Raw genomic sequence first — 56,202 nt, forward strand, 5'->3', positions numbered from 1 at the left:
CCAGCTCGCCCACCAGGCCAGCTTGCTTCAGGACCAGCAGGTCGACTTCAGCCGCTTCCAGGCGCTCGATGTCACGCAGCGTGACTTCGGCGGTGAACGCCTTGGTCAGCGAGGTGAAGCCGCGCTTCGGCAGACGACGATACAGCGGCATTTGACCGCCTTCGAAGCCCACCTTGTGGAAGCCGCCCGAACGCGACTTCTGACCCTTGTGACCGCGACCGGCGGTCTTGCCCAGGCCGGAGCCGATACCGCGGCCGACGCGACGCTTGGCGTGCTTCGAACCGGCGGCCGGTTTCAGGTTGTTCAGTTGCATCTTGCTCTCCAAGTCCCGATCAGGCCAGAACCTTGACCAGGTACGAGACCTTGTTGATCATGCCGCGCACAGCGGGCGTGTCCTGCAGTTCCGACACCGAGTTGATGCGGCGCAGGCCCAGGCCACGAACGGTGGCGCGATGATCCTCGCGCGTGCCGATCAGGCTGCGCACGAGTTGCACTTTTACGGTTTTCTGCGACATTGCGTTCACCTTAACCCAGGATGTCTTCGACCGACTTGCCACGCTTGGCGGCGATTTCGCCCGGCGTGCTCATCTTCTGAAGGCCGTCCAGCGTGGCGCGAACCATGTTGTACGGGTTGGTGGAGCCGTGCGACTTGGTCACCACGTTGGTGACGCCCATCACTTCGAAGATCGCGCGCATCGGGCCGCCGGCGATCACGCCGGTACCTTCCTTGGCGGGCATCATCAGCACCTTGGCGGCGCCGTGCTTGCCAACGACTTCGTGTTGCAGCGTGCCGTTCTTCAGCGAGACCTTGACCATCTTGCGACGGGCTTCGTCCATTGCCTTCTGAACAGCAACCGGCACTTCCTTAGCCTTGCCCTTGCCCATGCCGATGCGGCCATCGCCGTCACCAACCACGGTCAGCGCAGCGAAACCGAGAATCCGGCCACCCTTCACCACCTTGGTGACACGGTTGACCGAGATCATCTTCTCGCGGAGGCCGTCGTCGCGTTCGTCCTGTTGGACTTTTGCTTGCATCTTTGCCATGACGTATCTCTCTCTATGCGCTTAGAACTTCAGGCCGGCTTCGCGGGCGGCGTCTGCCAGGGCCTTCACGCGGCCATGGAAACGGAAGCCGGCGCGATCGAACGCAACGGTTTCCACGCCGGCAGCCTTCGCCTTCTCGGCGATGCGCTTGCCAACCACGGTGGCGGCAGCGGCGGTAGCGCCCTTGCCATCCAGTTCCTTGCGCACTTCCACCTCTGCGGTCGACGCGGAAGCCAGCACCTTGGTGCCGCACTCCGAGAAAACCTGGGCGTAAATATGCGAATTCGTACGGAACACGGTCAGACGATTGACTTTCATCTCCGCGATCTTGGCGCGGGTCTGACGTGCACGGCGCAAACGAGCGTCTTTCTTGTTCATCATTGCACCCCTTACTTCTTCTTGGTTTCCTTCAGGATGACGCGCTCGTCGCTGTAACGCACACCCTTGCCCTTGTAGGGCTCAGGCGGGCGGTACGCGCGGACTTCCGCGGCAACCTGACCGACTTTCTGCTTGTCCGCACCCTTGATGATGATCTCGGTCTGCGTCGGCGTTGCAGCCGTCACGCCTTCCGGCATCTCATGGATCACGTCGTGCGAGAAACCAAGCTGGAGCTTCAGCGCAGCGCCTTGCAGCTGGGCACGGTAGCCCACGCCAACGAGGTTCAGCTTGCGCTCGAAACCGGTGGTCACGCCCTTGACCATGTTCGCCGCCAGGGCGCGCATGGTGCCTTGCAGGGCGTTTGCTTCACGCGACTCGTCAGCCGGCGAGAAGGTCAGCGTGTCGTTCTCGACATTGACCTTGACCAGGCTGTGAATCGGTTGCGACAGCGTACCGAGCGGGCCCTTCACGGAGAGCACGCCAGCCGCCACGTTCACTTCCGCGCCCTTGGGGAGCGCGATGGGAGCCTTACCTACACGGGACATGGTTCTCTCCTTAAGCGACGTAGCAGAGAACTTCGCCGCCCACGCCAGTGGCGCGAGCCTTGCGGTCGGTCATCAGACCCTGCGGGGTCGAGATGATCGCCACACCCAGGCCGTTCATCACTTGCGGGATGTCGCTGCGGCCCTTGTACACGCGCAGGCCGGGCTTCGAGACGCGCTCGATGCGCTCGATCACCGGACGGCCGGCGTAGTACTTCAGGCCGATGCTCAGTTGTGCCTTGCCGCCATCTTCCTGGACGGCGTAATCGTCGATGTAGCCTTCGTCCTTCAGGACCTTGGCGATTGCCACTTTCAGCTTCGACGACGGCATGACAACCGACGCCTTCTGCACGCCTTGGGCGTTGCGGATGCGCGTCAGCATATCGGCGATAGGATCGCTCATGCTCATACTGTTTCTCCTGTAGCCTGTGCGTAATTACCAGCTGGCTTTCGTCAGACCCGGGATTTCGCCCTTGAAGGCGATTTCGCGGATCTTGTTACGCGCCAGGCCAAACTTGCGGAAGGTACCGCGGGGACGACCGGTGATCGCGCAGCGGTTACGCTGGCGAGTCGGGTTCGCGTTGCGCGGGAGCTGTTGCAGCTCGAGACGCGCGCTGTAACGCTCTTCTTCCGACTTCTCTTGGTCGTCGATAATGGCCTTGAGGTTGGCGCGCTTGGCGGCGTACTTCGCCACCAGCTTGGCGCGCTTCTTCTCACGTTCAATCAGAGCCAGTTTAGCCACGGTTACCCCTTAATTGCGGAACGGGAACTTGAACGCACCGAGGAGTGCCTTGGCTTCCTCGTCGTTCTTTGCCGTCGTCGTGATGCTGATGTTCAGACCACGCAGTGCGTCGATCTTGTCGTACTCGATTTCGGGGAAAATGATCTGCTCTTTCACACCGATGTTGTAGTTGCCACGACCGTCGAACGAACGGCCCGACACACCACGGAAGTCACGCACGCGCGGCAGGGCCACGGTGACGAAACGATCGAGGAATTCGAACATGCGCTCGCCGCGCAGGGTCACCATCGCACCGATGGGGTAGCCCTGGCGGATCTTGAAGCCGGCGATGGCCTTCTTGGCCTTCGTCACGACCGGCTTCTGACCAGCGATCTTGGTCAGGTCGCCGACGGCGTTTTCAATGATCTTCTTGTCATTGATCGCTTCGCCAAGGCCCATGTTCAGGGTGATCTTGGTGATGCGCGGCACTTCCATGACCGACTTGTAGCCGAACTGTTCGATCAGCTTCGGCACAACCTGTTCTTTGTAAAACTCTTGCAGACGTGCTGCCATGCTCAACTCCTAAACGTGCCCAGAATCAAGCTGCCACGACGGCGCCGGTGGTCTTCAGCACGCGCACGCGCTTGCCGTCTTCCACCTTGATGCCGACGCGCGACGGCTTGCCATTGGCATCCACGAGCGCAACGTTGGAAATATGCAGCGGCATGACCTTGTCGACCACACCACCGGTAGTGCCCAGCATCGGGTTCGGGCGGGCATGCTTCTTGGCGATGTTCACGCCTTGCACCGCGACCTTGTCGCCAAGCACGGCTTGCACGGTACCGCGCTTGCCCTTGTCCTTGCCGGTCAGCACGATGACTTCGTCGCCTTTGCGAATCTTGTTCATGGCGGCTCCTTACAGCACTTCCGGAGCGAGCGACACGATCTTCATGAATCGCTCGGTACGGAGTTCACGAGTCACCGGCCCGAAGATACGGGTGCCGATCGGCTCGAGCTTGTTGTTCAGCAGGACGGCGGCGTTGCCGTCGAACTTGATCAGCGAACCGTCAGCGCGGCGCACGCCCTTGGCGGTACGCACGACGACGGCGTTGTAGATGTCGCCCTTCTTCACGCGACCGCGCGGCGCTGCGTCCTTGACGGTCACCTTGATGATGTCGCCAACGCTTGCGTAGCGGCGCTTGGAGCCACCCAGCACCTTGATGCACAGCACTTCGCGCGCACCAGTGTTATCGGCCACTTCGAGCCGGCTTTCTGTCTGAATCATGGTGTTTGTCTTCCCAACTTAATCCGCCAGGTGCGATAGCGCCCGTCGGTCAGTCTTGGTCCCGTCGGCTCCGGCCTTGCGCCAGCACCGTCTGGGTTGATCAACTTTGAAGTCGGTAGGAACCTGGCAATCCCGACAGATCGTCGAGGCCGCCTGGCCCTGGCTCGCTCAACAGGCCCGCCCGGGTGGTACAGCTAAGGCGAACGCAATAAAGCGGAAGTCCAGGATTATAGCTACATAATCCTGGACTTGCAAGTCAAGCTAAGAACGTGTTGTTCTTAGATGACGCGTGCAGCCTCTACCAGCCGGGAAACCACCCAGGACTTGGTCCGCGACAGCGGACGGCCTTCCTGGATTTCGACCTTGTCGCCTTCCTTGTACTGGTTGGCTTCGTCGTGTGCGTGGTACTTCTTGGAACGCAGCACGTACTTGCCGTACAGGGGATGCTTGACGCGGTTTTCCACCAAGACCGTAACGGTCTTGTCCATCTTGTCGCTCACGACACGGCCGACCAGGGTACGGCGAAGCGACTTTTCCGTTTGTGCAGCTTCAGTCATTTCGCGTTCGCCTTTTGAGTCAGCACGGTTTGCACGCGCGCGATGTCCTTGCGAACCTTCTTCAGCTGGCTGGTGTTCTGCAGCTGTTGGGTTGCCTTTTGCATGCGCAGGCTAAATTGGGCCTTCAGCAGCTCGGAGAGCTCCTGGTTCAGGCCTGCGGCGTCCTTGCCGCGAAGTTCGGATGCTTTCATTCCTGCTCTCCTTACGTCCCGACCTGGCGCACCACGAAATTGGTGGCGATCGGCAGCTTGGCGGCTGCGAGGCGGAACGCCTCACGCGCCAGCTCTTCGCTCACGCCATCCATTTCGTACAGCATCTTGCCCGGCTGGATTTCAGCCACATAGTATTCCGGGTTGCCCTTACCGTTACCCATACGGACTTCAGCGGGCTTCTTCGAAATCGGCTTGTCCGGGAAGATCCGGATCCAGATGCGGCCGCCACGCTTGATGTGACGGGTCATCGCACGACGTGCCGACTCGATCTGACGAGCCGTCAGACGGCCGCGGCCCATTGCCTTCAGGCCGAATTCGCCGAAAGACACGGCGTTGCCACGGGTAGCCTTACCCGTGTTGCGGCCTTTCTGCTCCTTGCGGTATTTTCTGCGCTTAGGTTGCAGCATCGTTATTCTCCACTCTTCCCATCTGCGCCAGGCGCAGCGCGACGACCGGCACCGGCACCGCCACGGCGGTTGCCACCCGGACGGCCTTCGCCTTCACGGCGGCGACCTTCCGGACGACCCGGACGACGACGACGATCGTCTTGCGGCTCTTCCACCACCGGCGCGTCATTGCGGCCGAGGTGATCCCCCTTGTAGACCCACACCTTGACACCGATGATGCCGTAGGTGGTTTCTGCTTCGGAGAAGCCGTAGTCGATGTCGGCGCGCAGGGTGTGCAGGGGCACACGGCCTTCGCGGTACCACTCGGTACGTGCGATTTCGATACCGTTCAGACGGCCTGCGCTCATGATCTTGATACCCTGGGCGCCCAGGCGCATCGCGTTCTGCATGGCGCGCTTCATGGCGCGGCGGAACATGATGCGGCGCTCGAGCTGCTGGGTGATCGAGTCGGCGATCAGCTGAGCATCGGTTTCCGGCTTGCGGATTTCCTCGATGTTCACGTGCACGGGCACGCCCATGCGACGCTGCAGTTCGGCCTTCAGCAGTTCGATGTCCTCACCCTTCTTGCCGATCACCACGCCCGGACGCGAGCTGTAAATGGTGATGCGGGCATTGCGGGCGGGGCGCTCGATAACGACGCGGCCAACCGATGCGTTCTTCAGCTTCTTCTTCAGGAAGTCGCGAACTTCGATGTCTTCCTTCAGCATGCCGGCGAACTTCGTGTTGCTGGCGTACCAGCGCGAAGCCCAGTTACGGCTGACAGCCAGACGGAAGCCAGTCGGATGAATCTTCTGTCCCATCGTGACTCCTTAGTTGCCGAGCGTCACAGTGATGTGACAGGTTTGTTTCTCGATGCGGTTGCCGCGGCCCTTCGCCCGTGCGGTGAAGCGCTTGAGCGAGGTCGCCTTGTCGACGTAGATCGATTTGACCTTCAGTTCGTCGATGTCGGCGCCTTCGTTGTGCTCGGCGTTGGCGATGGCCGATTCGACCACCTTCTTCACGATCCCGGCAGCCTTTTTCGGGCTGAACTGCAGGACATTGAGCGCGCGCTCGATCGGCAGACCACGGATCTGGTCAGCGACCAGGCGCGTCTTCTGGGCGGAGATGCGGGCACCGCGATGAATCGCTTTCACTTCCATGATGGCACCTTACCTCTTCGCTTTCTTGTCAGCCGCGTGGCCCTTGAACGTGCGGGTAATCGCAAATTCGCCGAGCTTGTGGCCAACCATGTTTTCCGTAACGTACACCGGCACGTGTTGACGGCCGTTGTGCACGGCGATCGTCAGGCCAATGAACTCCGGCAGAATGGTCGAGCGACGCGACCAAGTCTTGATGGGCTTCTTGTCCTTGCCGCTTACCGCAACTTCCACCTTCTTCAGCAGGTGGGCGTCGCAGAACGGACCCTTTTTAGCGGAACGAGTCATATCTTTAGCTCCTACCTACCGATTAGCGCTTGTGGCGCTTCTGGACGATCATGCTGTCCGTGCGCTTGTTGCTGCGGGTGCGGTAGCCCTTGGCCGGGGTACCCCACGGCGAAACCGGATCACGACCAGCAGCAGTCTTGCCTTCACCACCACCGTGCGGGTGATCCACCGGGTTCATCACGACACCACGCACCGTCGGGCGGATACCGCGCCAGCGGGTAGCACCGGCCTTGCCGATGACGCGCAGGCTGTGCTCTTCGTTGCCCACTTCACCGATGGTGGCGCGGCACTCGATGTGCACGCGGCGAACTTCACCCGAGCGCAGGCGAACCTGGGCGTACAGGCCTTCACGAGCCAGCAGCACGGCGGAACCGCCGGCAGCACGCGCGATCTGGGCACCCTTGCCCGGCAGCATTTCCACGTTGTTGATCGTGGTACCGACCGGAATGTTGCGGATCGGCAGGTTGTTACCGGCCTTGATCGGCGCTTCCGAGCCGTTCATCAGCGGTTGGCCGGCAACCATGCCCTTGGTGGCGATGATGTAGCGGCGCTCGCCGTCGGCGAACACAACCAGAGCGATGTTGGCGCTGCGGTTCGGATCGTATTCCAGGCGCTCGACCTTGGCGGCGATGCCGTCCTTGTCGTTGCGCTTGAAGTCGACCACGCGGTAGTGGTGCTTATGACCACCGCCCTTGTGACGGGTGGTGATGTGACCATTGTTGTTACGGCCCGACTTCTGGAATTGCTTTTCCAGCAGCGGAGCGTGCGGGGCGCCCTTGTGAAGGTCCTTGTTGACCACCTTCACCATCGAGCGACGACCCGGGGACGTCGGCTTGGTCTTGACGAGTGCCATGATTACTTGGCCTCCGCTTCAAAATTGATTTCCTGACCCGGCTTCAGCGACACGTAAGCTTTCTTCACGTGGTTGCGGCGGCCCATGAAACGGCCGAAGCGCTTCTGCTTGCCCTTCTGGTTCAGGATCTGAACGGACTGCACCTCGACCTTGAACAGCAGTTCGACGGCGGCCTTCACTTCTGCCTTGTTGGCATCGCGGGCTACCTCGAACACGACTTGTTCATTCTTGTCGGCGACCAGGGTTGCCTTTTCGGAAACCACCGGCGCGAGCAGCACCTGCATCAAACGATGATCGTTCTTGGCTACTTGCGTCATTTCAGCAACTCCTCGATCTGCGCGACGGCCGCCTTGGTCACCAGCACCTTCTTGTAGTGCACGAGCGACAGCGGATCAGCCTGGCGCGGCTCCACGACTGCCACGTGCGGCAGGTTGCGCGAAGCCAGGTAGAGGTTTTCGTCGAGGCTGTCGGTGATGATCAGCACCGAGTCCAGGCCCATGGCCTTGAACTTGTCGGCCAAGAGCTTGGTCTTGGGCGCGTCGACAGTGAAACCGTCCACCACGTTGATACGACCTTCACGTGCGAGCTGCGAGTAAATCGAGCGCATGCCGGCACGGAACATCTTCTTGTTGACCTTCTGGGTGAAGTTCTCTTCCGGCGAATTCGGGAAGATACGGCCGCCCCCGCGCCACAGCGGCGAGGAAGACATACCGGCACGAGCACGGCCCGTACCCTTCTGGCGCCACGGCTTCTTGGTCGTGTGCTTGACCTCTTCACGATCCTTCTGCTTACGGTTACCGCTGCGAGCGTTGGCCTGGTAAGCGACGACGATCTGGTGAACGAGGGCTTCGTTGTAGTCACGGCCGAACACTTCGGGCGACGCGTCAACGCCGGCGCCGATCTGGCCATTGTCCTGGAGGAGCTTGAGTTCCATTACATGCGCTCCTTAAGCTTTGGCTTTGGCCTTGACGGCCGGGGTAACGATGACCTTGCCGTTCTTGGAGCCCGGGATGGCGCCCTTGACCAGCAGCAGCTTGCGCTCTGCGTCGATCTTGGCGATCTCCAGGTTCTGCACGGTGCGGGTGACATCGCCCAGGTGACCGGTCATGCGCTTGCCCGGGAACACACGGCCCGGATCCTGCGCCATACCGATCGAGCCCGGCACGTTGTGCGAGCGCGAGTTACCGTGCGTGGCACGGCCGGAGGCGAAGTGGTAGCGCTTGATGGTACCGGCGTAGCCCTTACCGATGGTCACGCCCTGCACGTCGATCTTCTGACCGACTTCGAACAGGTCGACCGACAGCGAACCGCCAGCTTGCAGTTCGGCAGCCTTGGCTGCGTCGATACGGAATTCGCGGATGATTTCGCCGGCTTCCACGCCGGCTTTGGCGAGGTGACCCGCCAGCGGCTTGGTGACACGGCTTGCGCGTCGTGCGCCGAAGGTGACTTGAACCGCGGTATAACCGTCGGTCTCGTCCGTCTTGATTTGCGTCACGCGGTTGTCGCCGACCTCGACCACGGTCACGGGAATCGCTTCACCGTCGTCCGTGAAAATACGGGTCATGCCAACCTTGCGACCTACAAGGCCAAGGCTCATGGTTTGCTCCATTCCCAGCTGCGATTGGCCGGGGCTGATTGATACACGAAAACTGTGTTTGCGCTTGTGCGCGGATGGGCTGCGCTAAAGAGGACTGCGCGTGGCCAAAACGGCCAACCCACTACCCGGAGACACGGGTAGCCTTACACTATAACGCTTCCCCCAGGAAAGGGCAATAAGCAATTGCGATTTGCCGAGGGGTGTTGCAGGCAGGATTCACGCAGATGTGCGCAAAAGCTGGCACGAAGGCGGCGCGGCGAGCGGCAGGCCCCGCCCCCGCGCAAAGGTCAGGCCGCGACGCGCACGAAGCCGCCACCATAGAAGACCAGCGGCTCGCCCTCTTCCGCCGAGATGGACTCCACCGCGCCCACGACCAGCAGGTGGTCGCCAACGGGATCGGCGCGCTCGACGCGGCATGCGAGCGTGGCGAGCGCCTCGTCCAGGTAGGGCACGCCCTGGGCGCAGCGCGTATGACGCACGCCGGCGAACTTGTCGGCCGCCGGCGTGGCGAAGCGGCGCGCCAGTTCCCCGTGTCCGGCGCGCAGGATGCTGACGCCGAACGGCCGGCCTGGCTCGAACAGGCCCGCATTGGGCGAGTGCGACGCCAGGCTCCACAGGATCAGCGGCGGCGCCAGCGACAGCGACGCGAACGAGTTGACGGTGATGCCGACCGGCCGCTGCTGCGCCGTGCAGGCACCGATGACCGCCACGCCGGTCGCGTAGCGGCCGCAAACCCGGCGCAGTTCGCGTGGATCGAGCAGGGGCGCGGCATGACTGGTGGTGTCCATGTCAGGCAGCCCGCGGCAGGTGGTGGTCGATCAGCTGGTGGCAAGCCTGCGCGTCCATCCACCATGGGAAATAATCCGGCGGATTGTCGAAGCCGTTGGCAATGCGCGCCGCCAGCGCCGGCGCCTGCCCCGCCGCACCCAGCAGCGCCAGGATATGCGGCGGCGGCGGGGTCAGCAGCGAGTTGGTCCACGCCACGACATCGCCGGCATATTGCCAGTACCGGGCGAAGGTCTGCTCCATCCAGTCACGGTCGAACGGCCGCTCGCCATGGGCAAGGATGGCGTCGAGGTAGACCTGGCAGCATTTGGCGGCATTGTTGGAGCCTTGCCCGGTGATCGGGTCGTTGACCACCACGGCATCGGCCATGCCGAATACCATCCGGCCCGATGGCAGCGTCAGCACCGGCTTGCGCACGCTCGGTGCGAAGCGGCCCGACAGGATACCGTTGTCGTCGGTCAGCGCCACGCGCTCGCAGCGCTCGGCTTCCCACGGCGCATAGGTGCGCAGGATGCGCAGGCTTTCTGCGAGGTGCTGCTCGGGCGTGCGCGCCTCGGCCCAGCGGTCCATCGGACCGCCAGGGATGCCTTCGAACACCATGATCTCGCACGGGCCCGACATCGTCAGCGCGGGAAAGACGAAGTATTCGCCGATGCCCGGGATCAGGTTGAAGCAAACCCGCGAGAACGGCTCGCGCGGCACCATGCCGGTCACGTAGGTCAGCGCCAGCGCGCGTTGCGGCTTGTCGAACGGGCTGCGCCGCGCATCGCGCTCGAAACGGCCGACGATCTCGCCCTTGCCGGCAGCCAGCAGCACGAGGACGTGATCGCGCGTCAGGTCCTCCAGTTCATCCATGCCGACATCGACAATGCGCAGGTCGCCGCCACGCGCAGCGAAGGCCTCCATCCAAACCGGCATCTTCAGCCGCTGGTCGACCGCCTGCGCTGGCCGGTCCAGCGGCGCGGCCCAGTCGATGACTTTCGCGCCAGGCTGCTCGGGATGCGGCACGGCGAGGCCAATGCCCTCGACCGGCGGGCAGGTGTCGTCCCACCAGTTGAGGCCGAGGTCGCGCTCGGTCTGCAAGGCGCGGTCGAACATGCATTGGCTCGACATGACCTTGCCTGCGCGGACCTGATCCGGCGCGCGGTTGGACAGCAGCGTGACCTGGTAGCCGGCTGCCTGCAGCCCGAGGGCCATTTGCAAACCGGACTGCCCGGCCCCGACGATGGCGATGCGTTGGCGCATGATGTTGTCTCCTGGTTGGATGCGGGATGGCTTCAGCCGGCCAGCTTGCCGATTGCCGGAACGTTCTGCTCCGGGCCCATGGCGCTGTAGCCACCGTCGACGGCGTAGTCCGCGCCGGTGACAAAGCTGGCATGGTCAGAGCACAGGAACAGCACCACCTGCGCGACCTCGTCGGGCTCGCCAACGCGGCCCAGCAGATGGAATGGCGCGGCAACGGCATCGGTACGGGCGCGGTTGCCGCCGCTGACCTCGTCCATCAGCCGGCACCAGGTCCAGCCGGGCGAGACCGAGTTCACGCGGATACGGTCGGGCGCCAGGTCCATCGCCATGTTGCGCGTCAACTGCGCGATGGCTGCCTTCGATACCGGATAGAGCCAGCGACCGGTCTGCGCGACGGTGGCCGAGATGCTGGTGAAATTGACGATGGCACCGCCGCCGCGCGCGCGCATCAGCGGCTGCACCGCCTGCGCCAGCATCACGCCGGACACGACGTTGACGTCGAGAGCCGTGAGCCAGTCGGCACGGCTGGAACGGAAGCCGTCATCGAGATAGGTGCAGGCAAGGTTGACCAGGAAATCCACGCCGCCAAAGCGCTGCGCGACCTGGCTTACCGCATCGCGGACCTGCTCGTCCTGCGTGATGTCAGCCGCGATGAAGAGGGCGTCCTTGCCCAGCTCCGCGGCGACGCGCTCGCCGTTGGCGGCATCGATATCGAAGATCGCCACGCGCGCGCCAGCCTCGACGAAAGCCCGAGCCACGCCGGCGCCGATCAGCGTGGCGCCGCCGGTGACGATGGCCACCTTGTCCTGCAATCCCTTCATGGTTGTCTCCTTGTTTGCCATCCGTGTCCAGGGTCCGGGCGGGCTTCTTCGGGCCCGCTCCGGATCGATGCTGCAACGCTCGCTACTTGACCTCGCTACTTGACCTCGCTACTTGACCTCGCTACATAACCTCGCTACTTGCCTTCACTCTCCTGCCAGCGCGCCATCAGCGTGTTCGACGGCAAGGCTTCGTCCAGCAGCTTGCGCGCGGTCTCGACGCCCGCCACCGGCAAGCCCGCCGGATCGAGCTTGCCGACCTGCACCAGCACGCTGGCCTGGTCCCAGTAGATATGCTCGTGATAAAGCTTGTCGCCTCGGAACTTGACGATGGCGATCAGCGGGATCTCCACGCGTTTGCCGGTGGGGGGCACGCCAGGCAGCATCCAGTCGATCTCGCAGGTATGCGTGAAGCAGAACAGCAGTTCGTCGACGATCTGCGTGGCACCGACCGTTCGCGACAGCGGGATCAGCGTGGTATCGGGCGGATTGCTGTGGACAAAGTGGTTCTGGTAGAAGCGTCGCAGCTGCGCGTAGCCGACGCCGCCGGTCATGGTCGGGATATGGTTCACATAGGGCTGCGCCACCATCGTCGCCATGGTGGCATCGACGTCGCGCGTGGCGAATTCATATTCGCAGTGCTTGTCCCACAGCGCGGAAAAATCGTAGTGCGGTCCCATCTCGCGCCGCAGCGCGGCGATCGCGCGCTGGTGCGCCATCAGTGCGGACGGCTTGTCGAAGTGCTCGCCGCCAGCACGCGCAAAGGCGTGGTCGACACCCGGGTAGACATAGACCTCGATGTTGTCGCGCCCGGCCAGGGCTTCGCGGATCGCGGCCTGTGCCTGCGGCGGGCAGAAGCCATCCTTCTCCGCGATATGCAGCACCAGGCGGCCTCGCACTTGAGCAGCTTCCCCCAGCGCATGCTCGATGCCCACGCCGTAGTAGGCCACCGCACAGCCCACGTCCGGTAGCCGGCACGCCGCCAGGTAGGCCAGCTTGCCGCCCAGGCAGAATCCCAGCACCCCGGTCTGGCCGACGCATTCCTGGCGCGCCCGCAGCGTATCCAGCGCCGCGCCTACGTCCTGCACGCCCTTGGCTTCGTCGAACTGCTGGTAGAGGCCGAGCGCGCGCTGGAAATCCTCGCCGCGATCGGTCAGCTCGATGCCGGGCGCGAGCCGCCAGAACAGGTCCGGAACCAGCACCGTGTACCCCTCTTCGGCGTAGTAGTCGGCGACCTGCCTCATGGTGGCATTGACGCCGAAGATCTCCTGGCACAACACGATTCCCGGGCCCTTGCCCGTCGCCGGAACGGCGAGATAGCCGCTGAAACTGCCTTCGGGGGTCTGGATCTGGATGGTCTGGCCCATGCCCTGCTCTCCTTGTCGTTGTCTCTTGACGGTGTCCGCTGGCGCCGCCGTGCTGGGTTCCATGATGGTGGCTCCGCACCGCAGCAAACTAGCCGCCCGCTGCAGCGGCTATCCGATTAGTGCAGGAAACTGCCAACTCGGTCAACGCTGCATCGCTGACGGCGAGGGCATCCGCTATAGTGGATCGCGTGGGAGACCGTGCGCCGGCGCAATCCCGGCGCAATGCCGGCGCAATGCCGGTGCGATACCGGACCATCCCCGGACCATGCGGCGCGCACGGCGCCAGGGCTCTGCCAGCACCGGCTGGCCGCCCTGCCCGGCAGCACCGCGGCCACGCCAGAGGAGCGAGACAATGCAGCTGCCCCCCGCCGCCACGGCCTTCCCGCACCAGGGAACGCTGGCGAGCACCCTGCTCGGCGATCCCGCCCGGTGCGTGTTCGCCTCGACCGACCTGGCAGAGACGCGCGCCGCCGTCGGCCGCGTATTCAAGCCGCACCGGCTCGATGTCCGCGGCACGCGGCTGCACGCGCGCATGCACCATGCGCCGCTTGGCGCGGTTTCCTTCAATCGCCTCGCCTACGGGGCCGAGGTCACCATCGATCCCGGTCCGCTTGGGGACTTCCTGCTGGTGCAGATGCCGCTGTCAGGGCAGGCCGATATCCGCTGTGGCGACCAGCACATCGTCTCGACGCCCGACTGCGCTTCGGTGCTGACGCCGAGTGATCCGTTGGCGATGCGCTGGAGCGCCGACAGTGACCAGTTGATCGTGCGCATCGAACGCAGCGCGCTGGAACGCGTCTGCGCCGCGCACCTGGGCCGGCGCCCCGGGCGGCCGCTGCGCTTTGCACTCGGCATGGACTGGCGCATGGGCGCCTGGTATGAGCTGGTGCGCTACCTCGCGGCGATGATCGAGACTGCGCCCGAGACCACGCGCCATCCGCTGACCGCCTGCCAGCTCGAGCAGCTGGTCATCGGCACGCTGCTGACATGGCAGCCGCACAACCTTTCGGATGCGCTGCGCGAGCACGGCAAGCCGTTGGCGCCGCGCCATGTGAAGGTGGTGGAGGAATACATCCATGCCAACGCCGATGCGGAATTGACGCCGGCCTTGCTGGCGGAAGTCGCTGGCGTCAGCGTGCGCAGCCTGTTCGCCGGCTTCCGCGAGCATCGCGGCACCGGGCCGATGGCCTACCTGCGCACCGTGCGCCTCGAGCGGGTGCGGCACGACCTGCTGAACGATGCGTCGGTGACGTCGGTCAGCGCGGCGGCTTTGCGCTGGGGCTTTGCGCACCTGGGGCGCTTCAGCGCGGAGTATCGTCGGGCGTTCGGGGAGTGCCCGGCGCAGACGCTGCGGCGGCGGGGAAGGGGCTAGCCGACCCCACACGAGAACGGCCGCCCAAAACAAAAACGGCGAACCACACGGTTCGCCGTTTTGCTGCATCAAGCCGCCGGAGCGGCCCGAAACATATTTACACCTTGATCTCGACGTCCACGCCGGCCGGCAGGTCGAGCTTCATCAGCGCGTCAACCGTCTTGTCGGTCGGATCGACGATGTCCATCAGGCGCTGGTGAGTGCGGATCTCGAACTGATCGCGGCTGGTCTTGTTGACGTGCGGCGAACGCAGGATGTCGAAGCGCTGGATGCGGGTCGGCAGGGGCACCGGGCCCTTGACGATCGCGCCGGTACGCTTGGCGGTATCCACGATTTCGGCGGCCGACTGGTCGATCAGGCGATAGTCGAAAGCCTTCAGGCGGATACGGATCTTCTGGTTCTGCATGATATTTCCTTAAAAGAGCGATTGGGCAACGTGCCCAGTTAAATGGGGACATGCCTGCAGGCATGTCCCAGGAAGTGCTTAGTCGAGGATCTTTGCCACGACGCCGGCGCCGACGGTACGGCCGCCTTCACGGATAGCGAAGCGCAGGCCTTCTTCCATGGCGATCGGGGCGATCAGCTTGACGGTGATCGACACGTTGTCACCCGGCATCACCATTTCCTTGTCCGCCGGCAGCTCGATCGAGCCGGTCACGTCGGTGGTACGGAAGTAGAACTGCGGGCGGTAGTTGTTGAAGAACGGGGTGTGACGGCCGCCTTCGTCCTTCGACAGGATGTACACCTCGCCGGTGAAGTGGGTGTGCGGCTTGATCGAACCCGGCTTGCACAGCACCTGGCCGCGCTCGACGTCTTCACGCTTGGTGCCGCGCAGCAGCAGACCGACGTTGTCGCCAGCCTGGCCCTGGTCCAGCAGCTTGCGGAACATTTCCACGCCGGTGCAGGTGGTCTTCACGGTCGGGCGAATACCGACGATTTCGATTTCTTCGCCAACCTTCACCACGCCGCGCTCGATACGGCCGGTCACCACGGTGCCGCGACCCGAGATCGAGAACACGTCTTCCACCGGCATCAGGAAGGTACCGTCAACGGCACGCTCCGGCGTCGGGATGTAGCTGTCCAGCGCTTCGGCCAGGTTCATGATGGCCACTTCGCCCAGCTCGCCCTTGTCGCCTTCCAGCGCCAGCTTGGCCGAACCCTTGATGATCGGGGTGTCGTCGCCGGGGAATTCGTACTTCGACAGCAGCTCGCGAACTTCCATCTCGACCAGCTCGAGCAGTTCAGCGTCGTCCACCATGTCGCACTTGTTCAGGAACACGATGATGTACGGCACGCCAACCTGACGGGCCAGCAGGATGTGCTCGCGCGTTTGCGGCATCGGGCCGTCAGCGGCCGAGCACACCAGGATCGCGCCGTCCATCTGGGCGGCACCCGTGATCATGTTCTTCACGTAGTCGGCGTGGCCCGGGCAGTCAACGTGCGCGTAGTGGCGGTTGGCCGTCTCGTACTCGACGTGGGCGGTATTGATGGTAATACCGCGTGCCTTTTCTTCCGGCGCTGCGTCGATTTCGTCGTACTTCTTGGCGGCACCGCCGAACTTGGCAGCCAGCACCGTGGCGATCGCTGCGGTCAGCGTGGTCTTGCCATGGTCAACGTGACCAATCGTACCAACGTTCACGTGCGGCTTGGTCCGCTCGAACTTTTCCTTTGCCATTTCTTAGCTCCTGATAGGAATGCAGTCTTGTTGTTTCATCGCGCCGCCGCACCGGCAGGCGCGGCGGCAAACTTCGAATTACTTGCCCTTGGCCGTCATCACGGCTTCGGCGATGTTCTTCGGTGCCTCAGCGTAGTGCTTGAATTCCATGGTGTACGTGGCGCGGCCTTGCGTGGCCGAGCGCAGCGACGTGGAATAACCGAACATTTCCGACAGCGGGACTTCGGCCTTGATGATCTTGCCGCCGCCCACCATGTCGTCCATGCCCTGCACGATGCCGCGGCGGGACGACAGGTCGCCCATCACGGTACCCGTGTAGTCTTCCGGCGTTTCCACTTCCACGGCCATCATCGGCTCGAGCAGAACCGGGCTGGCCTTGCGCATGGCTTCCTTGAAGGCCATCGAGCCGGCCATGCGGAACGCGTTTTCGTTCGAGTCCACGTCGTGGTACGAACCAAACGTCAGCGTGACCTTCACGTCCACCACCGGGAAGCCAGCCAGGATGCCGTTCGGCAGCGTGTCGACGATACCCTTCTCTACCGCCGGGATGTATTCGCGAGGAATCACGCCGCCCTTGATGGCGTCGATGAACTCGAAGCCCTTGCCCGGCTCTTGCGGTTCCAGCGTGATCACGGCGTGACCGTACTGGCCGCGGCCGCCCGACTGCTTGACGAACTTGCCCTCGACGCCTTCGGCGGTCTTGCGAATGGTTTCGCGGTAGGCCACCTGCGGCGCGCCGATGTTGGCTTCCACGTTGAATTCGCGCTTCATGCGGTCGACCAGAATTTCGAGGTGGAGCTCGCCCATGCCCGAAATGATGGTCTGACCCGATTCTTCATCGGTACGCACGCGGAACGACGGATCTTCAGCGGCCAGGCGGTTCAGGGCGATGCCCATCTTTTCCTGGTCAGCCTTGGTCTTCGGCTCGACAGCCTGCGAGATCACCGGCTCCGGGAACACCATGCGCTCGAGCACGATCGGTGCAGCCGGATCGCACAGCGTGTCGCCCGTGGTGGCGTCCTTCAGACCCACTGCAGCGGCGATGTCGCCGGCCAGCACTTCCTTGATTTCTTCGCGCTGGTTGGCATGCATCTGCAGAATACGGCCGAGGCGTTCCTTCTTGCTCTTGACCGGGTTGTACACGGTGTCGCCCGAATTGATCTTGCCCGAGTACACGCGGAAGAAGATCAGCTGACCAACGAACGGGTCGGTCATGATCTTGAACGCCAGTGCCGAGAACTTTTCGTTGTCGTCAGCCTTGCGCTCGAGCTTCTTCTCGCTGTCGTCCTCGTCCGTGCCCGTAACCGGCGGAATGTCGACCGGCGACGGCAGGAAGTCGATCACGGCGTCGAGCATGCGCTGCACGCCCTTGTTCTTGAACGCGGTGCCGCACAGCATCGGCTGGATTTCGCAGGCGATGGTACGGTCACGCAGCGCCTTGACGATCTCGGCGCGGGTCAGCTCTTCGCCGCCCAGGTACTTTTCCATCAGCTCTTCGCTGGCTTCGGCGGCGGACTCGACCATCTTCTCGCGCCATTCGTCAGCGGTGGCTTGCAGCTCGGCCGGGATGTCCTGGTATTCGAACTTCACGCCCTGGCTGGCTTCGTCCCAAACGATCGCCTTCATTTCCAGCAGATCGACGACGCCCTGGAAGCCGTCTTCAGCGCCGATCGGCACCACGACGGGCACCGGGTTAGCCTTCAGGCGGGTCTTCAGCTGGTCGTAGACCTTGAAGAAGTTCGCGCCGGTACGGTCCATCTTGTTGACGAACGCCAGACGCGGCACCTTGTACTTGTTGGCCTGACGCCAGACGGTTTCGGACTGCGGCTGCACGCCACCCACTGCGCAGTACACCATGCACGCGCCGTCCAGCACGCGCATGGAACGCTCCACCTCGATGGTGAAGTCCACGTGGCCCGGGGTGTCGATGATGTTGAAGCGGTGCTCGGGGTAGTTGCCGCCCATGCCCTTCCAGAAGGCGGTGGTCGCAGCAGACGTGATGGTGATGCCGCGCTCCTGCTCCTGCTCCATCCAGTCCATGGTGGCCGCGCCATCATGCACTTCACCGATCTTGTGGTTCACACCGGTGTAGAACAGGATCCGCTCGGTCGTGGTGGTTTTACCCGCGTCAATGTGAGCCGAGATACCGATATTGCGGTAGCGCTCAATGGGAGTCTTACGAGCCACTTTAATCCTCTATTCGTCCGTGAGGCGCCGGCATCTCATGGCCCGCGCCCCTAACACAAACGGGCGAGATGTGTAAAAACACAGCCCGCCCGGCAACCAACAAACGCTATCGCGCGCTTAGAAGCGGAAATGCGAGAACGCCTTGTTGGCTTCGGCCATGCGGTGCACTTCGTCACGCTTCTTCATTGCGCCGCCACGGCCTTCCGATGCTTCCAGCAGCTCACCTGCCAGGCGCAGCGCCATCGACTTCTCGCTGCGTTTCTTCGCGGCCTCGCGCAGCCAACGCATCGCCAATGCCAGACGACGCGACGGACGGACTTCGACCGGAACCTGATAGTTGGCGCCGCCCACGCGACGGCTCTTCACTTCCACCACCGGCTTCACGTTGTTGATGGCAACGGAGAACACTTCGATGGGGGCCTTGCCTGCCTTCTTCTCGATCTGGTCGAACGCGCCATAGACGATACGTTCGGCAACCGACTTCTTGCCGTCCAGCATCAGCACGTTCATGAACTTGGCAACTTCAACGTTGCCGAACTTCGGATCAGGCAGAACATCCCGCTTGGGGACTTCACGACGACGTGGCATCTTCTTTCCTTTAGATTCAGTTGAGAGCGCGGTCAGTTGTTTCCGCTCTCCGGCCACCAACTAGCTTGCATGCAATAGACAGCAAATTCGCCGGGGTGACCACTTACTCGACGGCACGGTTGCCAAAAAGGCGCTCCGTTGTACCGCCGCCTGGTGACAGCACCATGACTCGCGCCACAGGCTATCGTTTGTTTGCTGCTTTGGGTCTCGCAGACCCAGGCACCCTAAGCTTAGGCCGCCTTCGGACGCTTCGCGCCGTACTTCGAACGGGCCTGCTTGCGGTCCTTCACGCCTTGCAGATCCAGCGAGCCACGGACGATGTGGTAACGCACACCCGGCAGATCCTTCACACGGCCGCCGCGGATCAGCACGACCGAGTGTTCCTGCAGGTTGTGGCCTTCACCGCCGATGTACGAAATGACTTCGAAACCGTTGGTCAGGCGCACCTTGGCGACCTTACGCAGTGCCGAGTTCGGCTTCTTCGGCGTCGTGGTGTACACGCGGGTGCACACACCACGGCGCTGGGGGCAGTTCTCAAGCGCCGGGCTCTTGCTCTTGACGACTTCAGAGACGCGCGGCTTGCGAACCAGTTGGTTGATAGTTGGCATTGTTCAATCCAGCTTGGTTTTACGAAAAACGCCCCTCGCACCGGCATGTACCAGGATGGAGAGGCAACTACGGGTTTTTGGGCGGGAGAGATGAGCAGACGCGCTCTGGAGACGGGACTGTGCGGTAACAGCATGCCAAAGAGCGCGAGCCGGCACCCGGATCCCGCATCTGCCGCCACCGGTCCATCAAAACCGGTCCGGAAGGCTTGCCAGCAGCGGCATGAAAGCCACTTATCCGACGGGCGAGCGAAATCCAAAGCCAAAAACTCGAATCTGGCATCCTAGCAGGGGAATCGTATACAGTCAAGCCGTATACCCGACAGGCAAACAGTACCGGCTAGACCCCGCGCAGGGTGTCGAGGATACCCTGCCCATAGCGCTCCAGCTTGGATGCACCAATCCCGGGAATCCCTTGCATCGCCGAGAGCGAGTCCGGCGCAGTGCGCGCCAGTTCGGCCAGCGTGGCGTCATGGAAGATCACGTAGGCCGGCACGCCGTGTTCGCGCGCGGCTTCCGTGCGCCAGCGGCGCAGCGCCTCCCAGTTTGCCAGCGTATCGGCGTCCATGTCCGCGGTATGGTCGGTGCGGGTGCCGCGCGCCGCGCGCTCGCCGGACTTGCCGGGCTTGGTAGCCTGGCGTCGCAGGATGATCTGCCGCTCGCCCTTGAGCACCTCGCGCGCGCGCTCGCCCAGCAGCAGCGCGCCGTGGCCGCCATGGTCGATCATCAGCAAGCCCTGGGCGATCAGTTGGCGGAAGACCGTGTGCCACTCATGCACCGAACGGTCCTTGCCGATGCCGAAGGTCGATACCTTGTCATGGCCCCACTGCTTGATCTTCTCCGAGGCATTGCCGCGCAGTACGTCGACCAGGTGGGTCGCGCCAAAGTGGATCCGGCTTGCCTGCGCGGTGCGGTAGACGCATGACAGCGCCATCTGCGCCTCGCGCGTGCCATCCCAGGTGGCCGGCGGCTCCAGGCAGGTATCGCAGTTGCCACAGGGTTCGCTGGCTTCGTTGAAGTAGTCAAGGATGCGCTGGCGCCGGCAGCCGGCGGTTTCGCACAAACCCAGCAGCGCGTCGAGCTTGGCCGACGACACGCGCTTGAAGGCCTCGTCCGCCTCGGACTCATCGATCATGCGCTTCTGCTGCACCACATCGCCCAGGCCATAGGCCATCCACGCATTGGCCGGCATACCGTCGCGGCCGGCGCGGCCCGTCTCCTGGTAGTAGCCCTCCATGCTCTTGGGCAGGTCAAGGTGAGCGACGAAGCGGACGTCCGGCTTGTCGATCCCCATGCCAAAGGCAATGGTGGCCACCATTACCAGCCCTTCTTCCTCGCGGAAGCGTGCCTGGTGGCGCTGGCGCGTGCCGGGGTCCATGCCGGCATGGTAGGGCAGCGCGTTGATGCCCTGCCCTACCAGCCACGCCGCGGTGTCTTCCACCTTCTTGCGTGACAGGCAGTAGATGATGCCGCTGTCGTGGGTGCCGTCGGCGGCGGTGTGCTCCGCCTTGATAAAGGCCAGCAACTGCTGGCGCGCATTGTCCTTCTCGACGATGCGGTAGCGGATATTGGGCCGGTCGAAGCTGGAGATGAAAACGCGGGCGTCGTCCAGCGCCAGTCGCTCAATGATCTCGTTGCGCGTCAGCGCGTCAGCCGTGGCGGTCAGCGCGATGCGCGGCACGTACGGGAATCGCTCGTGCAGCACCGACAGCTGGATGTACTCAGGCCGGAAATCATGGCCCCACTGCGATACGCAATGCGCCTCGTCGATGGCGAACAGCCCGACACGGGTACGCTCGAGCAGGTCGAGGAAGCGCGGGGTCATCAGCCGCTCGGGTGCGACGTAGAGGATCTCCACCCTGCCGGCCAGCAGGTCGCGCTCGACGGCGGACGCCTCTGAACTGGTCAGCGTCGAATTCAGCACCGCGGCGCGCACGCCGGCTTCGGTCAGTGCCGCGACCTGGTCCTGCATCAGCGCGATCAACGGCGATACCACGATGCCGACACCCTGCCCTGTGCGCTGGCGCAGCAGCGCCGGAATCTGGTAACACAGCGACTTGCCGCCGCCGGTCGGCATCAGCACCAGGCTGTCGCCGCCTTCGGCAACGTGGTCGATGATCTCGGCCTGGCGCCCGCGGAAGGCGTGATAGCCGAAGACATCTTTGAGGATCGCCAGTGCTTGCGACATGGACTGCGGAATTGCTGAAGCCGGAAAAGCCGTAACCTTACCACTAAGGAACGCGGCCACCGCGCCTGGCGCGCAAACTCTCCGACGTTTCTCACGAAAGGTCACGTCACGCGCGGGCATAAAAAAAGCCCGGCTGATTCAGCCGGGCTTTTGGCCGCCTTGCGGCGGGCAATCACTACTGCAAGATCAGGCGTTGTCGCCTTCACCCTCAGTCGTCGCCTGCACCACCGGCGTCGGCTCGATGAAGAGCGACTGCTCTTCTTCGGCGATCGCCTGGGCGCGTTCGCGCTCGGAGGCCTCGCGCGCCTTGCGGGCACGGTGGTAGGCCAGGCCGGTACCGGCCGGGATCAGACGGCCGACGATCACGTTTTCCTTCAGACCACGCAGGTCGTCGGTCTTGCCCATGATCGCGGCTTCGGTCAGCACGCGCGTGGTTTCCTGGAACGATGCCGCCGAGATGAAGCTGTCGGTCGACAGCGACGCCTTGGTAATACCCAGCAGCAGGTTCTCGTAGGTTGCCGGACGCTTGCCTTCGGCGATCACGCGGTCGTTCTCGTCGAGCAGTTCCGAGCGCTCCACCTGTTCACCCGGGATGAACTTGGTGTCGCCCACGTCGGCGATCTGAACGCGGCGCAGCATCTGGCGAACGATCACCTCGATGTGCTTGTCGTTGATCTTCACGCCCTGCAGACGGTACACGTCCTGCACTTCGTCCACGATGTAGTGCGCCAGCTCTTCGATGCCCTTCAGGCGCAGGATGTCGTGCGGGTCCGCCGGACCTTCCACGATCATTTCGCCCTTGTTCACCACCTGGCCGTCGTGCACCAGCACCTGCTTTTCCTTCGCGATCAGGAACTCGTGGGCATTGCCGTCCAGGTCGGTGATGACCAGGCGCTGCTTGCCCTTGGTGTCCTTGCCGAACGAGGTCGTGCCGGTGACTTCCGCCAGCACGGCGGCGTCCTTCGGCGAACGCGCTTCGAACAGTTCGGCCACTCGCGGCAGACCACCGGTAATGTCGCGGGTCTTCTGCGATTCGGTCGGGATACGCGCGAGCACTTCACCCACATGCACCTGCTGGCCGTCCTTCACGGTAATCAGCGCGCCAACCTGGAAGCCGATGGTCACGGAGTGATCCGTGCCCGGGATCTTCACTTCCTGGCCGTTGGCGTCGAGCAGCTTCACCTGCGGGCGGATGCCCTTGGTTGCAGCCGTGCGGCGCTTGGCGTCGATCACCACCAGGGTCGACAGGCCCGTCACTTCGTCCATCTGCTTGGCGACGGTCACGCCTTCTTCGACGTTCTCGAACTTGGTCGTACCGGTGTATTCCGAAACGATCGGTCGAGTCAGCGCGTCCCACGTGGCCAGCTGCGTGCCAGCCTTGATGGCCTGGCCGTCCTGCACCAGCAGCGTGGCGCCGTACGGGATCTTGTGGCGCTCGCGCTCACGGCCGTGGTCGTCGGTGATCAGCGCTTCGCCCGAACGCGAGATGACGATCAGTTCGCCCTTCGCATTGGTGACGTAACGCATGGTCGCCGTAAAACGCACGGTACCGGTTGCCTTGGCTTCCACGCTCGATGCCACTGCCGCACGCGATGCCGCACCACCGATGTGGAACGTACGCATGGTCAGCTGCGTGCCCGGCTCACCGATCGACTGGGCGGCAATCACGCCAACCGCTTCGCCGGAGTTCACCAACACGCCGCGGCCCAGGTCGCGGCCATAGCACTTGCCGCACAGGCCATAGCGCGTGTCGCACGACAGCGGGGTGCGGACCTTGACTTCGTCCACGCCGATGTTGTCGATCAGTTCGACCAGGTCTTCGTCCAGCAGCGTGCCGGTTTCGATCGCGGTTTCCTGGGTTTCAGGGTTCACCACGTCGGCCACGGTCACACGGCCGAGAATACGGTCGCGCAGGGCTTCGATCACTTCACCGCCTTCGACCAGGGCCTTCATGGCCACGCCGTTGGAGGTGCCGCAATCGTCTTCCACCACGACCAGATCCTGCGTCACGTCGACCAGACGACGGGTCAGGTAACCCGAGTTCGCGGTCTTCAGTGCCGTATCGGCCAGGCCCTTACGAGCGCCGTGGGTCGAGATGAAGTACTGCAGAACGTTCAGGCCTTCACGGAAGTTCGCCGTAATCGGCGTTTCAATGATCGAGCCATCCGGCTTGGCCATCAGGCCACGCATACCGGCCAGCTGGCGGATCTGCGCTGCGGAACCCCGTGCGCCCGAGTCGGCCATCATGTAGATGGAGTTGAACGACTCTTGCTTCACGGTCTTGCCTTCGCGGTCGACCACGTCTTCGTGCTGGAGCTGCTCCATCATCGCCTTGCCCACCTGGTCGCCGGCGGCGCCCCAGATGTCCACGACGTTGTTGTAGCGTTCCTGGTCGGTCACCAGACCCGACATGTACTGCTTGTCGTATTCCTTCACCTTGGCCGAGGCCTCGGCGATGATCTTCTCCTTGGCGGGCGGCACCAGCATGTCGTCGATGGCGATCGAGATACCGGCGCGGGTTGCCAGGCGGAAGCCCGACTGCAGCAGCTTGTCGGCGAAGATCACGGTCTCGCGCAGGCCGCACTTGCGGAACGCGGTGTTGATCAGGCGCGAGATTTCCTTCTTCTTGAGCGGCTTGTTCAGCACCGAGAACGGCAGGCCCTTCGGCAGGATCTCGGACAGGATCGCGCGGCCGACCGTGGTGGCCTGCAGCGTGACCTTGGGTGCGAAACGGGCGTCGCCTTCGGCGTCCTTGTCGACCAGCTCATACTCGGTGATACGCACGTTCACGCGGGAAGCCAGCTCGACTTCCTTGTTCTCGTAGGCGCGGATCACTTCGCTGATGTCGGCGAAGGTCATGCCCTCGCCGCGGCCGTTGATCTTGTCGCGGGTCGTGTAGTACAGACCCAGCACCACGTCTTGCGACGGGACGATCGACGGGTCGCCGTTGGCCGGGAACAGCACGTTGTTGGAGGCCAGCATCAGGGTGCGGGCTTCCATCTGCGCTTCCAGCGACAGCGGGACGTGGACAGCCATCTGGTCACCGTCGAAGTCGGCGTTGAACGCCGCGCAGACCAGCGGGTGCAGCTGGATGGCCTTGCCTTCGATCAGCACCGGCTCGAACGCCTGGATGCCCAGGCGGTGCAGCGTCGGCGCACGGTTCAGCATCACCGGGTGCTCGCGGATCACCTCTTCGAGGATGTCCCACACCACCGGGGTCTGGCTTTCGACTTCCTTCTTCGCCGCCTTGATGGTGGTGGCGATGCCCATCGTTTCCAGCTTGTGGAAGATGAAAGGCTTGAACAGCTCGAGCGCCATCAGCTTGGGCAGGCCGCACTGGTGCAGCTTGAGCGTCGGGCCCACCACGATGACCGAACGGCCCGAGTAGTCGACGCGCTTGCCCAGCAGGTTCTGACGGAAACGACCGCCCTTGCCCTTGATCATTTCGGCCAGGGACTTCAGCGGGCGCTTGTTGGCGCCGGTCATCGCCTTGCCGCGGCGGCCGTTGTCCAGCAGCGAGTCAACCGCTTCCTGCAGCATGCGCTTTTCGTTGCGCACGATGATCTCAGGCGCCTTCAGCTCCAGCAGGCGCTTCAGGCGGTTGTTACGGTTGATGACGCGGCGATACAGGTCGTTCAGGTCCGAGGTCGCGAAGCGGCCGCCGTCCAGCGGCACCAGCGGACGCAGCTCGGGCGGCAGCACCGGCAGCACTTCGAGGATCATCCACTCGGGCTTGATGCCCGAACGCTGGAAGGCCTCGAGCACCTTCAGGCGCTTGGCGAACTTCTTGATCTTGGCTTCGGAGCCGGTGGCCTGCAGCTCGGCGCGGATCTGTTCGATCTGCTTCTCTATGTCGATGCCGCGCAGCAGTTCACGGATGCCCTCTGCACCCATCATGGCGACGAACTCGCCCTCGCCGTACTCGTCGCACTTCGCCAGGTAGTCGTCTTCCGACATGATCTGGCTCTTCTTGAGCGGGGTCATGCCAGGCTCGAGCACCACGAATGCCTCGAAGTACAGCACGCGCTCGATGTCGCGCAGCGTCATGTCCAGGACCATGCCCAGACGCGACGGCAGCGACTTCAGGAACCAGATGTGCGCGGTCGGCGCGGCCAGTTCGATGTGGCCCATGCGCTCGCGGCGCACCTTGGCCAGCGTCACTTCAACGCCGCACTTCTCGCAGATCACGCCGCGGTGCTTCAGGCGCTTGTACTTGCCGCACAGGCACTCGTAGTCCTTGATCGGGCCAAAGATCTTGGCACAGAACAGGCCGTCGCGTTCCGGCTTGAACGTACGGTAGTTGATCGTTTCCGGCTTCTTGACTTCGCCGTACGACCACGAACGGATCTTCTCGGGCGAGGCCAGGCCGATCTTGATCGCGTCGAACTGCTCTTCCTGCTGTACCTGCTTAAAGAGATCGAGCAATGCTTTCATTGCAACTCCTTGTTTCGCCATCGGCCCGGAGTCTGTCCGGGTCGATGGCATTCATCCTGTGGGAAATCCTTCGCTGCTTTGTGTCGACAGGGAACCGGCCGCAACCGGCTCCCTTCATCTGCCCGATCAGTAGCGATCGAGGTCGATGTCGATACCCAGCGAGCGGATTTCCTTCACCAGCACGTTGAACGATTCCGGCATGCCGGCGTCGATCGAGTGCTCGCCCTTGACGATGTTCTCGTACACCTTGGTACGGCCGTTCACGTCATCGGACTTGACCGTCAGCATTTCCTGCAGCACGTACGACGCGCCGTAGGCTTCCAGTGCCCACACTTCCATCTCACCGAAACGCTGGCCACCGAACTGGGCCTTACCGCCCAGCGGCTGCTGCGTCACCAGCGAGTACGGGCCGGTGGAACGGGCGTGCATCTTGTCATCCACCAGGTGGTGCAGCTTCAGCATGTGCATCACACCCAGCGTGACCGGACGCTCGAACGCTTCGCCGGTGCGGCCGTCGAACAGCGTGACCTGTTGCTTGGACGCGGTCAGGCCCTTCTCCTTCGCGATCCCTTCCGGATAGGCGAGGTCCAGCATGCGGCGGATTTCGTCCTCATGCGCACCATCGAACACCGGCGTCGCGAACGGCACGCCCTTCTTCAGGTTGTCGGCCAGTTCCAGGACTTCCGAATCCGACAGGCTGTCCAGGTCTTCGACCTTGCCGCTCTCGTTGTAGATCTGCGTGAGCAGGTTGCGCACTTCGGCTGCCTTGGCTTGCGCCTTCAGCATGTTGCCGATGCGCTCGCCCAGACCGCGCGCGGCCCAGCCCAGGTGCGTCTCGAGAATCTGACCCACGTTCATCCGCGAAGGCACGCCCAGCGGATTCAGCACGATGTCAGCCGGCGTACCGTCGGCCATGTAGGGCATGTCTTCGATCGGGGTGATCTTCGACACCACACCCTTGTTACCGTGACGGCCTGCCATCTTGTCGCCAGGCTGCAGGCGGCGCTTCACGGCCAGGTACACCTTGACCATCTTGATCACGCCCGGCGGCAGTTCGTCGCCCTGCGTGAGCTTCTTGCGCTTCTCTTCGAAGGCCAGGTCGAACTCGTGGCGCTTCTGCTCGATGGCTTCCTTGACGGCTTCCAGCTGGGCAGCCAGTTCCTCGTCGGCCGGGCGGATGTCGAACCAGTGGTACTTGTCGACGTCGGCCAGGTATTCCTTGGTGATCTTGGCACCCTTGGCCAGCTTCTTCGGACCGCCGTTGACGGTCTTGTCGATCAGCAGGCGCTCCAGACGCTGGAAGGCATCGCCTTCCACGATACGCAGCTGGTCGTTCAGGTCCAGGCGGTAGCGCTTCAGTTCGTCGTCAATGATCGACTGGGCACGCTTGTCGCGGGTCACGCCTTCGCGGGTGAAGACCTGGACGTCGATCACGATGCCGCTCATGCCCGAGGGCACGCGCAGCGAGGTGTCCTTCACGTCCGAAGCCTTCTCGCCGAAGATCGCGCGCAGCAGCTTCTCTTCCGGGGTCAGCTGGGTCTCGCCCTTCGGCGTGACCTTGCCCACCAGCACGTCGCCAGCTTCCACTTCAGCGCCGATGTAGGTGATGCCCGACTCGTCCAGGCGAGCCAGCTGAGCCTCGGCCAGGTTCGAGATATCGCGCGTGATTTCCTCAGGTCCCAGCTTGGTGTCGCGGGCAACGACCGACAGTTCCTCGATGTGGATCGAGGTATAGCGGTCTTCGGCCACCACACGCTCCGAGATCAGGATCGAATCCTCGAAGTTGTAGCCGTTCCACGGCATGAACGCCACCAGCATGTTCTGGCCCAATGCCAGTTCACCCAGGTCGGTCGAGGCGCCGTCGGCGATCACATCGTTGCGGGCAACGATATCGCCAACCTTGACCATCGGACGCTGGTTGATGTTGGTGTTCTGGTTCGAACGCGTGTACTTGATCAGGTTGTAGATGTCCACGCCGACTTCACCGGCCACGGCTTCGTCGTCGTTCACACGGATCACGATACGCATTGCATCGACGTAGTCGACCACGCCGCCACGCATCGCCTGCACGGCGGTACCCGAGTCGACCGCAACGGTGCGCTCGATGCCGGTACCGACCAGCGGCTTGTCCGGACGCAGGCAAGGCACGGCCTGACGCTGCATGTTCGCGCCCATCAGTGCACGGTTCGCGTCATCGTGTTCCAGGAACGGCACCAGCGAGGCAGCGGCCGACACGATCTGCGACGGCGCCACGTCGATGTACTGCACGCGGTCCGGCGTCACCATACGGGTTTCACGCTCGGAGCCTTCACGCGCCGACACCAGTTCGTCGGTCAGGTTGCCGCCAGCGTCGACGGTCGCGTTGGCCTGCGCCACCACGTACTTGCCTTCCTCGATCGCGGACAGGTAGTCGACCTGGTCGGTCAGCTTGCTGTTCTCGACCTTGCGGTACGGGGTTTCCAGGAAGCCGTACTCGTTCAGGCGTGCATACAGTGCCAGCGAGTTGATCAGACCAATGTTCGGACCTTCCGGCGTTTCGATCGGGCACACGCGGCCGTAGTGGGTCGGGTGCACGTCGCGGACTTCAAAGCCGGCGCGCTCGCGGGTCAGACCGCCCGGGCCCAGTGCGGAGACACGGCGCTTGTGCGTGATCTCGGACAGCGGGTTGGTCTGGTCCATGAACTGCGACAGCTGCGACGAACCGAAAAACTCGCGGATCGCCGACGAGATCGGCTTCGAGTTGATCAGGTCGTGCGGCATCAGGTTCTCGGTCTCGGCCTGGCCCAGACGTTCCTTGACGGCACGCTCCACGCGCGACAGGCCGGCGCGGAACTGGTTTTCGGCCAGTTCGCCGACGCAACGCACGCGACGGTTGCCCAGGTGATCGATGTCATCGACCTCGCCCTTGCCGTTGCGCAGGTTGACCAGGATCTTGATGGTCTCGAGGATGTCCTCGTCCTGCAGCACCATGGCGCCTTCACCGCTGGGGCGGCCCAGGCGGCTGTTGACCTTCATGCGGCCAACGCGCGACAGGTCGTACGACTCTTCGCTGTAGAACAGGCGCTGGAACAGCGCTTCCACGGCTTCTTCGGTCGGCGGCTCGCCCGGGCGCATCATGCGGTAGATCGCGATACGCGCAGCGGTCTGGTCGGCGGTCTCGTCCACGCGCAGGGTCTGCGACATGTACGGGCCCTGGTCCAGGTCGTTGGTGTACAGGGTCTGGATCTGCTTGACGCCGGCTTCGCGCAGGTTTTCCAGCAGCGTTTCGGTCAGTTCGTCGTTGGCGTTGGCAATCACCTCGCCGGTATCCGGGTCGATGATGTTCTTGGCCAGCACGCGGCCCAGCAGGTAGTCTTCCGGCACGCTGATCAGCTTGGTGCCGGCCGAGTCCAGGTCGCGGATGTGCTTGGCGTTGATCCGCTTGTCCTTCTCGACCACCACGCGGCCGTTCTTGTCGGCGATGTCGAAGCGCGCGACTTCACCGCGCAGGCGCTCGGGCACGAACTCCAGCTGCGCGCCTTCCGACTGCAGCGTGAAGTTGTCGAACACGAAGAAGTGCGCGAGGATCTGTTCCGGGGTCAGGCCGATCGACTTCAGCAGGATCGTCACCGGCATCTTGCGGCGGCGGTCGACGCGGAAGTACAGGATGTCCTTCGGGTCGAATTCGAAGTCCAGCCACGAACCGCGGTAGGGGATGATACGAGCCGAGAACAGCAGCTTGCCCGAGCTGTGGGTCTTGCCCTTGTCGTGCTCGAAGAACACGCCCGGCGAGCGGTGCAGCTGCGAGACGATGACACGCTCGGTGCCGTTGATCACGAACGAACCGGTGGAAGTCATCAGCGGGATTTCGCCCATGTAGACTTCCTGCTCCTTCACTTCCTTGACCTTGCCCGGGTTCTCGCGATCGTTGATGATCAGGCGAACCTTGGCGCGCAGGGCCGAGTGGAAGGTCAGGCCACGCTGTTGACATTCCTTGACGTCGAACGGCGGGTTGGACAGGTGATACGAGACGAACTCCATACGGGCAAGCCCGTTATGCGAGGAGATCGGGAAGATTGCGTTGAAAGCGGCCTGGAGGCCTTCGGTCTTGCGACGCGCGGTCGGCGTTTCCGCTTGCAAGAACTGGGTGTAGGATTCAATCTGAGTGGCAAGCAGGAATGGAACCTGATGTACCGTAGCGCGCTTCGCAAAGCTTTTGCGAATGCGCTTCTTTTCGGTGAAGCTGTACGCCATGGGATCTCCGAATCATCGCAGGACGGCTGGACCTGGCCGCGCCTGAGGTGTTCAGCGACTGGGAGGGGATTTGGCGGTTGGCCGCTACCAACCTCTGGCTGACGGTGTCCGCACGCTGCGGGCGGTGTGGTCGTCGCATCAGCGCAACGCCTGCACTCGCCCGGGGGACACCCGACCAAACTTGTCTTCTGCAGTCGGTTCAGAAGACAAACATCAGCAGCAACTAGTTAGTGTGCCACTGATGTTTGGCCTCTGCTGAGATGCCGGCAAATCAAGTGCCGCCGGGACTCGCAAAGATCACTTCTTGCAGCTTTGCCGCTGTGCGGAGTGGTGACTAAAACACAATCGCACAAGCGCAAAAAGGCTGGCGCCGGGAATTTCCCTTTGCCAGCCCCATTCGCGTGCCACGAGGGCACGCGAGCACAGCCTTACTTGACGTCGACCTTTGCGCCAGCGTCTTCCAGCTTCTTCTTGGCTTCGGCAGCAGCGGCCTTGTCCACGCCTTCCTTGACGGGCTTCGGTGCGCCATCGACCAGGTCCTTGGCTTCCTTCAGGCCCAGACCGGTGATTTCGCGAACAGCCTTAATCACGCCGACCTTGTTGGCGCCGACTTCGGCCAGGATCACGTTGAATTCGGTCTGCTCTTCGGCAGCAGCAGCGCCGCCAGCGCCCGGAGCGGCAGCCACGGCCATGGCAGCGGCCGACACGCCAAACTTCTCTTCGAACGCCTTAACCAGGTCGTTCAGTTCCATCACGGACATCGCGCCAACGGCTTCCAGGATGTCGTCTTTGGTGATTGCCATTTGAAATACTCCTACTAGATTTGATTCGGTATCGGTAATGCGATCTTTCGATGCGCGGCCTGGATTGCCTTAGGCGCCGGCGGCTTCCGCTTCCGCGGGAGCACCTTCTGCGTTCTTGGCAGCCAGTGCAGCCAGCAGACGGGCGAAGCCCGACACCGGTGCCTGCATCACGCCCAGCAGCTGAGCAATCAGTTCGTCGCGGCTCGGGATCGAGGCCAGCGCCTTCACGGCGGCAGCGTCGAGAACCTTGCCGTCATACGACCCGGCGCGCAGGACCAGCTTGTCGTTGGTCTTGGCGAAGTCGTTCAGAACCTTGGCCGACGACACTGCATCTTCGGAAATACCGTAGATCAGCGGACCGGTCATCTGCTCTGCGAGGCCTGCAAACGGCGTACCTTCGACGGCACGGCGAGCCAGCGTGTTCTTCAGAACACGCAGGTACACGCCTTGCTGGCGAGCGGCAGCACGCAGCTTGGTCAGATCGCCAACCGCAATGCCGCGATATTCGGCCACGACGATGGTCTGGGCCTTGGCGACTTGCGCCGAGACCTCAGCAACGACGGCCTTCTTATCTTCAATATTGAGTGGCACGGTTAAGCTCCAAAATGACGCTGTTTCTCCGGCAATACCGGAGCCTTCACGTCAGCACAAACGAACGGCGTCCGATTGGCCCGAATCGACCGGGGCAGTGCCCGGCTTCTTCAATCCCTTCGGGTGCGCCATCTGCGCTGGCTGGCCGGAACACGTCGCTCAGGCTGGGAAGCCTTCCCGCACGTTCCGACCGATTAAGCCCTTTCCGCATCACTGCCGCGGACAAGGACACCAGCGGTCTTTGATAACCAGCAGTGCCCGCCGATGCTTTCGCACCCGGCCGGACACCACTGCCCAAAGCCTTGCTCCATCCCTTGCGGTCCGGAGACGACCCCCGCCATTGGCCAGGGCCTTCAATTCTTCTTGCCAACCGGAGTTATCGGGTTCCGGTCAGCAATTTGCCGTCAGCTCAGGCAGCCAGCGTAGCCTGGTCGACACGCACGCCAACACCCATGGTCGACGAGACAGCCACCTTGCGCAGGTACACGCCCTTGCTGGTAGCCGGCTTGGCCTTGACCAGCGCGTCCAGCAGCGCGGCGAGGTTGCTCTTCAGCGCGGTGTCTTCGAACGAACGACGGCCGATGGTGGCGTGGATGATACCGGCCTTGTCGACACGGAACTGGACCTGACCGGCCTTGGCGTTCTTCACGGCCTGGGCCACGTCGGGGGTCACGGTGCCAACCTTCGGGTTCGGCATCAGGCCACGCGGGCCCAGGATCTGGCCCAGCGTACCGACGATACGCATAGTGTCCGGCGAAGCGATCACGACGTCGAAGTTCAGGTTGCCGGCCTTGACTTGCTCAGCCAGGTCTTCCATGCCGACGATGTCAGCACCGGCGGCCTTGGCGGCTTCGGCCTTCTCGCCCTGGGCGAACACAGCCACGCGCACCGACTTGCCGGTACCGGCGGGCAGCACCACGGAACCACGAACCACCTGATCCGACTTCTTGGCGTCGATGCCCAGTTGCACGGCCACGTCGATCGATTCGTCGAACTTCGCCGAGGCGCAGCCCTTCACCAGGCCCAGGGCCTCGTCGATCGGGTAGAACTTGGTACGCTCGATCTTCGCCTTGTTGGCGGCGACGCGCTTGGAAACCTTAGCCATTTACAGACCCTCCACGGTGATGCCCATCGAACGAGCCGAGCCGGCGATGGTACGCACGGCGGCGTCCAGGTCGGCGGCGGTCAGGTCAGCGTTCTTGGCCTTGGCGATTTCTTCAGCTTGCGCGCGGGTGATCTTGCCAACCTTGTCGGTGTGGGGCTTCGGCGAACCCTTGGTGATGCCGGCTGCCTTCTTGATCAGCACGGTCGCCGGCGGCGACTTCATCACGAAGGTGAAGCTCTTGTCGGCGAAGGCGGTAATCACCACCGGCACCGGCAGACCAGGCTCCATGCCTTGGGTCTGGGCGTTGAACGCCTTGCAGAACTCCATGATGTTCAGACCACGCTGGCCCAGTGCGGGACCAACGGGCGGGGAGGGATTTGCCTTACCAGCCGGAATCTGCAGCTTGATAAAGCCAATGATCTTCTTGGCCATTTCTACTCCAATCCGGATCGCCCCACAGAGGGGTTGCGATCCTGTTGAGTCGTAACGCGCTGTCGCCGCACCGATGGCACGGCCTCACGCTCCTCTTTGGCTACGCCGTGAGGCGCTGCCCTTGCCAGTTGCCGCCCTTTCGGCCGCCAACCGGCAAATTCCTTAAACCTTCTCGACCTGGCCGAACTCGAGTTCGACCGGCGTAGCGCGCCCGAAGATCGTGACCGAGACGCGCAGGCGCGATTTCTCGTAGTTCACTTCTTCCACGTTGCCGTTGAAGTCGGTGAACGGGCCGTCCTTGACGCGCACCATTTCGCCTACTTCGAACAGCGTCTTGGGACGCGGCTTCTCGACCCCTTCCTGCATCTGGGTCATGATCTTGTCGACTTCGCGCTGCGAAATCGGGCTCGGGCGATTGCGGGCGCCGCCCACAAAACCGGTGACCTTGCTGGTGTTCTTCACCAGATGCCAGGTCTCGTCGGTCATTTCCATTTCCACCAGCACATAACCGGGGAAGAAACGGCGTTCGGTCACCGACTTGTGGCCACCCTTGATTTCCACGACTTCTTCGGAGGGCACCAGGATGCGGCCAAACTTGTCCTGCATCTCGGCGCGCTCGATGCGCTCCTGCAGCGCGCGCTGCACGCTCTTCTCCATGCCGGAGTAGGCATGCACGACATACCAGCGCTTCTTCGATGAAGGCGATTCCGGCGCGGTGGTTTCCTGCTGGGCGTTATCCGTCATGTGCTACCTCTTATTTCCAGCCCAGTACGAGCGAAAACACGATCCACTCGATGAGCTTGTCCGCCGACCACAGGAACAGTGCCATGATGACGACAAAGACGAAGACCAGCCCCGTCATCTGCCCGGATTCCTTGCGCGTCGGCCAGACGACCTTGCGAACTTCTCGATACGATTCTTTGGCGAACCCAATGAAGTCCTTGCCTGGTGCCGACACCAGTGCAACGACGACACCCAGTGCAATACCGCCGAACAGCGCAGCGCCACGTACATAAGACGGTTGCTGTGCAAGTGCATAGAAACCGATGACGCCGGCAACCACCAGCAGCACCGCGACGCCGAGCATCCACTTGCCGCTGTTGGCGTTCACGGTTTCAACATTGGGATTGGCCATGTTTCGCAAACGAGACTAAGCCGCGTCACGATTGTTCTTCGCGACGCGGCTGATTGATTTGGCAGGGGCAGAGGGAATCGAACCCCCAACCTTCGGTTTTGGAGACCGACGCTCTGCCAGTTGAGCTATACCCCTAGAACTACTGAGGGCTGACGCTTGCGCCACCCCTTTTCTGGCAACGAACGCGGCCGGTTGTTGCCGCGTTCGCAATCGAACAGCTTAGTCGAGGATCTTTGCCACGACGCCGGCGCCGACGGTACGGCCGCCTTCACGGATAGCGAAGCGCAGGCCTTCTTCCATGGCGATCGGGGCGATCAGCTTGACGGTGATCGACACGTTGTCACCCGGCATCACCATTTCCTTGTCCGCCGGCAGCTCGATCGAGCCGGTCACGTCGGTGGTACGGAAGTAGAACTGCGGGCGGTAGTTGTTGAAGAACGGGGTGTGACGGCCGCCTTCGTCCTTCGACAGGATGTACACCTCGCCGGTGAAGTGGGTGTGCGGCTTGATCGAACCCGGCTTGCACAGCACCTGGCCGCGCTCGACGTCTTCACGCTTGGTGCCGCGCAGCAGCAGACCGACGTTGTCGCCAGCCTGGCCCTGGTCCAGCAGCTTGCGGAACATTTCCACGCCGGTGCAGGTGGTCTTCACGGTCGGGCGAATACCGACGATTTCGATTTCTTCGCCAACCTTCACCACGCCGCGCTCGATACGGCCGGTCACCACGGTGCCGCGACCCGAGATCGAGAACACGTCTTCCACCGGCATCAGGAAGGTACCGTCAACGGCACGCTCCGGCGTCGGGATGTAGCTGTCCAGCGCTTCGGCCAGGTTCATGATGGCCACTTCGCCCAGCTCGCCCTTGTCGCCTTCCAGCGCCAGCTTGGCCGAACCCTTGATGATCGGGGTGTCGTCGCCGGGGAATTCGTACTTCGACAGCAGCTCGCGAACTTCCATCTCGACCAGCTCGAGCAGTTCAGCGTCGTCCACCATGTCGCACTTGTTCAGGAACACGATGATGTACGGCACGCCAACCTGACGGGCCAGCAGGATGTGCTCGCGCGTTTGCGGCATCGGGCCGTCAGCGGCCGAGCACACCAGGATCGCGCCGTCCATCTGGGCGGCACCCGTGATCATGTTCTTCACGTAGTCGGCGTGGCCCGGGCAGTCAACGTGCGCGTAGTGGCGGTTGGCCGTCTCGTACTCGACGTGGGCGGTATTGATGGTAATACCGCGTGCCTTTTCTTCCGGCGCTGCGTCGATTTCGTCGTACTTCTTGGCGGCACCGCCGAACTTGGCAGCCAGCACCGTGGCGATCGCTGCGGTCAGCGTGGTCTTGCCATGGTCAACGTGACCAATCGTACCAACGTTCACGTGCGGCTTGGTCCGCTCGAACTTTTCCTTTGCCATTGCGCGACTCCTGTCTCGGTAGCGATGTTGCCAGTGCGGTGGTGTTTGGTGCCCATGGGCAGGATCGAACTGCCGACCTCTCCCTTACCAAGGGAGTGCTCTACCACTGAGCCACATGGGCGAAACTAGACGTACTACTTTATGACAGCAACCGCGCGACTTGGAGCGGGTGAAGGGAATCGAACCCTCGTCGTAAGCTTGGAAGGCTTCTGCTCTACCATTGAGCTACACCCGCCCGGTTCTTTCCTGCTTCTTCACCGGCACTGCCGGCTGCTGTCTTGCATTCTGGTGGAGAGGGCTGGATTCGAACCAGCGTAGGCGTAAGCCAACAGATTTACAGTCTGCCCCCTTTAGCCACTCGGGCACCTCTCCGCAGAGAACTATCGATTATGGGGCTGTTCACCTCGCCTGTCAAGCACTTTCCGTTGCGGATGCTGTACCTGATCAGACTAGGGAAGGCGTTCCAGCGTGGCGCTTGATGCCGCCTGACCGCTCCCACAAGCGCAGATTAGATTTCTACGTTCTCACCCTATAGGGGCTTCGCAGGACGGCTCCTGGAGGCTCTGAAGGAGCCTGGCAGAGTTGCATGGCGGCACGCGAGGGGCGACCGGAAAAGCAAAAACCCCTCGCAGCACACGCTGTCGAGGGGTTTTGCACAATAAGAGCCTGGCGATGACCTACTTTCACACGGGTAATCCGCACTATCATCGGCGCGGAGCTGTTTCACGGTCCTGTTCGGGATGGGAAGGGGTGGTTCCAACTCGCTATGGTCACCAGGCATAAGGGGGTGCAGCGCTGAGGTTGAGGTCAACGCTGCGAATCGGGATGTAGTCTTGGGTTGTGCGTATTGTGCCAACCGAGGGCACAGACACGATCACACACACCAGGTGAAACACACTGGTTATAGGATCAAGCCTTACGGGCAATTAGTACTGGTTAGCTTAACGCATTACTGCGCTTCCACACCCAGCCTATCAACGTCCTGGTCTCGAACGACCCTTCAAGGAGGTCAAGCCTCCAGGGAATCCTCATCTTCAGGCGAGTTTCCCGCTTAGATGCTTTCAGCGGTTATCTCTTCCGTACATAGCTACCCTGCGATGCCTCTGGCGAGACAACAGGTACACCAGCGGTACGTCCACTCCGGTCCTCTCGTACTAGGAGCAGCCCCCGTCAAGATTCCAACGCCCACGGCAGATAGGGACCAAACTGTCTCACGACGTTTTAAACCCAGCTCACGTACCTCTTTAAATGGCGAACAGCCATACCCTTGGGACCGGCTACAGCCCCAGGATGAGATGAGCCGACATCGAGGTGCCAAACACCGCCGTCGATATGAACTCTTGGGCGGTATCAGCCTGTTATCCCCAGAGTACCTTTTATCCGTTGAGCGATGGCCCTTCCATTCAGAACCACCGGATCACTATGTCCTGCTTTCGCACCTGCTCGACTTGTCGGTCTCGCAGTTAAGCACGCTTTTGCCATTGCACTTTAGGTACGATGTCCGACCGTACCAAGCGTACCTTCGAACTCCTCCGTTACACTTTGGGAGGAGACCGCCCCAGTCAAACTGCCTACCATGCACTGTCCCCGACCCGGATTCACGGGCCAAGGTTAGAACCTCAAACAAACCAGGGTGGTATTTCAAGGACGGCTCCACGTGAACTAGCGTCCACGCTTCAAAGCCTCCCACCTATCCTACACAGATCGGTTCAAAGTCCAATGCAAAGCTACAGTAAAGGTTCATGGGGTCTTTCCGTCTAGCCGCGGGGAGATTGCATCATCACAAACACTTCAACTTCGCTGAGTCTCGGGAGGAGACAGTGTGGCCATCGTTACGCCATTCGTGCAGGTCGGAACTTACCCGACAAGGAATTTCGCTACCTTAGGACCGTTATAGTTACGGCCGCCGTTTACCGGGACTTCAATCAAGAGCTTGCACCCCATCATTTAATCTTCCGGCACCGGGCAGGCGTCACACCCTATACGTCCACTTTCGTGTTTGCAGAGTGCTGTGTTTTTATTAAACAGTCGCAGCCACCATTTTATTGCAACCCCTTCACCCTTCTGGCGCAGGCCAGTCAAGCTACCAGGGCGTACCTTATCCCGAAGTTACGGTACCAATTTGCCGAGTTCCTTCTCCCGAGTTCTCTCAAGCGCCTTAGAATACTCATCTCGCCCACCTGTGTCGGTTTGCGGTACGGTCTCGTATGACTGAAGCTTAGAGGCTTTTCTTGGAACCACTTCCAATTGCTTCGCAGCACTAGGCCGCTCGCCCCACATCCTTGAATTCCGCGCCCGGATTTGCCTAAGCGCCTTCTCCAATGCAGGGACCGGGACTTCCAACACCCGGACAACCTTCCGCGATCCGTCCCCCCATCGCATCATACGACGGTGCAGGAATATTAACCTGCTTCCCATCAGCTACGCATCTCTGCCTCGCCTTAGGGGCCGACTCACCCTACGCCGATGAACGTTGCGTAGGAAACCTTGGGCTTACGGCGAGGGGGCCTTTCACCCCCTTTATCGCTACTCATGTCAGCATTCGCACTTCTGATACCTCCAGCATCCTTTACAAGACACCTTCACAGGCTTACAGAACGCTCTCCTACCACGCACATTGCTGTGCGTCCGCAGCTTCGGTGACTGGCTTAGCCCCGTTACATCTTCCGCGCAGGACGACTCGATCAGTGAGCTATTACGCTTTCTTTAAAGGGTGGCTGCTTCTAAGCCAACCTCCTGACTGTTTTAGCCTTCCCACTTCGTTTCCCACTTAGCCAATCTTGGGGACCTTAGCTGGCGGTCTGGGTTGTTTCCCTCTTGACACCGGACGTTAGCACCCGATGTCTGTCTCCCGTGATTGCACTCTTCGGTATTCGGAGTTTGCTATGGCGGGGTAATCAGCAATAGACCCCCCAACCATGACAGTGCTCTACCCCCGAAGGTGAGACACGAGGCACTACCTAAATAGTTTTCGGAGAGAACCAGCTATTTCCAGATTTGTTTAGCCTTTCACCCCTATCCACAGCTCATCCCCTAACTTTTCAACGTTAGTGGGTTCGGTCCTCCAGTACGTGTTACCGCACCTTCAACCTGGCCATGGATAGATCATCTGGTTTCGGGTCTACACCCAGCGACTCAACGCCCTGTTCGGACTCGCTTTCGCTACGCCTGCCCTAATCGGTTAAGCTTGCCACTGAATGTAAGTCGCTGACCCATTATACAAAAGGTACGCCGTCACCCGTTGCCAGGCTCCGACTGTTTGTATGCATGCGGTTTCAGGATCTATTTCACTCCCCTCCCGGGGTTCTTTTCGCCTTTCCCTCACGGTACTGGTTCACTATCGGTCGATCACGAGTATTTAGCCTTGGAGGATGGTCCCCCCATCTTCAGACAGGATTTCACGTGTCCCGCCCTACTTGTCGTACACCTAGTTCCACAACGCTGTTTTCGCATACAGGGCTATCACCTGCTACGGCCGGGCTTTCCATCCCGTTCTGCTAACAATGCTGCTAAAGAGTACAAGGCTGTTCCCATTTCGTTCGCCACTACTCTGGGAATCTCGGTTGATTTCTGTTCCTGCAGCTACTTAGATGTTTCAGTTCGCCGCGTTCGCTTCCCACACCTATGAATTCAGTGTGGGATGACCCATTCGGGCCGGGTTTCCCCATTCGGACATCTCCGGATCAAAGCTTGTTTGCCAGCTCCCCGAAGCTTTTCGCAGGCTACCGCGTCCTTCATCGCCTGTGATCGCCAAGGCATCCACCACATGCACTTGTTCGCTTGACCCTATAACAAGTGTGTCTCAAGCTTGCGCTCTATGACACCGCTCACTACAGGTTGAGTTCTCGCATTTGTGCCGTATTCCAAGTCATCTTTCGATCACTTAAATACATTTTGGTTGATACAATCACAACCCGGTATCGCGTTGGTACTGCAGCGTCTCATCAACGCTCGCGCGACACCTTTACTACATCCCATATTGTTAAAGAACAGCCGATCTTGCGATCGCTTGGCAATGCCAAATGCAAACGCTCAATCCTAAGCGCTTGCATTTGACCACCAATCCAAGGTAACCAGGCCCATCGAAGCGATGGTGGAGGATGACGGGATCGAACCGACGACCCCCTGCTTGCAAAGCAGGTGCTCTCCCAGCTGAGCTAATCCCCCGCATGGATAACTTGGTGGGTCTGGTAGGACTTGAACCTACGACCCCCGCCTTATCAAGACGGTGCTCTAACCACCTGAGCTACAGACCCTTGGCTGTAACAGCAAACAAACCGATAAGTGTGAACGCTAGGCTTGAGACACAAGCCTCTAGAAAGGAGGTGATCCAGCCGCACCTTCCGATACGGCTACCTTGTTACGACTTCACCCCAGTCATGAACCCTGCCGTGGTAATCGCCCTCCTTGCGGTTAGGCTAACTACTTCTGGCAAAACCCACTCCCATGGTGTGACGGGCGGTGTGTACAAGACCCGGGAACGTATTCACCGCGGCATGCTGATCCGCGATTACTAGCGATTCCAGCTTCACGTAGTCGAGTTGCAGACTACGATCCGGACTACGATGCGTTTTCTGGGATTAGCTCCCCCTCGCGGGTTGGCAACCCTCTGTACGCACCATTGTATGACGTGTGAAGCCCTACCCATAAGGGCCATGAGGACTTGACGTCATCCCCACCTTCCTCCGGTTTGTCACCGGCAGTCTCTCTAGAGTGCTCTTGCGTAGCAACTAGAGACAAGGGTTGCGCTCGTTGCGGGACTTAACCCAACATCTCACGACACGAGCTGACGACAGCCATGCAGCACCTGTGTCCACTTTCCCTTTCGGGCACCTGATGCATCTCTGCTTCGTTAGTGGCATGTCAAGGGTAGGTAAGGTTTTTCGCGTTGCATCGAATTAATCCACATCATCCACCGCTTGTGCGGGTCCCCGTCAATTCCTTTGAGTTTTAATCTTGCGACCGTACTCCCCAGGCGGTCAACTTCACGCGTTAGCTACGTTACTGAAGAAATGAATCCCCAACAACTAGTTGACATCGTTTAGGGCGTGGACTACCAGGGTATCTAATCCTGTTTGCTCCCCACGCTTTCGTGCATGAGCGTCAGTGACGTCCCAGGGGGCTGCCTTCGCCATCGGTATTCCTCCACATCTCTACGCATTTCACTGCTACACGTGGAATTCTACCCCCCTCTGACATACTCTAGCCTGACAGTCACAAGCGCCATTCCCAAGTTAAGCTCGGGGATTTCACGCCTGTCTTATCAAACCGCCTGCGCACGCTTTACGCCCAGTAATTCCGATTAACGCTCGCACCCTACGTATTACCGCGGCTGCTGGCACGTAGTTAGCCGGTGCTTATTCTTCCGGTACCGTCATCGACCCCGGGTATTAACCAGAGCCATTTCTTTCCGGACAAAAGTGCTTTACAACCCGAAGGCCTTCTTCACACACGCGGCATTGCTGGATCAGGGTTGCCCCCATTGTCCAAAATTCCCCACTGCTGCCTCCCGTAGGAGTCTGGGCCGTGTCTCAGTCCCAGTGTGGCTGATCGTCCTCTCAGACCAGCTACTGATCGTCGCCTTGGTAGGCTCTTACCCCACCAACTAGCTAATCAGACATCGGCCGCTCCTGTCGCGCGAGGCCGTTACCGGTCCCCCGCTTTCACCCTCAGGTCGTATGCGGTATTAGCTAATCTTTCGACTAGTTATCCCCCACGACAGGGCACGTTCCGATGTATTACTCACCCGTTCGCCACTCGCCACCAGGCCGAAGCCCGTGCTGCCGTTCGACTTGCATGTGTAAGGCATGCCGCCAGCGTTCAATCTGAGCCAGGATCAAACTCTTCAGTTCAATCTCTGTGTGGAAGCCTCGCGGCTCCCTCGCTCTTTCGAGCGGTCGCTCACTCTCAGAAAACTGACTGACCAGATCCGAAGACCCAGTCACGTTTTGCTGTGCGAGCACTGTATAACTTGTGAAGCAGCACCGTCCGAAGACAGTGGCGTCCGCTACCCAGCGCCCACACTTATCGGTTGTTTGTTTGTTAAAGAACTTCGCTTCCCGGCTTTGCCGTTCAGCGCGCTGCGTTGTCTGCAGCAGAGAAACGAGATTATGCAGAGCTTTCTTCGTTTCGTCAACCGTTTCAGCAAGCTTTTTTTGCTGCGGTCAGCGCTGCAAACTTCGCTGCGCCAACCTCCCGGTCGACCCCGCAACCCTTGCCAGTGCTGCCTTGCAGCGCCGCGTTGTGTTGCGAGGGGGCGAATATTAAGCGACGCCAACGGGCTTGGCAAGGGGTTTCGGGAAATAATTCGAATCGACCGTATAAGCGGTGAAAGCGGCGCTGCCAAGGGCGGCAGCCGATGCTGCCTCCTCCTATATATGGATGTCACAGAAAGGTGCAGATGTTTGTCATGCACGACCCGTTGATTCATGATCTGGGCTTCAGCCTCGCGCAGCCGCGCAGGCAAGCCGGACTGCGGGATCTCCATGACCATCCGAATCGTAAGACTGGGAACGCCACGCGCAAGCGACGAAGGCCTGCGTATCGGTACTGTGCGCCGGCCACCACGCGGCGTGCCAAAGTCCGAGTTCGCCAGCCGTGACTATTACGATGTCTGGTACCCCGCCCTGTCTCCTACCCCAGAGTTGGTCTCGCAGGCGCAGGGCGCTACGGACGACAAGGCATGGCGGGCATTCGTCCGGCATTTCCGCAAGGAAATGGCCGATCCGGAGCCAAGCCGCACGCTCGACCTGCTGGCTGCGCTTTCGCACCAGACCAATTTCTCACTCGGCTGCTATTGCGAAGAAGAGGCGCACTGCCACAGGTCGGTGCTGCGCGAACTGCTGGCCGAGCGCGGCGCCAAGATCGCCTGATCCGCCCTTGCCTGGCGGGAGACTTTCCCGCTTTGACCTTTTCGTTTGCGCAATCCGATGGCCCTGAACGTTGTCTGGCTCGGCTTTTTCCTGGTTTCCTTTGTCGCCGCATGCATCCGGCTCGCCAGTGGCGACCTGACCGTCTTCCCTGCCATGCTGGCGAGCCTGTTCGACAGTGCCCGCACGGCCTTCGAGATCGCGCTTGGGCTGGCGGGGGTGATGAGCTTGTGGCTTGGCATCATGCGCATCGGCGAACGCGCCGGGGTCGTCGATGCCTTTGCGCGGCTGGTGAATCCGTTGCTGCGGCATTTCTTTCCCGGCGTGCCGCAGGGCCATCCGGCGCAAGGCGCCATGATGATGAATGTGTCGGCTAACCTGCTCGGTCTGGATAACGCGGCGACGCCGCTTGGCCTGAATGCCATGCGCGAGCTGCAGACGCTGAACCGTCGCCCGGACGTGGCCACCGACGCGCAAATCATGTTCATCGTGCTGAATACAGCTGGGCTGACATTGATCCCGACTTCGGTCATCGCGATCCGTCAGGCGATTGCCGTCAAGCAAGGGCTGGTGGGCTTCAATGCGGCGGACATCTTCCTGCCGACGCTGCTGGCCACCGGTGGCTCGTGCCTTGCCGGTCTGCTGGCTGTCGCCTGGGTACAGCGGCTCAATCTGCTGCGGCCCGCCGTGCTGGTCGCATTCAGCATGGTTGCGGCGGCGCTCGCCGGCATGTTTGCCTGGCTGAAGCATGCGCCGCCCGAGCAAGTGGGCAGCGTGACAGCATTGGCCGGCGCAGGCTTTATCCTGTCGCTGATCACGCTGTTCCTGGTCTGCGGCGCACTGCGACGGGTCAACGTCTACGAAGCCTTTATCGATGGCGCCAAGGAAGGATTTGGCGTGGCGGTGCAGATCATTCCTTATCTGGTCGCCATCCTGGTCGCGATCGGATTGTTCCGGGCGACCGGCTGCATGGACGTGCTGATGGGCTGGCTGACGCTGGGATTTGCGCATCTCGGCATCAATACGGATTTCGTACCCGCCTTGCCGGTCGGCCTGATGAAGATCCTGTCAGGTGCCGGTGCGCGCGGGCTGATGGTCGATGTGATGACGACTTATGGGGTCGACTCATTCCAGGGACGCCTTGCCGCCATCATCCAGGGCTCGACCGAAACCACTTTCTATGTGTTGGCGGTCTACTTCGGCAGCATCAATGTGCGAAATACCCGGCACGCGCTTGGTTGCGCGCTGGTGGCAGATGCCGCGGGCATCTTTTGTGCCGTTGGCGCCGCATATCTGTTCCGCTAGAAGCTACGATTCGATCCTTGTTGTATGCACACAACATCATTGTGCGTATCACCAGACATTGACACATTGCACTTGGTGCGACGCAACAAACCATGTAATATGAAGTCTGTCTCCTCCACCACCTCGGTGGATTCCAACCCACGCACAACCTGCGTGGGTTTTTTTTGCCCTGAGCCCGGGCCACTGCAACAATCGTTGCGCAAGAAGCGCTGCGCCGGCTTGCTCGCTGTGCACCGCGCACCACTAGAGCCCGGTTGGCGCCCCTGAACAGGGCATCACATGACTGGGCCCTCCTGCTTTTCCGCTTTTGTTGCGACGCAGCAATCCGTGTCGTAGAGTGGCAACACGAAGGTCATGCCAACCAGGCGTACCCGTCCTGTCCAGCTTCGCATGTCGCCCGCCGCCTCCCTGATCCGCTACTGGCCAGAACCCGCGCTGCTCCGGCGCGGGCTTATCTATGCGCTCTCGTTCCTCGCGCTTGCCGGCGTCGGCTGGCTTACCGGCGACCAGGGCTATCTCTGGTCGGCCACCGCGTCGATCTGGACTTGTCTGGCAGACCGGCAAGGCACCGCATCCGCACGGCTGTCGAGCCTCGGCGCAGTCGGTATTGGCGGCGCGTTGGCCAGCGCGTTGGGCACGGTCGTGGCGCCGACCCCCTGGCTGGCCTTGCCGGTGGTCATGGCGGCCGGCCTGGCCGCAGGACTGGCCGAAATCCGCGGCACGGCGACCGCCCTGGCAGCCAAGCTGCTCTATGTAGTGCTGGTCGCCGCCTGCCTGCAGCCGGGCGCAGTCGGTGATCTGGCGCCGCTGGCCCTGCTCAGCGGATTGGACTATCTCCGCGGCGGCATGTTTGCCTGCCTGGTTTGCCTGGCGCTGATCCCGTCCGAACGCGATGAGCGGCCGCGACGCGAAGTGCTAGCCGCCTATGAGGCGTTGGTACGGTTCGCCGCCGTGCTTGCGGACAGTGCGCAAGGGCACGATCTGGCCGCCTGCAAGCAGGATCTGCGCAACCGGATCGAGGCTGCCCGCGAGGCGATCGAAGCGCGCCGCAGCCTGCGCGACGCCACCCAGCTGCTGCACCACAGCTATGCCCTCGGCATCGCCGACGCCCTCTTCGCAATGCTCATCGTGGCAGGCGAATTGCGAGACCGTGCCGGCCCTGGCGGCCATGGGCTACCGCTGCGCCATATTGCGCGCAGCGTGGCCGACGCCCGCGACCAGGTCAGGGAAGCCCTGGCGCGGCATGCGCCCGACCTGCCCGCCTTGAGCGCCGCGCTGCGCCATGACCTGCACAGGCTGACTGCGCCAGGTGCCAATGCCGGGGCCCCGCCGTCATACCAATCCGCCGTGTCGGCACTGGCCCGCTACCCCGCCTTTGAGGCCTGGCGCGCTGCCTTCGCGTGGCCGCGGCGCGGCGCGGGTCACGGCGCCGCGCGCTTGCTGGGCAGCGTGGCGGATCACCTGGCACGCGATGCTGTCGCGGCCCGCCATGCATTGCGCCTGGCGCTGGCCGGCAGCCTCTGCCTGATGCCGGCGCAGTTGTGGCAGCTCGACCACGGCTATTGGGTCGCCGTCACGGTGATCATGGTGCTGAGCCCGCGCCTGCAGACTACGCGCCAGGTGTCGCTGAAGCGCTTTGCCGGATCACTGGCGGGTGCGCTGTGCGCCTGCGTGATCGGCCTGTTCCACCCAGCGCCGGCCATCGCCCTTGGCATCAGCGCCGTTTTTCTTGCCGGGGCCTATGCCAACCGGCTGGCCGGCCAGCCTGGCGCGTTCGCGTTTTGCCTGACGCCGGCCGTCATCCTGTTCTCCTGGATGGGCGCGCCAATGCTCGACAGCAGCCACTTTGCGGCGCTGCGCGGCATCGACACGGCTGTCGGCTGCCTGATCGCACTGGCCACCTACTATGTGCTGGCGCCGCGCGTGGAAATGTCGCGCGTGTTCCGCCATGCGGTCGATGCCGTGACGGTCAACGCCGTCTACCTGCGCGCCGCGCTTGCCGCTGCGCGTGTGGCAGAGGGCAAAGCCACCCCCGGCGCGGCGCGCCTGGAGGCCTTGCGCATCGCCGCCGGCCGTGCCTCGAGCCGTGCCGAGCACACGCTGGAGCAGTCCGCCGGCGCGCTGGCAACTGCCCATGGGCACTCCTACCGGCAGGCCCATGCCACGGCGCGACGCATGGCGGCGCTGGCTGGCGTGGTGCGGGCCGGGATCGAATCCGGCGCGTTCGCCCTGCCAGCGAGCGCCGGGTCGCGCGCGCTGATGGCCTGGCTGGAGGCAAGACTGGCGGAACTGGCGATACGGCCTGGCAGCACGGGCGACGCGGTAGCTGCGGGCGATGCCAGCGACGGAAAAAGGCCCGAAGCGCCGCCAGGGCCGGAAGCCACACCCGGCGCCATCGATGTATTCCTGGCCGAGCAGGCCGACTATGCCCGCGCGCATATCGCCGCCGCGCATGCCGCGGTGGCCGGCCTGCGCGTGCTCGGGACAACGGCCCGCAAGCCGGTGGGACGCTGGCGCGTACGCCGTAGCTGACCTGCGTGGCTGACCCGAGCCATTGCATGGAAAAGCCGGCGTCCACGCCGATTTGCAGTTTTTGACGCCCCTTTTACCGCCCCTTTTGCCCCCCTTTACGAACCCGTTACTGACCCTTTACGGCAGGCCGCAATGACCTAGAATGATTGAATACGTCCGTCGCCAGCACGAGGCACGCCATGCCTGAGATCACGTTCCCTCGCAGCGTCCCGACCTACTGCGCAGCCAGCCTCACGCTGTCCTGCCCCGCTACGGTCAATGGCAGTCCGACTCAGTATTCCGTCACCGCGGAAGCCCTTGAGGCCCACTTCGGTGCGCGCTCGCCGCGCGAGGAAGACCTGGTTGCCGCCTTCACCAGCAATCGCCAGCGCATCGAAAGCCTCGCCGAAAGCCTGTTCGAGCTGACGCAGGCGCGGGAGATCGTGCTGCGCAGCGGCCATTTCCGTTTCGCGGGCTGAGCGGCCGGCTGGCCAGCCGCCGCGATTCCACAGCATCCACGCCGAGACGCCGGGCCAGCCCGGCGTCTTGCGCATGCTCAGTCGGCCCTGGCTTCGCCGCGCACCAGCAGCACCGGCGTGGTCGACTGCCGGATCACCGCTTCCGCCACGCTGCCCAGTACCAGCCGGCGCACGCCGCGCCGCCCATGCGTGCCGATAACGAGCAGATCCGCACCCCACTGGCGCGCGGCTTCGTTGATCGACGCGCCGATATCGCCGGGCACCGGCGCCTGGCTGACCAGTCTGGTTTCATGCGGCACGCCGGCCGCGGACAGTTGCTGCGCGGCGTCCTGCAACGCGCGCTGGCCGCTTTCCTCGAATGCCTTCTGCAACTGGCTCGGATCGTAGTAGCCAACGTCGAACATCGGCGTACCCGTATCGACGACATAAAGCGCCAGCACCGTGGCGCCGCCTGGCGCCGCTACGCGGATGGCTTCGGCCAGTGCCAGTCCGGACGTGCTGCTGCCATCCACCGCCACCACGATCTTGCTATATGCCGCGCTTGCCATTTGCGTTACCTCCGTAGACAAAGGGAATAAGGGGTCGGACGACTGGAGGCCGTCCGCCTTCGATACTACACATGCGCAGTCCGTCACGTGGCGCTGACTCCGGCAACAGTCCATGCAAACCCGTCGCGCTTAAATTGACCGACCGGTCGGCTTATATATAATAGGGCCAGCCGCCGTGCCAACGGTCCCCCACCGGCTGCGGCCCCGCCAGAGGAGGCGCTATGTACACCCAAAGCCTGGATGTTCCCGGCCACGCTGACTCCGCTCTAAGCGCCGCCCCCCAGGACGACAACGTCCGCCAGGCCGCTTTCGACGCCCGTATGGCTGCAGACGGCAAGATCGAACCGCAGGACTGGATGCCGGCGGCCTACCGCAAGACACTGGTACGGCAGATTTCCCAGCACGCGCACTCCGAGATCGTCGGCATGCTGCCTGAGGGCAACTGGATCAGCCGCGCGCCGTCCCTCAAGCGCAAGGCGATCCTGCTGGCCAAGGTGCAGGACGAAGGCGGCCACGGCCTGTACCTGTACTCCGCGGCCGAAACGCTGGATGCCTCGCGCGACGATCTGGTCGACGCGCTGCACAGCGGCAAGGCCAAGTATTCGTCGATCTTCAACTACCCGACGCTGACCTGGGCCGACGTTGGCGTGATCGGCTGGCTGGTGGACGGCGCGGCGATCATGAACCAGATCCCGCTGTGCCGCTGCTCCTACGGCCCGTATGCGCGCGCCATGATCCGCATCTGCAAGGAAGAGTCGTTCCACCAACGCCAGGGCTTCGACGCGCTGCTGGCGATGATGCGCGGCACCGACGCCCAGCGCGAGATGGTGCAGGACGCGGTCAACCGCTGGTGGTTCCCGGTGCTGATGATGTTCGGCCCGCCCGATGCGGCCTCGACCAACAGCGCGCAGACCATGGCCTGGGGCATCAAGCGCATCTCGAATGACGACCTGCGCCAGAAGTTCGTCGATGCCACGGTGGAACAGGCACGGGTGCTGGGCGTGACCCTGCCCGACCCGGGACTGCAATGGAACGCCGAGCGCGCCCACTATGACTACAGCCCGCTGGACTGGAACGAGTTCTGGCGCGTGATCAACGGCGACGGTCCGTGCAACAAGGAGCGCCTGAAAACGCGCGTCAAGGCGCACGAGGACGGCGCCTGGGTCCGCGAAGCCGCTTTGGCCCACGCCGCCAAGGTGGCCGAACGCGAAGCGGGCGAGCGCCGCACGGCTGCCTGACCCCACGCCGCAGCCCGCGCGCAAGGATCGAGGAGAGAACGATGAATCGCAAGGAATGGCCGCTGTGGGAAGTATTCGTGCGCAGCAAGCAAGGCCTGGAACACAAGCATTGCGGCAGCCTGCACGCCGCCGACGCGCAGCAAGCGCTGCACATGGCGCGCGATGTCTACACGCGGCGCCAGGAAGGCGTGTCGATCTGGGTGGTGCCGTCCGCTGCCATCACGGCGAGCGTGCCGGAGGAAAAGCCGGAACTGTTCGACCCCATGGCCGACAAGATCTACCGGCATCCGACGTTCTACCAGCTGCCCGACGAAGTCAACCACATGTAAGGGCCACGCACGATGACCGCGTCCCCGCAACCCGCCTCCCTGGATCACCTGCCGCCGGCACGCACCGCCGCGCTGCGCTACATGCTGCGCCTCGCCGACAATGCGCTGGTCCTTGGCCAGCGCAATGCCGAGTGGTGCGGCCACGGCCCGGTGCTGGAAGAAGACATTGCGCTGGCCAACATCAGCCTCGACCTGATCGGCCAGGCGCGCCTGCTTTACGGCCGCGCCGGCGAACTGGAAGGCGAGCTGACCGGCCTGCCGCGCCATGAAGATGACTATGCCTACTGGCGCGCCGAGCGCGACTTCCGCAACTGGACGCTGGCGGAACTGCCCCACCGCGGCCCGCTGGCCGGCAATGCCGCGGCGGAGCGCGACTACGCCGTCACCATCGTGCGCAACTTCCTGTACGGCGCGCTGATGGTCGAGTTGTGGGAAGCGCTGCAGTCCAGCAGCGATGCGCAGCTTGCCGCCATCGCCGCCAAGTCGGTCAAGGAGGCGCGCTACCACCTGCACCATGCCGCCGGCTGGGTGGTGCGCCTGGGCGACGGCACCGAGGCGTCGCACGCACGCATGCAGCGCGCCCTGGACCACCTGCTGCCCTATATGAATGAGTGCTTTGCCGAAGACCCGATGGAAGCCGAGGCCGCGGCGCAGGGCATTGGCGTCGTCACCGCCTCGCTACGGGCGGCCTGGGACGCGACCGTGGCCGAAACCCTGCAAGCCGCGACACTGGCGCTGCCGGCTGCGACCAGCTTTGTCTCGACCGGCAAGCTCGGCGTCCATTCCGAGCACATGAGCTACCTGCTGGGCGAGATGCAGGGGCTGGCGCGGGCCCATCCGGGCGCGCAATGGTAAGCGCCCGCTTCGCCGCAAAGGACTGTCCGGCATGAACGTCACCACCCTGCTCCACTCAGCGAAAGCTGCCGCCGATGCACGCGTCGAGCAGGCATGGGCGGCGCTGGAAGCGGTTCCCGACCCGGAGATCCCGGTGGTTTCGATCCGCGGCCTCGGCATCCTGCGCGGAATCGCCGCCGATGCCGACGGCACGCTGGAGGTGACGGTTACACCCACCTACTCCGGTTGCCCGGCGATGTCTCAGATCGCCGAGGACATCGGCCAGGCGCTCGACGCCGCCGGCCTGGCGCCGTGGCGCCTGCGCACGGTACTGGCGCCGGCGTGGACCACCGACTGGATCACCCCCGCCGCGCGTGAACGCTTGCGCGAATTCGGCATCGCGCCGCCCGGCCAGTGCGGCGCGCCGGCGGCGGCACAACCGTTGCGCTTCGTCCCGCGTGCCGCGCGCGCCGGCGCCCCGGACCGCGTCGCCTGCCCGCGCTGTGGCAGCGTGCATACGCAGGAAATCTCGCGCTTCGCCTCGACGGCTTGCAAGGCGCTGTACCGCTGCCTGGACTGCCGCGAACCGTTCGACTATTTCAAACCCTACTGAGCCCCGCCGGGCCGAAGCCACGCTGCCATGACCCCACAGTTCCACCCGCTGCGCGTGGCGCAGGTACGCCCCGAGACTGCCGACACCATCTCGATCGCGTTCGAGGTGCCGGAAACGCTGCGCGACGCCTACCGCTTTACCCAGGGCCAGTTCCTGACGCTGAAGGCGCCGGTCGATGGCAAGGATTTGCGGCGCTCGTATTCGATCTGCTCGGCGGTGCAGGACTATGACGCACAAGGCGAATTGCGCGTGGCGGTGAAGCTGGTCGAGGACGGGCTGTTTTCCTCCCATCTCCACGACTCCATCGCACCCGGCCAGGTGATCGACGTCATGACGCCCGACGGCCGCTTCCACGTGCCGCTTGAGCCGGCCGCGGCGCGCCACTATGTCGCCTTCGCCGCGGGCAGCGGCATCACGCCGGTGCTGTCGCTGATCCGCACCACGCTGCCGGCCGAGCCGCGCAGCCGCTTCACGCTGGTCTACGGCAACCGCAATGTGGACAGCATCATCTTTTCCGAGACGCTGGAAGACCTGAAGAACCAATACCTGTCGCGTTTCACGCTATATCACGTGCTGTCGCGCCAGCCGCAGGAGGTGGACCTGCTGCACGGCCGCCTCGACCATGCCCGCGTGACCGCCTTCCTCGAAGCGCTGATTCCGGTGGACGACATCGACGCGGCCTTTGTCTGCGGGCCGGCCTCCATGATCGACGAGGCCGAGGCGGCACTGCGCGACGCCGGCGTGGATCCGCACCGCATCCACGCCGAGCGCTTCGGCGTGCCACTCGCACGGGCCAAGCCGAAGCCTGCCCATACCAGCACTGACCATGCGGGGACCGCCGAGCTGGTGGTAGTGCTCGACGGCAAGCAGCACAGCATGCGCCTGCCGATGGAAGACGCCAACGTGCTCGATACCGCGCTGGCCGCCGGGCTCGACCTGCCGTATGCGTGCAAAGGCGGCGTCTGTTGCACCTGCCGCGCCAAGGTGCTGGAAGGCCAGGTCGAGATGGAGAAGAACTACACGCTCGAGCCGTGGGAGATGGAAAAGGGCTTCGTGCTCACCTGCCAGGCGCGCGCGCTGACGCCGCGGGTAGTGGTCAGCTACGACGAACGCTGATCCAGGTACGCGGCCGCGGGCGCCGCGTACGGGTGCCGACACTCGCCGCCATTGGCCAGGCCTGGCCGTGATTAAAATGGCGGCAGGCCGGGCAGCGGCCTGGCGCGATGCTTGCGGGGGCGGTAAACAACGGCAGCGCATGGCGGTACATGGCGGCGCATGCCGCCTGTCGCGCGGGCGCCGCGCGGTGCCAGCTAACCGTCCCACCCATATACAATCACGGCCATGCAATATATCCATGTCGTCAACGGTGATGTAGCAGGCACGACCCTGCGCCAGGCGCTGGCCCAGGCCGCGCGGCCGGACCCTGTCGTGGTGCTGCGCGACGACCTGGCCGTAGGGCCGCTGGCCGACATCGACAGCACCGGGCTGATCCGTTCCGGCTTCTGGCAGCGGGTCGCCCCGCGCACCGACATCGATTTCGCTGCCGAGATGCGCCAGGCGCTGGACCAGCTCCAGGCGCTGCGCCAGGACGACATGGAAGTGGCCATCTGGCACGGCCAGAGCGCGGCCGACCAGCTGATGCTACGCCGGGTGGTGTTCCACCTGTACCAGGCGCCGCAACGGATCAATGAAGTGGCGATGGACCTGCGCGAGCTGGAGATGCCCGCGCAAGGCAACCTGGCCGCGATCGGCATGTATTCGCCGGCGCGGCTGGCGCGGCGCTTCTCCACGATCGCGCCGGTTTCCGTGCTGCGGCTGGGCCGGCTCGGCTACGAGTGGCAGCAGAACGTCAAGGAAAATGCCGACGTACGCCTGTGGAAGGGCAACACGCTGGTTCCCGCCGCCTACCACACCATCGACGACATCATCATGGATCGCGCGCCGGCCGAATGGACGCCAGCGGCGCAAGTGGTCGGCAGCGTGATGGGCGCGATCGAAGGCCTGCTGGCCAGCGACTGGTTCGTATTCTGGCGCTGCCGCGAGCTGATCGCCACCGGCCAGATGGTGCTGCGCGGCAACTCCGACTCGCTCGAGACCTGCGAGCTGCGCCGCCACGCCGGCGGTGGCGGCGAGTAACCCCGCGAGTAATTCCGATACACATGGCCCGTACCAAGGCACCCGATTTCGAGGCGCAGCGCGAACAGATCCTGGATCTGGCCGCCGCCGCCTTTGCCAACAGCAGCTACCCCAGCACCTCGATGGCCGACCTGGCCGCGGCCTGTGGCACGTCCAAGGCGCGGCTCTACCATTATTACGAGAGCAAGGAAGCGATCCTGTTCGACCTGCTGGACCGCTACACGCGGCGCCTGATGCTGCTGGTCACCGAGGTGGAAGCCGACGCCGAGCGCCGTGGCCTGACCGACAAGGAGGCGTTCGCCAACCTGATCCGCGCCTTCCTGGCCGAGTACGAAACCTCGCAGACACGCCATGTTGCGCTGATCAACGACGTCAAGTTCCTGGCGGAAGGCCAGCGCGACGTGATCCTGGGCCGCGAGCGCGACGTGGTGGCGGCCTTTTCGCGCCTGCTGCGCCGGGCCTACCCGGAGCGCGTCACGCGCGATAACCAGACCGCGCTGACCATGACCGTGTTCGGCATGATCAACTGGACCTTCACCTGGCTCAAGCCGGGAGGTCGGCTGTCGTACGCCGACTTTGCCGAGACCGTGCTCGACCTCCTCGAGGGCGGGCTGCCGGGCCGCGCCGCCACAGCCCGCTGACGAGGGCGGTCAGTCCCACCCCGCCTCTTCGCGCTGCCGGCGCTGCTCGCGGTCCTGCCGGAACATTTCCTCCAGCTCATCGCGGGCCTGGCGCGCCAGCGAGACCAGCTTCTTCTGGTCGGTGTAGTGCGGGTAAAAGCGGTCGATCGCCTGGATGTTGTGCCGGCGGAAGCGCAGCGCCACGTTGCGCGCCTCGGCCGGGTCGAAGCCCAGCCCTTCCAGCACGCGCCGTCCCATCGTCAGCGAGCCCTCGAACATCTCGCGCTCGAACAATTGCACGCCGCGGTCCTTGAGCTGGTAGATGTGCGACACATGACGCGCCCGCGCATAGATCTGCAACGCCGGGAAGCGCTCGCGTACCCGGTCGATCAGTTGCAGGCTGTCATCCATGCCGTCGATCGCCACCACCAGGATGCGCGCGCGGGCGATACCTGCAGCTTCAAGCAGGTCGAGCCGCGTGGCATCGCCATAGAAGATCTTGAAGCCGTACTGGCGCAGGAACTCGATCTGGTCCGGATCGTGGTCGAGCACCGTGACACCAATGCCCTGGCTGTACAGCAGCCGCCCGATGATCTGGCCGAAACGGCCAAAGCCGGCGATCAGCACCGGATTGTCCTGCGGCGTGATGGCATCGTCCGGACGCGCCCTGGCGCGGCCCAGCCGCGGCGCTACCAACTGGTCGTAGGCCAGCAGCAGCAACGGCGTGGCCACCATCGACAGCGCCACCACCAGTACCAGCAAGGCCTCGGTCTCGCGCGGCAGCAGGCCAGCGCCGCCGGCCACGCCGAACACCACGAAGGCAAACTCGCCGCCCTGCGAGATCAACAGCGCGAACAGCAGCCGCTGGCCACGCGCAATGGCGAATTCTCGCGCCAGCAGCATCAGCACCGCGGTCTTGGCGACGACGAAGGCCGCCACCAGTCCGAGCACCAGCCAGGGCGAGCGCGCCAGCACGGCAAAGTCGATCGACATGCCGACCGCCATGAAGAACAGGCCCAGCAGCAACCCCTTGAACGGCTCCAGGTCGGCCTCCAGCGCATGGCGGTATTCCGAATCGGCCAGCAGCACGCCGGCGAGGAAGGTCCCCAGCGCCATCGACAATCCGACTGCATCCATCATCAGCGCGATGCCGACCACCAGCAGTAACGCAAACGCGGTGAACATCTCGCGCATGTCGGTGCGCGCGATAAAGCGCAGCGCCGGCCGAACCAGGTAGCGGCCGCCGACCACCACCGCTCCGATCACCGCCACCGCCTTCACCCCGGCCATCCAGCCGGCGGCGCCCGCGCCGGCACCTTCGGCGCCCTCGACGGCGAGCAGCGGCAACAGCGCGATCATCGGGATGGCGGCAATGTCCTGGAACAGCAGGATGCCGAAGCTGGCCGCGCCGGCCGGCGTGCCGAACAGGTTGCGCTCGGTCAGCGTCGCCAGCGCAATGGCAGTGGACGAGAGCGCCAGGCCCAGGCCCGCGACCAGCGCCACCTGCCACGACGCGCCCGCCAGCGCTGCCGCCCCGCCGATCACCAGCGCGCACGCGGCGAGTTGCGCGCCACCGTAGCCGAAGATGCTCCGGCGCAATGCCCACAGCTTGCGCGGCTCCAGTTCCAGCCCGATGACGAACATCATCAGCACCACGCCGAATTCGGAGAAATGCAGGATCGACTCGACATTGGTGACCAGGCGCAGCGCAAACGGGCCGATCGCCGCCCCCGCCAGCAGGTAGCCCAGCACAGCGCCCAGGCCGCTGCGCCGCGCCAGCGGCACCGCCACCACCGCCGCGACCAGGAACACCAGCAGTGCAATCAGGAAGTCATGCTGGTTCATGCGCGCGCCTCCGCCGGATTGGCTTCGGCGCCCAGGCGCCCGCAGACGTGTGCGATATGGTCGGCCAGCGCCTGCGCGTCGGCATTGTCGGCGTCATGCAGCACCACCGGCGGCAGCCAGGTCATGCCGCACAAGAGCGCGGTCTGCTCCAGCGGCAACAGGAATTCGCCGATCGGATGGCCGTGGTTGCCGTCCGGGCCATAGGCATCGGCACTGCCGCCGGTGCTTACCACGGCCAGCAGCGACTTGCCGCGCAGCGCCGTGCCGCCGGGGCCGTAGGCCCATCCGTGTTCGAGCACCTCGTCCAGCCACAGCTTGAGCAGCGCCGGCACGCTGTACCAGCGCACCGGGAACTGCAACACGACGGTGTCCGCGACCGCCAGCACGCGCTGCTCGGCGACGACATCGATGTCGTAATCCACATAGAAGCGGTAGAGATCGCGTACCTGTACCTGCGGCAGCGAGGCCAGGGCGTCGGCCAGCGGCCGGTTGACGCGCGATCGGCTGGGCGTGGGATGCGCGTAGATCACTGCAATGGGAGACTCGGTCATCGAAGACGGGGCGGTTTGGCCAGGAAATGGGATGGCGGCGGGAGGAATGAGTCGGTTGCCGCGTTGCAACATATCCACAGTTGGTCACGCGCAACAATTCATCACATTTTTTTAGGCTATTGATTTTATTTGGTTTTTCAGAGTGCTGTGGTGCTGCACCCGGCTGCTGCGGCGCGGGAAGCTTACGCCAGACTGACAATTCCACTACAATACTTTCCACGCTGCATCAAGATGGTGTTTCCCCGAGCCCTGCACCGAGGCAGGGAAAAGTGGCTGGCAAAACACCAAGGCAGTGCCTATTTTTATCTGTGACCACACCAGGAAGGATTT

At 63.0% G+C, this 56,202-nt stretch carries 54 protein-coding genes, 6 tRNA genes and 3 rRNA genes (1 of these 63 running past the window's edge); 12 read left to right on the forward strand and 51 right to left on the reverse strand.

Annotated elements, in window-relative coordinates:
* The 24 genes from rplO to LPA45_RS16470 form a co-directional block, all read right to left on the reverse strand.
* Positions 1-313 carry the 5' portion of a 50S ribosomal protein L15 gene (gene rplO / locus LPA45_RS16355; protein ID WP_116320345.1) on the reverse strand. Its footprint begins 122 nt before the window's first position, so 313 of the gene's 435 nt are visible here — the first part of the coding sequence; the start codon lies at positions 311-313; the stop codon falls past the left edge of the window.
* Positions 314-332: 19 nt separating this feature from the next.
* Positions 333-515, reverse strand: a complete 183-nt coding sequence (gene rpmD, locus LPA45_RS16360; protein ID WP_010812381.1) for a 50S ribosomal protein L30 — start codon at positions 513-515, stop codon at positions 333-335.
* Positions 516-525: 10 nt separating this feature from the next.
* Complete coding sequence (rpsE, locus tag LPA45_RS16365) at positions 526-1,044, reverse strand: 30S ribosomal protein S5 (protein ID WP_006160449.1); 519 nt, start codon at positions 1,042-1,044, stop codon at positions 526-528.
* Between the two features lie 21 nt (positions 1,045-1,065).
* The gene (gene rplR / locus LPA45_RS16370) at positions 1,066-1,422 is read right to left on the reverse strand and encodes a 50S ribosomal protein L18 (RefSeq protein WP_010812382.1); all 357 of its coding nucleotides are present in this window, start codon (positions 1,420-1,422) and stop codon (positions 1,066-1,068) included.
* Between the two features lie 11 nt (positions 1,423-1,433).
* A complete protein-coding gene (gene rplF, locus LPA45_RS16375) occupies positions 1,434-1,967 on the reverse strand; it encodes a 50S ribosomal protein L6 (RefSeq protein ID WP_116320346.1) in 534 nt (177 codons plus the stop codon).
* 10 nt (positions 1,968-1,977) lie between these two features.
* A complete protein-coding gene (gene rpsH, locus LPA45_RS16380) occupies positions 1,978-2,373 on the reverse strand; it encodes a 30S ribosomal protein S8 (RefSeq protein ID WP_010812384.1) in 396 nt (131 codons plus the stop codon).
* A 27-nt stretch (positions 2,374-2,400) separates the two neighbouring features.
* A complete protein-coding gene (gene rpsN, locus LPA45_RS16385; protein ID WP_010812385.1) occupies positions 2,401-2,706 on the reverse strand; it encodes a 30S ribosomal protein S14 in 306 nt (101 codons plus the stop codon).
* Between the two features lie 9 nt (positions 2,707-2,715).
* Entirely contained in the window at positions 2,716-3,258 is a 543-nt protein-coding gene (gene rplE, locus LPA45_RS16390) for a 50S ribosomal protein L5 (protein WP_010812386.1), read from the reverse strand.
* A 25-nt stretch (positions 3,259-3,283) separates the two neighbouring features.
* Positions 3,284-3,592, reverse strand: a complete 309-nt coding sequence (rplX, locus tag LPA45_RS16395) for a 50S ribosomal protein L24 (RefSeq protein WP_010812387.1) — start codon at positions 3,590-3,592, stop codon at positions 3,284-3,286.
* Positions 3,593-3,601: 9 nt separating this feature from the next.
* Positions 3,602-3,970 carry a 50S ribosomal protein L14 gene (gene rplN / locus LPA45_RS16400; RefSeq protein ID WP_010812388.1) on the reverse strand — a complete coding sequence of 123 codons (369 nt, stop codon included), beginning with the start codon at positions 3,968-3,970 and terminating at the stop codon, positions 3,602-3,604.
* Positions 3,971-4,248: 278 nt separating this feature from the next.
* A complete protein-coding gene (rpsQ, locus tag LPA45_RS16405; protein WP_010812389.1) occupies positions 4,249-4,527 on the reverse strand; it encodes a 30S ribosomal protein S17 in 279 nt (92 codons plus the stop codon).
* Entirely contained in the window at positions 4,524-4,718 is a 195-nt protein-coding gene (gene rpmC / locus LPA45_RS16410) for a 50S ribosomal protein L29 (RefSeq protein ID WP_010812390.1), read from the reverse strand. Before rpmC ends, rpsQ begins: the two co-directional genes overlap by 4 nt.
* 11 nt (positions 4,719-4,729) lie before the next feature.
* Positions 4,730-5,146 (reverse strand): 50S ribosomal protein L16, encoded by a 417-nt coding sequence (gene rplP, locus LPA45_RS16415; protein ID WP_006576240.1) that lies wholly within the window; start codon positions 5,144-5,146, stop codon positions 4,730-4,732.
* Between the two features lie 2 nt (positions 5,147-5,148).
* Complete coding sequence (rpsC, locus tag LPA45_RS16420; protein WP_063241274.1) at positions 5,149-5,946, reverse strand: 30S ribosomal protein S3; 798 nt, start codon at positions 5,944-5,946, stop codon at positions 5,149-5,151.
* A 9-nt stretch (positions 5,947-5,955) separates the two neighbouring features.
* Positions 5,956-6,285 carry a 50S ribosomal protein L22 gene (gene rplV, locus LPA45_RS16425; RefSeq protein WP_063241275.1) on the reverse strand — a complete coding sequence of 110 codons (330 nt, stop codon included), beginning with the start codon at positions 6,283-6,285 and terminating at the stop codon, positions 5,956-5,958.
* 9 nt (positions 6,286-6,294) lie between these two features.
* A complete protein-coding gene (rpsS, locus tag LPA45_RS16430) occupies positions 6,295-6,570 on the reverse strand; it encodes a 30S ribosomal protein S19 (RefSeq protein ID WP_029047585.1) in 276 nt (91 codons plus the stop codon).
* 22 nt (positions 6,571-6,592) lie between these two features.
* Positions 6,593-7,423 (reverse strand): 50S ribosomal protein L2, encoded by an 831-nt coding sequence (gene rplB / locus LPA45_RS16435; RefSeq protein WP_116320347.1) that lies wholly within the window; start codon positions 7,421-7,423, stop codon positions 6,593-6,595.
* Positions 7,424-7,425: 2 nt separating this feature from the next.
* Complete coding sequence (gene rplW, locus LPA45_RS16440; RefSeq protein WP_006576245.1) at positions 7,426-7,740, reverse strand: 50S ribosomal protein L23; 315 nt, start codon at positions 7,738-7,740, stop codon at positions 7,426-7,428.
* Positions 7,737-8,357: a 50S ribosomal protein L4 gene (gene rplD, locus LPA45_RS16445; RefSeq protein ID WP_010812396.1), complete on the reverse strand. Its 621-nt coding sequence runs from the start codon at positions 8,355-8,357 to the stop codon at positions 7,737-7,739. The genes rplW and rplD overlap by 4 nt, the downstream gene beginning before the upstream one ends.
* Before the next feature lie 12 nt (positions 8,358-8,369).
* Positions 8,370-9,020, reverse strand: coding sequence for a 50S ribosomal protein L3 (gene rplC, locus LPA45_RS16450; protein ID WP_010812397.1), 651 nt, complete (start codon positions 9,018-9,020; stop codon positions 8,370-8,372).
* 287 nt (positions 9,021-9,307) lie between these two features.
* Complete coding sequence (locus tag LPA45_RS16455) at positions 9,308-9,808, reverse strand: flavin reductase family protein (RefSeq protein ID WP_116320348.1); 501 nt, start codon at positions 9,806-9,808, stop codon at positions 9,308-9,310.
* Between the two features lies 1 nt (position 9,809).
* Positions 9,810-11,051 (reverse strand): styrene monooxygenase/indole monooxygenase family protein, encoded by a 1,242-nt coding sequence (locus LPA45_RS16460; protein WP_116320349.1) that lies wholly within the window; start codon positions 11,049-11,051, stop codon positions 9,810-9,812.
* A gap of 32 nt (positions 11,052-11,083) precedes the next feature.
* Entirely contained in the window at positions 11,084-11,872 is a 789-nt protein-coding gene (locus tag LPA45_RS16465; RefSeq protein WP_116320350.1) for an SDR family oxidoreductase, read from the reverse strand.
* Positions 11,873-12,006: 134 nt separating this feature from the next.
* A complete protein-coding gene (locus tag LPA45_RS16470; protein ID WP_116320351.1) occupies positions 12,007-13,236 on the reverse strand; it encodes a dienelactone hydrolase family protein in 1,230 nt (409 codons plus the stop codon).
* Positions 13,237-13,588: 352 nt separating this feature from the next.
* On the opposite strand from LPA45_RS16470, the gene LPA45_RS16475 reads away from it, so the two are divergent.
* Positions 13,589-14,608 carry an AraC family transcriptional regulator gene (locus tag LPA45_RS16475; RefSeq protein ID WP_116320352.1) on the forward strand — a complete coding sequence of 340 codons (1,020 nt, stop codon included), beginning with the start codon at positions 13,589-13,591 and terminating at the stop codon, positions 14,606-14,608.
* A 97-nt stretch (positions 14,609-14,705) separates the two neighbouring features.
* Here LPA45_RS16475 and rpsJ read toward each other — a convergent pair whose 3' ends face one another.
* The 24 genes from rpsJ to LPA45_RS16595 all read right to left on the reverse strand — a co-directional run bounded on the left by rpsJ (position 14,706) and on the right by LPA45_RS16595 (position 41,846).
* A complete protein-coding gene (rpsJ, locus tag LPA45_RS16480) occupies positions 14,706-15,014 on the reverse strand; it encodes a 30S ribosomal protein S10 (RefSeq protein ID WP_006160488.1) in 309 nt (102 codons plus the stop codon).
* A gap of 78 nt (positions 15,015-15,092) precedes the next feature.
* Positions 15,093-16,283, reverse strand: coding sequence for an elongation factor Tu (gene tuf / locus LPA45_RS16485; RefSeq protein ID WP_116320353.1), 1,191 nt, complete (start codon positions 16,281-16,283; stop codon positions 15,093-15,095).
* A 78-nt stretch (positions 16,284-16,361) separates the two neighbouring features.
* The gene (gene fusA / locus LPA45_RS16490; RefSeq protein ID WP_063242130.1) at positions 16,362-18,470 is read right to left on the reverse strand and encodes an elongation factor G; all 2,109 of its coding nucleotides are present in this window, start codon (positions 18,468-18,470) and stop codon (positions 16,362-16,364) included.
* A gap of 117 nt (positions 18,471-18,587) precedes the next feature.
* A complete protein-coding gene (gene rpsG, locus LPA45_RS16495; RefSeq protein ID WP_010810459.1) occupies positions 18,588-19,058 on the reverse strand; it encodes a 30S ribosomal protein S7 in 471 nt (156 codons plus the stop codon).
* Positions 19,059-19,288: 230 nt separating this feature from the next.
* Entirely contained in the window at positions 19,289-19,666 is a 378-nt protein-coding gene (rpsL, locus tag LPA45_RS16500) for a 30S ribosomal protein S12 (RefSeq protein ID WP_010810460.1), read from the reverse strand.
* A 337-nt stretch (positions 19,667-20,003) separates the two neighbouring features.
* Positions 20,004-21,851 carry a DNA helicase RecQ gene (gene recQ, locus LPA45_RS16505; RefSeq protein WP_116320354.1) on the reverse strand — a complete coding sequence of 616 codons (1,848 nt, stop codon included), beginning with the start codon at positions 21,849-21,851 and terminating at the stop codon, positions 20,004-20,006.
* 186 nt (positions 21,852-22,037) lie between these two features.
* A complete protein-coding gene (gene rpoC, locus LPA45_RS16510; RefSeq protein ID WP_116320355.1) occupies positions 22,038-26,285 on the reverse strand; it encodes a DNA-directed RNA polymerase subunit beta' in 4,248 nt (1,415 codons plus the stop codon).
* A 126-nt stretch (positions 26,286-26,411) separates the two neighbouring features.
* Positions 26,412-30,518, reverse strand: coding sequence for a DNA-directed RNA polymerase subunit beta (gene rpoB, locus LPA45_RS16515; protein ID WP_116320356.1), 4,107 nt, complete (start codon positions 30,516-30,518; stop codon positions 26,412-26,414).
* Between the two features lie 428 nt (positions 30,519-30,946).
* Positions 30,947-31,321 carry a 50S ribosomal protein L7/L12 gene (rplL, locus tag LPA45_RS16520; protein ID WP_010810464.1) on the reverse strand — a complete coding sequence of 125 codons (375 nt, stop codon included), beginning with the start codon at positions 31,319-31,321 and terminating at the stop codon, positions 30,947-30,949.
* Positions 31,322-31,390: 69 nt separating this feature from the next.
* Positions 31,391-31,912 carry a 50S ribosomal protein L10 gene (gene rplJ, locus LPA45_RS16525; protein ID WP_022536870.1) on the reverse strand — a complete coding sequence of 174 codons (522 nt, stop codon included), beginning with the start codon at positions 31,910-31,912 and terminating at the stop codon, positions 31,391-31,393.
* 409 nt (positions 31,913-32,321) lie between these two features.
* Complete coding sequence (gene rplA / locus LPA45_RS16530; RefSeq protein ID WP_042882511.1) at positions 32,322-33,017, reverse strand: 50S ribosomal protein L1; 696 nt, start codon at positions 33,015-33,017, stop codon at positions 32,322-32,324.
* Positions 33,018-33,449, reverse strand: a complete 432-nt coding sequence (gene rplK, locus LPA45_RS16535; RefSeq protein WP_010810467.1) for a 50S ribosomal protein L11 — start codon at positions 33,447-33,449, stop codon at positions 33,018-33,020.
* 162 nt (positions 33,450-33,611) lie between these two features.
* Complete coding sequence (gene nusG / locus LPA45_RS16540; RefSeq protein ID WP_010810468.1) at positions 33,612-34,193, reverse strand: transcription termination/antitermination protein NusG; 582 nt, start codon at positions 34,191-34,193, stop codon at positions 33,612-33,614.
* 10 nt (positions 34,194-34,203) lie between these two features.
* A complete protein-coding gene (secE, locus tag LPA45_RS16545; RefSeq protein ID WP_029049797.1) occupies positions 34,204-34,584 on the reverse strand; it encodes a preprotein translocase subunit SecE in 381 nt (126 codons plus the stop codon).
* 59 nt (positions 34,585-34,643) lie between these two features.
* Positions 34,644-34,719, reverse strand: a tRNA-Trp gene (locus tag LPA45_RS16550).
* 84 nt (positions 34,720-34,803) lie between these two features.
* A complete protein-coding gene (gene tuf, locus LPA45_RS16555) occupies positions 34,804-35,994 on the reverse strand; it encodes an elongation factor Tu (RefSeq protein ID WP_116320353.1) in 1,191 nt (396 codons plus the stop codon).
* 46 nt (positions 35,995-36,040) lie between these two features.
* A tRNA-Thr gene (locus LPA45_RS16560) sits at positions 36,041-36,115 on the reverse strand.
* A 40-nt stretch (positions 36,116-36,155) separates the two neighbouring features.
* Positions 36,156-36,229, reverse strand: a tRNA-Gly gene (locus LPA45_RS16565).
* 51 nt (positions 36,230-36,280) lie between these two features.
* A tRNA-Tyr gene (locus tag LPA45_RS16570) sits at positions 36,281-36,366 on the reverse strand.
* Positions 36,367-36,658: 292 nt separating this feature from the next.
* Positions 36,659-36,772 (reverse strand): 5S ribosomal RNA (gene rrf, locus LPA45_RS16575).
* Positions 36,773-36,899: 127 nt separating this feature from the next.
* A 23S ribosomal RNA gene (locus LPA45_RS16580) occupies positions 36,900-39,780 on the reverse strand.
* 305 nt (positions 39,781-40,085) lie between these two features.
* Positions 40,086-40,161: transfer RNA gene (locus LPA45_RS16585), tRNA-Ala, on the reverse strand.
* 12 nt (positions 40,162-40,173) lie between these two features.
* Positions 40,174-40,250, reverse strand: a tRNA-Ile gene (locus tag LPA45_RS16590).
* Positions 40,251-40,312: 62 nt separating this feature from the next.
* Positions 40,313-41,846 (reverse strand): 16S ribosomal RNA (locus LPA45_RS16595).
* The 16S, 23S and 5S rRNA genes sit together here with 5 tRNA genes alongside, the layout of an rRNA operon.
* 633 nt (positions 41,847-42,479) lie before the next feature.
* Between LPA45_RS16595 and LPA45_RS16600 the strand changes: the two genes are divergently transcribed.
* From LPA45_RS16600 to LPA45_RS16615, 4 genes are all read left to right on the forward strand, one after another.
* Entirely contained in the window at positions 42,480-42,866 is a 387-nt protein-coding gene (locus LPA45_RS16600; protein WP_116320124.1) for a DUF488 domain-containing protein, read from the forward strand.
* A 57-nt stretch (positions 42,867-42,923) separates the two neighbouring features.
* The gene (locus LPA45_RS16605) at positions 42,924-44,168 is read left to right on the forward strand and encodes a nucleoside recognition domain-containing protein (RefSeq protein ID WP_116319908.1); all 1,245 of its coding nucleotides are present in this window, start codon (positions 42,924-42,926) and stop codon (positions 44,166-44,168) included.
* Positions 44,169-44,558: 390 nt separating this feature from the next.
* Entirely contained in the window at positions 44,559-46,700 is a 2,142-nt protein-coding gene (locus LPA45_RS16610) for an FUSC family protein (protein ID WP_116319909.1), read from the forward strand.
* Between the two features lie 179 nt (positions 46,701-46,879).
* Positions 46,880-47,158, forward strand: coding sequence for a DUF1488 domain-containing protein (locus tag LPA45_RS16615; protein ID WP_029046679.1), 279 nt, complete (start codon positions 46,880-46,882; stop codon positions 47,156-47,158).
* Positions 47,159-47,235: 77 nt separating this feature from the next.
* Here LPA45_RS16615 and LPA45_RS16620 read toward each other — a convergent pair whose 3' ends face one another.
* Complete coding sequence (locus LPA45_RS16620; RefSeq protein ID WP_116319910.1) at positions 47,236-47,706, reverse strand: universal stress protein; 471 nt, start codon at positions 47,704-47,706, stop codon at positions 47,236-47,238.
* A gap of 221 nt (positions 47,707-47,927) precedes the next feature.
* Between LPA45_RS16620 and paaA the strand changes: the two genes are divergently transcribed.
* The 7 genes from paaA (at position 47,928) to LPA45_RS16655 (ending at position 53,497) form a co-directional block, all read left to right on the forward strand.
* Complete coding sequence (paaA, locus tag LPA45_RS16625; protein ID WP_116319911.1) at positions 47,928-48,944, forward strand: 1,2-phenylacetyl-CoA epoxidase subunit PaaA; 1,017 nt, start codon at positions 47,928-47,930, stop codon at positions 48,942-48,944.
* Between the two features lie 41 nt (positions 48,945-48,985).
* Complete coding sequence (gene paaB, locus LPA45_RS16630; RefSeq protein ID WP_022536879.1) at positions 48,986-49,273, forward strand: 1,2-phenylacetyl-CoA epoxidase subunit PaaB; 288 nt, start codon at positions 48,986-48,988, stop codon at positions 49,271-49,273.
* Between the two features lie 12 nt (positions 49,274-49,285).
* Positions 49,286-50,128, forward strand: coding sequence for a 1,2-phenylacetyl-CoA epoxidase subunit PaaC (paaC, locus tag LPA45_RS16635; RefSeq protein ID WP_116319912.1), 843 nt, complete (start codon positions 49,286-49,288; stop codon positions 50,126-50,128).
* 31 nt (positions 50,129-50,159) lie between these two features.
* Complete coding sequence (gene paaD, locus LPA45_RS16640) at positions 50,160-50,720, forward strand: 1,2-phenylacetyl-CoA epoxidase subunit PaaD (protein ID WP_116319913.1); 561 nt, start codon at positions 50,160-50,162, stop codon at positions 50,718-50,720.
* 27 nt (positions 50,721-50,747) lie between these two features.
* A complete protein-coding gene (paaE, locus tag LPA45_RS16645; RefSeq protein WP_116319914.1) occupies positions 50,748-51,836 on the forward strand; it encodes a 1,2-phenylacetyl-CoA epoxidase subunit PaaE in 1,089 nt (362 codons plus the stop codon).
* Positions 51,837-52,061: 225 nt separating this feature from the next.
* Positions 52,062-52,856 carry a DUF1835 domain-containing protein gene (locus LPA45_RS16650; RefSeq protein WP_367394640.1) on the forward strand — a complete coding sequence of 265 codons (795 nt, stop codon included), beginning with the start codon at positions 52,062-52,064 and terminating at the stop codon, positions 52,854-52,856.
* 23 nt (positions 52,857-52,879) lie between these two features.
* Positions 52,880-53,497 carry a TetR/AcrR family transcriptional regulator gene (locus LPA45_RS16655; RefSeq protein WP_116319916.1) on the forward strand — a complete coding sequence of 206 codons (618 nt, stop codon included), beginning with the start codon at positions 52,880-52,882 and terminating at the stop codon, positions 53,495-53,497.
* 9 nt (positions 53,498-53,506) lie between these two features.
* Here the strand turns inward: LPA45_RS16655 and kefC are convergent, their stop codons facing one another.
* Together kefC and LPA45_RS16665 are read right to left on the reverse strand one after the other, a co-directional pair.
* Complete coding sequence (gene kefC / locus LPA45_RS16660) at positions 53,507-55,321, reverse strand: glutathione-regulated potassium-efflux system protein KefC (protein WP_116319917.1); 1,815 nt, start codon at positions 55,319-55,321, stop codon at positions 53,507-53,509.
* The gene (locus LPA45_RS16665; protein WP_199414595.1) at positions 55,318-55,872 is read right to left on the reverse strand and encodes an NAD(P)H-dependent oxidoreductase; all 555 of its coding nucleotides are present in this window, start codon (positions 55,870-55,872) and stop codon (positions 55,318-55,320) included. Before LPA45_RS16665 ends, kefC begins: the two co-directional genes overlap by 4 nt.
* Positions 55,873-56,202: the final 330 nt, after the last annotated feature.

Source organism: Cupriavidus sp. Agwp_2, from assembly GCF_040784895.1.
Taxonomy (GTDB): domain Bacteria; phylum Pseudomonadota; class Gammaproteobacteria; order Burkholderiales; family Burkholderiaceae; genus Cupriavidus.

Coding starts and splice junctions, on each gene's coding strand:
- LPA45_RS16475 (WP_116320352.1), top strand. CDS start 13,589: ATGCAGCTGCCCCCCGCCGCCACGGCCTTCCCGCACCAGGGAACGCTG.
- paaE (WP_116319914.1), top strand. CDS start 50,748: ATGACCCCACAGTTCCACCCGCTGCGCGTGGCGCAGGTACGCCCCGAG.
- tuf (WP_116320353.1), bottom strand. CDS start 35,994: ATGGCAAAGGAAAAGTTCGAGCGGACCAAGCCGCACGTGAACGTTGGT.
- rplF (WP_116320346.1), bottom strand. CDS start 1,967: ATGTCCCGTGTAGGTAAGGCTCCCATCGCGCTCCCCAAGGGCGCGGAA.
- paaA (WP_116319911.1), top strand. CDS start 47,928: ATGTACACCCAAAGCCTGGATGTTCCCGGCCACGCTGACTCCGCTCTA.
- rplP (WP_006576240.1), bottom strand. CDS start 5,146: ATGCTGCAACCTAAGCGCAGAAAATACCGCAAGGAGCAGAAAGGCCGC.
- LPA45_RS16605 (WP_116319908.1), top strand. CDS start 42,924: ATGGCCCTGAACGTTGTCTGGCTCGGCTTTTTCCTGGTTTCCTTTGTC.
- nusG (WP_010810468.1), bottom strand. CDS start 34,193: ATGACGGATAACGCCCAGCAGGAAACCACCGCGCCGGAATCGCCTTCA.
- rplK (WP_010810467.1), bottom strand. CDS start 33,449: ATGGCCAAGAAGATCATTGGCTTTATCAAGCTGCAGATTCCGGCTGGT.
- LPA45_RS16610 (WP_116319909.1), top strand. CDS start 44,559: ATGTCGCCCGCCGCCTCCCTGATCCGCTACTGGCCAGAACCCGCGCTG.
- rpsE (WP_006160449.1), bottom strand. CDS start 1,044: ATGGCAAAGATGCAAGCAAAAGTCCAACAGGACGAACGCGACGACGGC.
- LPA45_RS16455 (WP_116320348.1), bottom strand. CDS start 9,808: ATGGACACCACCAGTCATGCCGCGCCCCTGCTCGATCCACGCGAACTG.
- rplN (WP_010812388.1), bottom strand. CDS start 3,970: ATGATTCAGACAGAAAGCCGGCTCGAAGTGGCCGATAACACTGGTGCG.
- rpmC (WP_010812390.1), bottom strand. CDS start 4,718: ATGAAAGCATCCGAACTTCGCGGCAAGGACGCCGCAGGCCTGAACCAG.
- recQ (WP_116320354.1), bottom strand. CDS start 21,851: ATGTCGCAAGCACTGGCGATCCTCAAAGATGTCTTCGGCTATCACGCC.
- LPA45_RS16470 (WP_116320351.1), bottom strand. CDS start 13,236: ATGGGCCAGACCATCCAGATCCAGACCCCCGAAGGCAGTTTCAGCGGC.
- LPA45_RS16665 (WP_199414595.1), bottom strand. CDS start 55,872: ATGACCGAGTCTCCCATTGCAGTGATCTACGCGCATCCCACGCCCAGC.
- rplC (WP_010812397.1), bottom strand. CDS start 9,020: ATGAGCCTTGGCCTTGTAGGTCGCAAGGTTGGCATGACCCGTATTTTC.
- rplE (WP_010812386.1), bottom strand. CDS start 3,258: ATGGCAGCACGTCTGCAAGAGTTTTACAAAGAACAGGTTGTGCCGAAG.
- LPA45_RS16620 (WP_116319910.1), bottom strand. CDS start 47,706: ATGGCAAGCGCGGCATATAGCAAGATCGTGGTGGCGGTGGATGGCAGC.
- LPA45_RS16615 (WP_029046679.1), top strand. CDS start 46,880: ATGCCTGAGATCACGTTCCCTCGCAGCGTCCCGACCTACTGCGCAGCC.
- rpsG (WP_010810459.1), bottom strand. CDS start 19,058: ATGCCACGTCGTCGTGAAGTCCCCAAGCGGGATGTTCTGCCTGATCCG.
- rplV (WP_063241275.1), bottom strand. CDS start 6,285: ATGGAAGTGAAAGCGATTCATCGCGGTGCCCGCATCTCCGCCCAGAAG.
- rpoC (WP_116320355.1), bottom strand. CDS start 26,285: ATGAAAGCATTGCTCGATCTCTTTAAGCAGGTACAGCAGGAAGAGCAG.
- rpsQ (WP_010812389.1), bottom strand. CDS start 4,527: ATGACTGAAGCTGCACAAACGGAAAAGTCGCTTCGCCGTACCCTGGTC.
- LPA45_RS16460 (WP_116320349.1), bottom strand. CDS start 11,051: ATGCGCCAACGCATCGCCATCGTCGGGGCCGGGCAGTCCGGTTTGCAA.
- rpsC (WP_063241274.1), bottom strand. CDS start 5,946: ATGGGACAGAAGATTCATCCGACTGGCTTCCGTCTGGCTGTCAGCCGT.
- LPA45_RS16465 (WP_116320350.1), bottom strand. CDS start 11,872: ATGAAGGGATTGCAGGACAAGGTGGCCATCGTCACCGGCGGCGCCACG.
- paaD (WP_116319913.1), top strand. CDS start 50,160: ATGAACGTCACCACCCTGCTCCACTCAGCGAAAGCTGCCGCCGATGCA.
- LPA45_RS16650 (WP_367394640.1), top strand. CDS start 52,062: ATGCAATATATCCATGTCGTCAACGGTGATGTAGCAGGCACGACCCTG.
- rplX (WP_010812387.1), bottom strand. CDS start 3,592: ATGAACAAGATTCGCAAAGGCGACGAAGTCATCGTGCTGACCGGCAAG.
- rpsL (WP_010810460.1), bottom strand. CDS start 19,666: ATGCCAACTATCAACCAACTGGTTCGCAAGCCGCGCGTCTCTGAAGTC.
- rplB (WP_116320347.1), bottom strand. CDS start 7,423: ATGGCACTCGTCAAGACCAAGCCGACGTCCCCGGGTCGTCGCTCGATG.
- rplR (WP_010812382.1), bottom strand. CDS start 1,422: ATGAACAAGAAAGACGCTCGTTTGCGCCGTGCACGTCAGACCCGCGCC.
- rpsH (WP_010812384.1), bottom strand. CDS start 2,373: ATGAGCATGAGCGATCCTATCGCCGATATGCTGACGCGCATCCGCAAC.
- rpsJ (WP_006160488.1), bottom strand. CDS start 15,014: ATGCAGAACCAGAAGATCCGTATCCGCCTGAAGGCTTTCGACTATCGC.
- rplW (WP_006576245.1), bottom strand. CDS start 7,740: ATGACGCAAGTAGCCAAGAACGATCATCGTTTGATGCAGGTGCTGCTC.
- rpmD (WP_010812381.1), bottom strand. CDS start 515: ATGTCGCAGAAAACCGTAAAAGTGCAACTCGTGCGCAGCCTGATCGGC.
- rplA (WP_042882511.1), bottom strand. CDS start 33,017: ATGGCTAAGGTTTCCAAGCGCGTCGCCGCCAACAAGGCGAAGATCGAG.
- rpsS (WP_029047585.1), bottom strand. CDS start 6,570: ATGACTCGTTCCGCTAAAAAGGGTCCGTTCTGCGACGCCCACCTGCTG.
- paaC (WP_116319912.1), top strand. CDS start 49,286: ATGACCGCGTCCCCGCAACCCGCCTCCCTGGATCACCTGCCGCCGGCA.
- LPA45_RS16600 (WP_116320124.1), top strand. CDS start 42,480: ATGACCATCCGAATCGTAAGACTGGGAACGCCACGCGCAAGCGACGAA.
- kefC (WP_116319917.1), bottom strand. CDS start 55,321: ATGAACCAGCATGACTTCCTGATTGCACTGCTGGTGTTCCTGGTCGCG.
- rpoB (WP_116320356.1), bottom strand. CDS start 30,518: ATGGCGTACAGCTTCACCGAAAAGAAGCGCATTCGCAAAAGCTTTGCG.
- paaB (WP_022536879.1), top strand. CDS start 48,986: ATGAATCGCAAGGAATGGCCGCTGTGGGAAGTATTCGTGCGCAGCAAG.
- LPA45_RS16655 (WP_116319916.1), top strand. CDS start 52,880: ATGGCCCGTACCAAGGCACCCGATTTCGAGGCGCAGCGCGAACAGATC.
- rplD (WP_010812396.1), bottom strand. CDS start 8,357: ATGGAACTCAAGCTCCTCCAGGACAATGGCCAGATCGGCGCCGGCGTT.
- tuf (WP_116320353.1), bottom strand. CDS start 16,283: ATGGCAAAGGAAAAGTTCGAGCGGACCAAGCCGCACGTGAACGTTGGT.
- secE (WP_029049797.1), bottom strand. CDS start 34,584: ATGGCCAATCCCAATGTTGAAACCGTGAACGCCAACAGCGGCAAGTGG.
- rplL (WP_010810464.1), bottom strand. CDS start 31,321: ATGGCAATCACCAAAGACGACATCCTGGAAGCCGTTGGCGCGATGTCC.